At 70.1% G+C, this 57,671-nt stretch carries 49 protein-coding genes, 1 other RNA gene and 1 pseudogene (2 of these 51 only partly in view); 30 read left to right on the top strand and 21 right to left on the bottom strand.

Annotation, left to right across the window (positions count from 1 at the left end):
* Positions 1-735, top strand: the 3' portion of a protein-coding gene (locus tag AC3CCI_RS13395; RefSeq protein WP_488627476.1) for a hypothetical protein. 516 nt of this gene lie to the left of the window's left edge; the window shows 735 of its 1,251 coding nt (coding positions 517-1,251); its start codon lies off the left edge, out of view; it ends in the stop codon at positions 733-735.
* Positions 736-820: 85 nt separating this feature from the next.
* Complete coding sequence (locus AC3CCI_RS13390) at positions 821-1,498, top strand: response regulator (RefSeq protein WP_354592915.1); 678 nt, start codon at positions 821-823, stop codon at positions 1,496-1,498.
* A gap of 159 nt (positions 1,499-1,657) precedes the next feature.
* Here AC3CCI_RS13390 and AC3CCI_RS13385 read toward each other — a convergent pair whose 3' ends face one another.
* The 4 genes from AC3CCI_RS13385 to AC3CCI_RS13370 form a co-directional block, all read right to left on the bottom strand.
* A complete protein-coding gene (locus tag AC3CCI_RS13385; protein ID WP_354592916.1) occupies positions 1,658-2,908 on the bottom strand; it encodes an MFS transporter in 1,251 nt (416 codons plus the stop codon).
* 144 nt (positions 2,909-3,052) lie between these two features.
* Positions 3,053-4,636 carry a choice-of-anchor D domain-containing protein gene (locus AC3CCI_RS13380; RefSeq protein ID WP_354592917.1) on the bottom strand — a complete coding sequence of 528 codons (1,584 nt, stop codon included), beginning with the start codon at positions 4,634-4,636 and terminating at the stop codon, positions 3,053-3,055.
* 160 nt (positions 4,637-4,796) lie between these two features.
* Positions 4,797-5,126 (bottom strand): thiamine-binding protein, encoded by a 330-nt coding sequence (locus tag AC3CCI_RS13375; protein ID WP_354592918.1) that lies wholly within the window; start codon positions 5,124-5,126, stop codon positions 4,797-4,799.
* Positions 5,123-6,454, bottom strand: coding sequence for a glycosyltransferase 87 family protein (locus AC3CCI_RS13370; RefSeq protein WP_488627475.1), 1,332 nt, complete (start codon positions 6,452-6,454; stop codon positions 5,123-5,125). Before AC3CCI_RS13370 ends, AC3CCI_RS13375 begins: the two co-directional genes overlap by 4 nt.
* A 79-nt stretch (positions 6,455-6,533) precedes the next feature.
* Between AC3CCI_RS13370 and AC3CCI_RS13365 the strand changes: the two genes are divergently transcribed.
* The 4 genes from AC3CCI_RS13365 (at position 6,534) to AC3CCI_RS13350 (ending at position 9,921) form a co-directional block, all read left to right on the top strand.
* On the top strand, positions 6,534-7,364 hold the full coding sequence (locus AC3CCI_RS13365) for an ABC transporter substrate-binding protein (protein WP_354592920.1): 831 nt from the start codon (positions 6,534-6,536) through the stop codon (positions 7,362-7,364).
* Between the two features lie 92 nt (positions 7,365-7,456).
* Complete coding sequence (locus AC3CCI_RS13360; RefSeq protein WP_354592921.1) at positions 7,457-8,233, top strand: amino acid ABC transporter permease; 777 nt, start codon at positions 7,457-7,459, stop codon at positions 8,231-8,233.
* A complete protein-coding gene (locus AC3CCI_RS13355; protein WP_354592922.1) occupies positions 8,230-9,027 on the top strand; it encodes an amino acid ABC transporter ATP-binding protein in 798 nt (265 codons plus the stop codon). Before AC3CCI_RS13360 ends, AC3CCI_RS13355 begins: the two co-directional genes overlap by 4 nt.
* A 204-nt stretch (positions 9,028-9,231) precedes the next feature.
* A complete protein-coding gene (locus AC3CCI_RS13350; protein ID WP_488627474.1) occupies positions 9,232-9,921 on the top strand; it encodes a YceI family protein in 690 nt (229 codons plus the stop codon).
* A gap of 27 nt (positions 9,922-9,948) precedes the next feature.
* Here the strand turns inward: AC3CCI_RS13350 and AC3CCI_RS13345 are convergent.
* Positions 9,949-10,686, bottom strand: a pseudogene (locus AC3CCI_RS13345) (ADP-dependent NAD(P)H-hydrate dehydratase).
* Positions 10,687-10,981: 295 nt separating this feature from the next.
* Here AC3CCI_RS13345 and AC3CCI_RS13340 point away from each other — a divergent pair.
* A complete protein-coding gene (locus tag AC3CCI_RS13340; protein ID WP_354593304.1) occupies positions 10,982-12,043 on the top strand; it encodes an NADH:flavin oxidoreductase/NADH oxidase in 1,062 nt (353 codons plus the stop codon).
* Between the two features lie 97 nt (positions 12,044-12,140).
* Here the strand turns inward: AC3CCI_RS13340 and AC3CCI_RS13335 are convergent, their stop codons facing one another.
* The 3 genes from AC3CCI_RS13335 to guaB1 all read right to left on the bottom strand — a co-directional run bounded on the left by AC3CCI_RS13335 (position 12,141) and on the right by guaB1 (position 16,259).
* Positions 12,141-13,181: a hemolysin family protein gene (locus tag AC3CCI_RS13335; protein WP_488627473.1), complete on the bottom strand. Its 1,041-nt coding sequence runs from the start codon at positions 13,179-13,181 to the stop codon at positions 12,141-12,143.
* On the bottom strand, positions 13,178-14,629 hold the full coding sequence (locus AC3CCI_RS13330) for a hemolysin family protein (RefSeq protein ID WP_354593305.1): 1,452 nt from the start codon (positions 14,627-14,629) through the stop codon (positions 13,178-13,180). Before AC3CCI_RS13330 ends, AC3CCI_RS13335 begins: the two co-directional genes overlap by 4 nt.
* 193 nt (positions 14,630-14,822) lie before the next feature.
* Positions 14,823-16,259 (bottom strand): GMP reductase, encoded by a 1,437-nt coding sequence (gene guaB1 / locus AC3CCI_RS13325; protein ID WP_354592926.1) that lies wholly within the window; start codon positions 16,257-16,259, stop codon positions 14,823-14,825.
* Between the two features lie 122 nt (positions 16,260-16,381).
* On the opposite strand from guaB1, the gene AC3CCI_RS13320 reads away from it, so the two are divergent.
* Positions 16,382-20,143 carry a multifunctional oxoglutarate decarboxylase/oxoglutarate dehydrogenase thiamine pyrophosphate-binding subunit/dihydrolipoyllysine-residue succinyltransferase subunit gene (locus AC3CCI_RS13320; RefSeq protein ID WP_354592927.1) on the top strand — a complete coding sequence of 1,254 codons (3,762 nt, stop codon included), beginning with the start codon at positions 16,382-16,384 and terminating at the stop codon, positions 20,141-20,143.
* 888 nt (positions 20,144-21,031) lie between these two features.
* On the opposite strand, the gene AC3CCI_RS13315 is transcribed toward AC3CCI_RS13320, so the two are convergent.
* Entirely contained in the window at positions 21,032-21,472 is a 441-nt protein-coding gene (locus AC3CCI_RS13315; RefSeq protein ID WP_488627472.1) for a GNAT family N-acetyltransferase, read from the bottom strand.
* 139 nt (positions 21,473-21,611) lie between these two features.
* Here AC3CCI_RS13315 and AC3CCI_RS13310 point away from each other — a divergent pair, with 139 nt between their 5' ends.
* Positions 21,612-22,190, top strand: coding sequence for a hypothetical protein (locus AC3CCI_RS13310; protein ID WP_488627471.1), 579 nt, complete (start codon positions 21,612-21,614; stop codon positions 22,188-22,190).
* A gap of 45 nt (positions 22,191-22,235) precedes the next feature.
* Positions 22,236-23,636, top strand: coding sequence for a LamG-like jellyroll fold domain-containing protein (locus AC3CCI_RS13305; protein WP_488627470.1), 1,401 nt, complete (start codon positions 22,236-22,238; stop codon positions 23,634-23,636).
* Positions 23,637-23,746: 110 nt separating this feature from the next.
* Here the strand turns inward: AC3CCI_RS13305 and AC3CCI_RS13300 are convergent, their stop codons facing one another.
* Together AC3CCI_RS13300 and AC3CCI_RS13295 are read right to left on the bottom strand one after the other, a co-directional pair.
* On the bottom strand, positions 23,747-23,992 hold the full coding sequence (locus AC3CCI_RS13300; protein ID WP_056257171.1) for a zf-HC2 domain-containing protein: 246 nt from the start codon (positions 23,990-23,992) through the stop codon (positions 23,747-23,749).
* A complete protein-coding gene (locus tag AC3CCI_RS13295; RefSeq protein ID WP_354592930.1) occupies positions 23,989-24,678 on the bottom strand; it encodes a sigma-70 family RNA polymerase sigma factor in 690 nt (229 codons plus the stop codon). Before AC3CCI_RS13295 ends, AC3CCI_RS13300 begins: the two co-directional genes overlap by 4 nt.
* A 96-nt stretch (positions 24,679-24,774) precedes the next feature.
* Here AC3CCI_RS13295 and aroA point away from each other — a divergent pair, with 96 nt between their 5' ends.
* From aroA to AC3CCI_RS13275, 4 genes are all read left to right on the top strand, one after another.
* Entirely contained in the window at positions 24,775-26,190 is a 1,416-nt protein-coding gene (gene aroA / locus AC3CCI_RS13290; protein WP_488627469.1) for a 3-phosphoshikimate 1-carboxyvinyltransferase, read from the top strand.
* 38 nt (positions 26,191-26,228) lie between these two features.
* Positions 26,229-27,359 (top strand): ribosome small subunit-dependent GTPase A, encoded by a 1,131-nt coding sequence (gene rsgA / locus AC3CCI_RS13285; RefSeq protein ID WP_488627468.1) that lies wholly within the window; start codon positions 26,229-26,231, stop codon positions 27,357-27,359.
* Positions 27,360-27,919: 560 nt separating this feature from the next.
* Entirely contained in the window at positions 27,920-28,699 is a 780-nt protein-coding gene (locus AC3CCI_RS13280; protein WP_488628694.1) for an inositol monophosphatase family protein, read from the top strand.
* Between the two features lie 330 nt (positions 28,700-29,029).
* Positions 29,030-29,170: a hypothetical protein gene (locus AC3CCI_RS13275; RefSeq protein WP_354592933.1), complete on the top strand. Its 141-nt coding sequence runs from the start codon at positions 29,030-29,032 to the stop codon at positions 29,168-29,170.
* 54 nt (positions 29,171-29,224) lie between these two features.
* Here AC3CCI_RS13275 and AC3CCI_RS13270 read toward each other — a convergent pair whose 3' ends face one another.
* Both AC3CCI_RS13270 and fdhA read right to left on the bottom strand, forming a co-directional pair.
* Positions 29,225-30,748 (bottom strand): MFS transporter, encoded by a 1,524-nt coding sequence (locus tag AC3CCI_RS13270; RefSeq protein ID WP_354592934.1) that lies wholly within the window; start codon positions 30,746-30,748, stop codon positions 29,225-29,227.
* Between the two features lie 145 nt (positions 30,749-30,893).
* On the bottom strand, positions 30,894-32,114 hold the full coding sequence (gene fdhA, locus AC3CCI_RS13265; RefSeq protein ID WP_354592935.1) for a formaldehyde dehydrogenase, glutathione-independent: 1,221 nt from the start codon (positions 32,112-32,114) through the stop codon (positions 30,894-30,896).
* 330 nt (positions 32,115-32,444) lie between these two features.
* On the opposite strand from fdhA, the gene AC3CCI_RS13260 reads away from it, so the two are divergent.
* The 15 genes from AC3CCI_RS13260 to AC3CCI_RS13190 all read left to right on the top strand — a co-directional run bounded on the left by AC3CCI_RS13260 (position 32,445) and on the right by AC3CCI_RS13190 (position 49,396).
* The gene (locus AC3CCI_RS13260; protein WP_354592936.1) at positions 32,445-33,884 is read left to right on the top strand and encodes a tyrosine-protein kinase domain-containing protein; all 1,440 of its coding nucleotides are present in this window, start codon (positions 32,445-32,447) and stop codon (positions 33,882-33,884) included.
* A 7-nt stretch (positions 33,885-33,891) separates the two neighbouring features.
* Positions 33,892-34,530 (top strand): arsenate reductase/protein-tyrosine-phosphatase family protein, encoded by a 639-nt coding sequence (locus AC3CCI_RS13255; protein WP_488627467.1) that lies wholly within the window; start codon positions 33,892-33,894, stop codon positions 34,528-34,530.
* Positions 34,530-35,504 carry a hypothetical protein gene (locus tag AC3CCI_RS13250; RefSeq protein WP_488627466.1) on the top strand — a complete coding sequence of 325 codons (975 nt, stop codon included), beginning with the start codon at positions 34,530-34,532 and terminating at the stop codon, positions 35,502-35,504. The genes AC3CCI_RS13255 and AC3CCI_RS13250 overlap by 1 nt, the downstream gene beginning before the upstream one ends.
* Positions 35,505-35,515: 11 nt before the next feature.
* Positions 35,516-37,303, top strand: coding sequence for a polysaccharide biosynthesis protein (locus tag AC3CCI_RS13245; protein WP_488627465.1), 1,788 nt, complete (start codon positions 35,516-35,518; stop codon positions 37,301-37,303).
* Positions 37,300-38,433 (top strand): DegT/DnrJ/EryC1/StrS family aminotransferase, encoded by a 1,134-nt coding sequence (locus AC3CCI_RS13240; RefSeq protein ID WP_488627464.1) that lies wholly within the window; start codon positions 37,300-37,302, stop codon positions 38,431-38,433. The genes AC3CCI_RS13245 and AC3CCI_RS13240 overlap by 4 nt, the downstream gene beginning before the upstream one ends.
* Positions 38,433-39,056, top strand: a complete 624-nt coding sequence (locus AC3CCI_RS13235) for a sugar transferase (RefSeq protein ID WP_488628693.1) — start codon at positions 38,433-38,435, stop codon at positions 39,054-39,056. The genes AC3CCI_RS13240 and AC3CCI_RS13235 overlap by 1 nt, the downstream gene beginning before the upstream one ends.
* A gap of 2 nt (positions 39,057-39,058) precedes the next feature.
* Positions 39,059-39,703, top strand: a complete 645-nt coding sequence (locus tag AC3CCI_RS13230) for a NeuD/PglB/VioB family sugar acetyltransferase (RefSeq protein WP_488628692.1) — start codon at positions 39,059-39,061, stop codon at positions 39,701-39,703.
* Positions 39,704-39,732: 29 nt separating this feature from the next.
* Entirely contained in the window at positions 39,733-40,998 is a 1,266-nt protein-coding gene (locus AC3CCI_RS13225) for a glycosyltransferase family 4 protein (protein ID WP_488627463.1), read from the top strand.
* Positions 40,995-42,053 (top strand): SDR family NAD(P)-dependent oxidoreductase, encoded by a 1,059-nt coding sequence (locus tag AC3CCI_RS13220; protein ID WP_488627462.1) that lies wholly within the window; start codon positions 40,995-40,997, stop codon positions 42,051-42,053. The genes AC3CCI_RS13225 and AC3CCI_RS13220 overlap by 4 nt, the downstream gene beginning before the upstream one ends.
* A 1-nt stretch (position 42,054) precedes the next feature.
* On the top strand, positions 42,055-43,149 hold the full coding sequence (locus AC3CCI_RS13215; protein ID WP_488627461.1) for a polysaccharide biosynthesis C-terminal domain-containing protein: 1,095 nt from the start codon (positions 42,055-42,057) through the stop codon (positions 43,147-43,149).
* Positions 43,146-44,294, top strand: a complete 1,149-nt coding sequence (wecB, locus tag AC3CCI_RS13210) for a non-hydrolyzing UDP-N-acetylglucosamine 2-epimerase (RefSeq protein ID WP_488627460.1) — start codon at positions 43,146-43,148, stop codon at positions 44,292-44,294. Before AC3CCI_RS13215 ends, wecB begins: the two co-directional genes overlap by 4 nt.
* A gap of 478 nt (positions 44,295-44,772) precedes the next feature.
* Positions 44,773-45,891 (top strand): glycosyltransferase family 4 protein, encoded by a 1,119-nt coding sequence (locus tag AC3CCI_RS13205; protein ID WP_488627459.1) that lies wholly within the window; start codon positions 44,773-44,775, stop codon positions 45,889-45,891.
* On the top strand, positions 45,888-47,126 hold the full coding sequence (locus tag AC3CCI_RS13200) for an O-antigen ligase family protein (RefSeq protein WP_488627458.1): 1,239 nt from the start codon (positions 45,888-45,890) through the stop codon (positions 47,124-47,126). Before AC3CCI_RS13205 ends, AC3CCI_RS13200 begins: the two co-directional genes overlap by 4 nt.
* Complete coding sequence (locus AC3CCI_RS13195) at positions 47,123-48,331, top strand: lipopolysaccharide biosynthesis protein (protein WP_488627457.1); 1,209 nt, start codon at positions 47,123-47,125, stop codon at positions 48,329-48,331. The genes AC3CCI_RS13200 and AC3CCI_RS13195 overlap by 4 nt, the downstream gene beginning before the upstream one ends.
* 9 nt (positions 48,332-48,340) lie before the next feature.
* Positions 48,341-49,396, top strand: coding sequence for a polysaccharide pyruvyl transferase family protein (locus AC3CCI_RS13190; RefSeq protein ID WP_488627456.1), 1,056 nt, complete (start codon positions 48,341-48,343; stop codon positions 49,394-49,396).
* 21 nt (positions 49,397-49,417) lie between these two features.
* Here AC3CCI_RS13190 and AC3CCI_RS13185 read toward each other — a convergent pair whose 3' ends face one another.
* Positions 49,418-50,470 (bottom strand): LCP family protein, encoded by a 1,053-nt coding sequence (locus AC3CCI_RS13185; protein ID WP_488627455.1) that lies wholly within the window; start codon positions 50,468-50,470, stop codon positions 49,418-49,420.
* A 421-nt stretch (positions 50,471-50,891) separates the two neighbouring features.
* Here AC3CCI_RS13185 and AC3CCI_RS13180 point away from each other — a divergent pair, with 421 nt between their 5' ends.
* Positions 50,892-52,436: a hypothetical protein gene (locus AC3CCI_RS13180; RefSeq protein ID WP_488627454.1), complete on the top strand. Its 1,545-nt coding sequence runs from the start codon at positions 50,892-50,894 to the stop codon at positions 52,434-52,436.
* A 148-nt stretch (positions 52,437-52,584) separates the two neighbouring features.
* On the opposite strand, the gene ssrA is transcribed toward AC3CCI_RS13180, so the two are convergent.
* From ssrA to AC3CCI_RS13145, 7 genes are all read right to left on the bottom strand, one after another.
* Positions 52,585-52,962, bottom strand: a transfer-messenger RNA (tmRNA) gene (gene ssrA, locus AC3CCI_RS13175).
* A 128-nt stretch (positions 52,963-53,090) separates the two neighbouring features.
* Positions 53,091-53,567 (bottom strand): SsrA-binding protein SmpB, encoded by a 477-nt coding sequence (smpB, locus tag AC3CCI_RS13170; RefSeq protein ID WP_056257192.1) that lies wholly within the window; start codon positions 53,565-53,567, stop codon positions 53,091-53,093.
* A 123-nt stretch (positions 53,568-53,690) separates the two neighbouring features.
* A complete protein-coding gene (gene ftsX, locus AC3CCI_RS13165) occupies positions 53,691-54,605 on the bottom strand; it encodes a permease-like cell division protein FtsX (protein WP_354592954.1) in 915 nt (304 codons plus the stop codon).
* Complete coding sequence (gene ftsE / locus AC3CCI_RS13160; protein ID WP_043593759.1) at positions 54,602-55,345, bottom strand: cell division ATP-binding protein FtsE; 744 nt, start codon at positions 55,343-55,345, stop codon at positions 54,602-54,604. The genes ftsX and ftsE overlap by 4 nt, the downstream gene beginning before the upstream one ends.
* Before the next feature lie 57 nt (positions 55,346-55,402).
* On the bottom strand, positions 55,403-56,512 hold the full coding sequence (gene prfB / locus AC3CCI_RS13155) for a peptide chain release factor 2 (protein ID WP_354592955.1): 1,110 nt from the start codon (positions 56,510-56,512) through the stop codon (positions 55,403-55,405).
* An 87-nt stretch (positions 56,513-56,599) separates the two neighbouring features.
* Entirely contained in the window at positions 56,600-57,202 is a 603-nt protein-coding gene (locus AC3CCI_RS13150; RefSeq protein WP_488627453.1) for a hypothetical protein, read from the bottom strand.
* A gap of 59 nt (positions 57,203-57,261) precedes the next feature.
* Positions 57,262-57,671, bottom strand: partial view of a cysteine desulfurase family protein gene (locus AC3CCI_RS13145; RefSeq protein ID WP_488627452.1) — the 3' portion only. 757 nt of this gene lie beyond the right edge of the window; 410 of the gene's 1,167 nt are visible here — the last part of the coding sequence; its start codon lies beyond the right edge, outside the window — the gene reads right to left on this strand; the stop codon is at positions 57,262-57,264.

Genomic DNA, 57,671 nt, shown 5'->3' with positions numbered 1-57,671 from the left:
GCGGCGTCGACGCCCGTCACGAGCGATTCGGGGCCCCAGCAGATCGCCGTCGTGGCCCTCACCGTCCTGCCGAGCGCCATCGCGACCTTCGCGGTGCACCGGTTCCGGCGCATGGTGCAGGTCGAGCTCGACCGGGTCCTCGTCCAGAGCAACGTGTCGCAGCCCCGCTTCGCCGTCGGCATGCTCGCGAGCGACGAACTGGCACGGCTCGACCTCGCCGCCGAGAAGCTGCTCGACGGGGTCGCCAACGGCGACGTCCCGTTGCCGCTCTCCCCCAAGGTCGCCTCGCAGGCGGCCTCGCTCGCCACCGAGCTGCGGCTGCACCTCATCGAGGGCCGACGCGAGACCTGGCTGCACCACGCGGTCACCGAGTCCGAGTACCTCGGGCGCTCGGTCACGCTGGTGGACCCCTCGTCGCTGGCGGGACTCTTGGCACCGCCGCAGCGCGACGGCCTGCTGCAGGGCGTCTGGCTGCTGCTCGGCGACTCGAAGAGCCGGGCACCGGGCACGACCATCCAGCTGACCCTCGGGCCGGTGACGGCCGCCTCGCAGTCGTTCGCCGGTCGGAGCGTCTGCGTGCCGGTCGTCGTCTCGACGACGGGCATCCGGCGCAACCGCGTCACGCCGGCCACCTGGAACGCCCTCGAACGCGCCGGCGAGTACACCGTGTCGACGCACGAGTCGAGCGTCAAGATCTCGGTCGCCTGCATCGTCGACAACCCCGCCGAGACCTGAGCCGACCAGCCCCCGCGTGGTCTCCCCCGATCACCGCCCCCGCCCGTAGCATGTTCACCACACCGTCCTGAAAGAAGGTCCCGACGTGTCAGACCACGACGACCGCATCCGCCTCGCCCTCGTAGACGACCACAAGATGCTGCTGGGCGCCCTCAGCGAGTGGATCCGCGGTGCCGCGAGCGACATCTCGATGGTGGCCGCCGTCGCGTCCTGGCCCGAGCTGCTCACGCACCCCGAGTTCCCGGTCGACGTCGTCCTGCTCGACCTCGACCTGAAGGACAGCATCCCGATCTCGCTCAAGATCAACACGCTCAAGACCACCGGCGTCAAGACGGTCCTCATGAGCACCTACTCCGAGCCCAACGTCGTCCGCGAGGCCCTCGCGGCCGGTGCCCTCGGCTACCTCGTCAAGAGCGAGGACGCCGAGATGATCGTCGAGGCGATCCGCTCGGCCGCCAAGGGCGAGTCGTACATCTCGGCCGAGCTCGACCTGGCGCTCAACGCGGCCGAGGTCGGCGGGGTGCCGAAGCTCAGTGCGCAGGAGCGCCGCGTGATGGCGCTCTACGGCGGTGGCGAGCCGGTCAAGGCCGTCGCGTACCAGCTCGGCATCAGCGAAGAGACCGCGAAGAGCTACCTCAAGCGCATCCGCGAGAAGTACCGGGTCGCCGGCTACGACGTGGGCACCAAGGTCGCCCTGCGGAAGCGCGCCATCCAGGACGGCATCCTGCTGCAGACCGACACGCCGGCCCAGACCAGCTTCTGACCCGCGGCGCGAACTACGCGCGACGGCCCGACTCCCCCGGGAGCCGGGCCGTCCGTCGTCCGCCCCGCCCGCGCACGCGGCCGGCCGGCGCCTGCACCTGCGCCCACGCCGCCATGCCGCCACGCACCCGGGAGGCGCGAGGGGCGCCCCGAGGACGTCCTACGCCGACACCGACTCGCGCTCGGCAGCCGTGGCCCGAGCCGTGCCGCGCTTGTCGTCGACGCGCTGCATGCCGAAGCTGATCATCGTCAGGACGACGCCGGCGAGGGCGAGCACGACGCCGACCCAGCCCGGGGCGGAGAAGCCGAGGCCGGCCGCGATGACGGCACCGCCGAGGTACGCGCCGAAGCTGTTGCCGAGGTTCATCGCCGAGTGGTTGAGCGCGGCGCCGATGACCTGGCTCTCGCCCGCGACCTCCATGAGGCGGGACTGCACCGACGGGCCGACGCTCGACCCGACGAGGCCGACGAAGAACGTGCTGACGAAGATGCCCACGATCGAGCTCGAGGTGAGCGCGTACGCCGAGAGCGCGGCGATCAGCCCGACGAAGCCGAGGTACATGGCGAGCTTGAGCGAGCGGTCGGCCAGCCAGCCGCCGAGCAGGTTGCCGATCGTCATGCCGACGCCGACCGTGACGAGCACCCAGGGCACGACGCCCTCGGCCACGCCCGCACCCTCGGTGACGGCGTTGGCGATGTAGCTGTAGACCGCGAAGAACCCGCCGAAGCCGATGGCGCCGATGCCCATGACGAGCCAGACCTGTGGCTGCTTGAAGGCCCGCAGCTCGCGCTTCATCGAGGCGCTCGCGTCGCCGTCCTGGTGCGGGACGGCGAGGGCGACGGCGGCGAAGGTGAGCGCGAAGATCAGGGCGACGGCGAGGTAGGCGACGCGCCAGCCGGCCTGCTGGCCGAGCCAGGTGATCGAGGGCACGCCGACGACGTTCGCGATCGTCAGCCCGCTGAGCACGAGCGCGACGCCCTTGCCCCGGTTGCCGGGCCCCATGATCGACGCGGCGACGATCGACGCGATGCCGAAGTAGGCGCCGTGCGGCAGGCCCGCGGCGAAGCGGGCGGCCAGCACCCAGCCGAACGACGGCAGCAGGGCCGAGGCGACGGTGCCGACGGTGAAGGCCGCGAGCAGGGCCAGCAGCAGTTTCTTCTTCGGGAAGTGCGACGACATCGCGGCGATCGTGGGTGCCCCGACGACGACGCCGAGGGCGTAGGCGCTGATCAGCCAGCCGGCCTGGGCGATGCCCGCGTCGGCCGAGCGGGCGTAGAGGCCGGGCAGCAGGTCGCCGGCCATGTTCGGCAGCAGGCCCATGGCGACGAACTCGGTCGAGCCGATGCCGAACCCGCCGAGGGCGAGGGCGATCAGGGCGGCCGTGCGACGACGGCGGGAGAGGTGGGTCACGTGGGAGCCTTGCGTTGGGGTCGATCGAGGGGGATGTTCGACCTGGACTCACCGTTGAGAGGTTCGTGACAGTGGGTGCTGCCGATCACATCGTATCGATTCGACCGCCCGCCCCGCAACGACCGGGCGGCAGCCGCGCCCTCGTCAGCCCTTGACGGAAGTCGCCGTCCGCGCCCCGACGTTGCCCGACGAGTCGACCGACCAGGCGATCAGCGTGTACTGCCGACCCGAGGTGAGGGCGGGCAGGGTCGCCGACGTCGCCCCCGTCGAGGTCACCGGCAGTCCGCTCGTCGGGAGGGCGCCGACGCCGGCTCCCGGCACGAGTCGGACGACGGTGCCGACGGCGTCCGCCGAGGTCGAGGCCCGCCAGGTGGCCGTGCGGGTGCTCGACGCCGTGGCGATCGCCAGCGACGTGACCGCGGCCGGTGCCGTCTTGTCCGACCGGTCGCGCCAGCTGAGCGAACCGGTCATGGTGCCCGGGGTGAAGGTGCAACGCAGGGTCCACGACAGGCGGGCCGAGGTCACGGCGCCCGTGGAGTCCACCGCGAAGGACGAGACCGTCAGACGCCCCGTGTACGACCCGCAGCCGCGACCGGAGCCGGAGACCGAGAGGCCGTACTTCGCGGTCGACCCCTCGGCCGGACCGGTTGCCTCACTCGTGTCGAAGGTGCCGACCTGCAGGGGCCCGCCACCGTAGCGGACCACCTCGACGCGGGTCGTGTCGGCGCCCGAGTCGAGCCCGTAGGGGCGCGTCGGGACGAAGGCGTAACCGTCGGACGAGCTGCGGCCCACGACGGTGGCGAACGAGCCGTCCGGGAACGCGTGGGTCGTGCCGCCCGAGACGTAGTCGTCACCCCGGTACGTGATGCCGGTCGTGCCGAGCGGAGCGGAACCCGCGAGCGAGATCCGCCGGGTGACCCCACCCGTGGCGATCGACACCACCCCGGCGCGCGGACCCGCCTTGGTGGGCGTGAAACCGATGGTGAACGTGCACTTCGCGCCCGCGGCCAGGGTCGTCCGGCTGCACGTGTCGGCCGTGATCGGGAAGTCCCCCGACGTCCCCGACGTCACGGCGGCGGCACCCATCGTGACGGGCGCCGAACCCGTGTTGACGATGGTCTCCGTCGTGGTCACGGGCACCGATCCGACCGGGGTGTCCGGGTACTGGATCGTCGTGGCGGTGGGCACCGCTCCCGTGTCGCCCGGCTGACCGAAGCGCAGCTGACCGAAGAAGGCGTACGAGGGCGTCGCCGTCCCGTTCCGGAAGACGACGTCGAAGCGCGTCAGCGCGCCTGCAGCGTCCGCGGCGAGGTCCAGGACCTCGACGTCCCCGATGAACGACTGGCTGACGCTTCCGACCACGAGTTCGGCACGGGCGAGGGAGGGGTCCTGTGAACGGGAGTCGACACCGTACCGTCCGACCGTGAGGGACTTGCCCTGAGGGGGCTCGACGGTGATCCGGATGCCGTCACCCGCGCCCGACTTGCTCTCGGGGCCGACCACGGTGATGCCGCGGCTCAGCGTCGCGACGCCGATCGTCACGGACCGTCCGACGGCCGCGTGCTGACGACCGGCGGGGTAGCCGGGATCGTTGGTGCTCGAGACGCTGAGCACCGCCGTGCTCGTCGCGGCCGACGCCGGCGTCGACGCCGACGCGAGAGGGGTGACGGTCGCCGCGAGGACGGCCAGGGCCGTCACCCCGAGCAGGGTGAGAGAGGGACGTTTCACGGGGGCTCCTTCGCCGGGAGGCGCGATCGAGAGGCGCCCTGCAGTCATCGTGCCCGCGCGGTCGCCCCCCGGACGGGTGGATCCCCCGTCACCCGCGGGCGGGAGCGACGACGGTCCGCAGCCCGGCCTCGCGGCCGGCCACGCACGCCGGTCGCCGGCCTCAGGCGTCGTCGAGAGCGGCCTCGAGCCGCTCGACCTTGCCGGTCAGCTCGCCGGTGCGCCCCGGCCGGATGTCGGCCTTGAGCACGAGCGACACGCGCGACCCGTAGGCGCCGACCGCCTCGGTGGCCGCCTTCACGACGGCCATCACCTCGTCCCACTCGCCCTCGATCTCGGTGAACATCGACGAGGTGTGGTTCGGCAGCCCGGAGGCCCGGACGACGGCGACCGCGGCGGCGACCGCCGAGTGGACCGAGTCGGGCTCGGAACCGGCGGACGGTCCGCCCTCGGGGGCGGCACCACCGGGCGAGACGGAGAACGCGACGATCATGCGTCCATCCTCGCGCCGTCCGGCCGGACACGCCAGAGCGTGACCGCGGCCCAGGCCAGCAGGCCCAGCTCGAGCACGGCCCGGACGGTGACCACGGTGACGAGATCGGGTCGGGCGGCGAGCAGGGCGTCGTACTCGAGCGGGTAGACGATCTGCGTCAGTCCGGCCACGACCACGGCCAGCACCGCGGGCACGACGAACCTCGGCCCGCCCGAACGCGCGAGCACCAGCCCGACGACGACGGGCACGGCGAGCCAGGCGACGAACTGCGGCGACCCGACCTTGTTGGTCACGATGAGCGCCACCACGACGGCCGTCGACAAGGGGCCGAGGAGGCGCGTGGCCGTCGCCCCGCGGCGCACCGCCCGCAGGCCCAGCAGGACGACGCCGAGCACCACCGCGGCCATGACGACGCTCATCGCCTTCGCGGCGAACCCGACCCCGTCGCCGGCGATCTGGTAGGTGAGGATCTGCCGGTCGTAGTAGACGAAGGTGCCGGGGACGCCCGCGGCGGCACGCCAGAGCCAGAGCACCGCCGCGGGCGACTCGACCTGCAGTCCGCGACCGGCCTGCTGCCCGACGAAGCCGACCACGTTCCACCCGCTGCCGAGCACGAGCGAGATGGACGCCACGACCGCGGTCGTCACCGCGGCGGCCACGACGACCTCGACCCGACGACGCACGGCGAGGACGGCGACCACCACGAGGGCGGCGGGCCAGACCTTGACCCAGGCCGCGATCGTGAGCAGGGCGGAAGCCAGCGAGGGCCGGGTCGAGACGAGGAGCAGTCCCACCAGCGCGATGGGGACCGTGACGGCGTCGATGCGGCCGAGGGCGATCGGCCCGAGGGCGACGAGGAACGCCAGCCACCACCAGGCCGCGACCGCCGACCCGGGCCGCCGCCGGGCGACCAGCACGGCGAAGGCACCGGCGTTCAGCAGCGACACCAGCACGAGCCAGACGGCCCCGTAGCCCGCGTCGCCGCCGAGCCGGGCGACCAGCATCGGCACGGCGGCGAGCAGCGGGTAGACCCAGGGACGGTCGACTCCCACCCAGTCGCCACCCCCGACGCCCTGTTGCATCCAGGTGCGGTAGACGACGTCGACGTCACCCAGGGTGCGGTTGCCGCCGACGAGGTTCAGCCGGACGAGCCACGCGTGGACGAGCACGAAGGCGATGCCGATCACGACGGGTGACGCCGCGAGCGACCTCACCCGGTCGACGACCGCGGTCCGACCGTCGGCCACGGGCCGGGAACTCGACCGGCGGACGTCGGGGTCGGCCGACACCCCGACGCCGGCCGGCGGACGGGGCGCGGAGGTCGGCATGCCCACAGGCTAGCCGTCGGCCCCGACACCGGGCGTCATGCGTCGGACGACGTCGGCCGTCGCCGCTACGATCCCTCTCATGCGCAGACCCGCCTCCCTCCGACTCGTCGCGACCGCCGCCGCCCTCGTGCTGGCCGGTTCGCTCGCCGCCTGCTCGTCCGACGGGGGCTCGGGCACCACGGGGTCGTCCGTCGGCCCGGTCTCCGAGGGCAAGCTCACCGTCGCCACCGGTGAGCCCGCGTACAGCCCCTGGGTCGAAGACGACGACCCGTCGTCCGGCAAGGGCTACGAGGCCGCCGTCGCCTACGCGGTCGCCGACGAGCTCGGCTACGACGCCTCCGACGTGGTGTGGGTGCGCACGACCTTCGACGAGGCCATCGCGCCGGGCCCCAAGACGTTCGACCTGAACCTCCAGCAGTTCTCCATCACCGACCAGCGGAAGAAGGCCGTCGACTTCTCGCCCGCCTACTACGAGACGCGCCAGGCGGTCGTGACCCTGCCCGGCACCGCGGCGGCCGATGCGACGTCGATCGCCGACCTCGAGGGTCTCGACATCGGCGCCCAGAGCGGCACGACGAGCTTCACCGCCGCCGAGACCGCGATCGACCCGGACGGCGGCGTGCAGGCCTACAACTCGAACGACGACGCGAAGGCCGCCCTCGAGGCCGGCCAGGTCGACGCCATCGTGCTCGACGTCCCCACCGCCACCTACTTCGTCGAGGGCGGCGTCGTGCTCGGTCAGCTGCCCGCGGCCGACGGGGCGAGCGACCAGCTCGGCATCGTCCTGCCGCTCGGCAGCTCGTTGACCGCCGACGTCACGACGGCCGTCGACGACCTCACGGCCGACGGCACGCTCGCCGAGCTGCAGAAGCAGTGGCTGGCCGACTACGACGTGAAAGAGCTGTCGTAACCCCTCGCACGGTCGCGGCCGCCCCCGGGGCGGTCAGCGACCTCGAACTGGGCCGGCGGGCGTTCCGGCGTCGGCAGTCGACGCGGTCGGTCGTGGTCGCCGCCGTCAGCACGATCGCGTTCGCCGCGCTCGCGTGGTGGGCGATCACGAGCACACCCGGCTGGTCCCGGGTGCAGTTCAGCTTCCTCGACGGCGCCACGTTCGCCTCGGCGTGGCCCAGGGTGGTCGAGGGCCTCTGGCTCAACGTCCGCGTGCTGGTCGTCGCCGCGATCGGCGTGGCCGTCGTCAGCACCGTCCTGTCGGCGGCGCGCACCCTGCGCGGGCCCGTGTTCTTCCCGGTGCGGGCCCTCGTCCGCGGCTACACCGACCTGTTCCGGGGCATGCCGTTGATCATCGTCCTGTACCTGGTCGGGTTCGGCGTGCCGGGGCTCGGCCTGGGCATCCCCCGGCTGCCCGCCGAGTTCTGGGGCACGATCGCGTTGATCCTCACCTACTCGGCCTACGTCTCCGAGGTCATCCGCGCCGGCATCGAGGCGGTCCACCCCTCACAACGCCTGGCCGCGCGCTCCCTCGGCCTGAGCCACGCCAAGACCCTGCGTCTCGTGGTGTTCCCCCAGGCGCTCCGCAAGGTCACGCCCGCCCTGATGAACGACTTCGTCTCGATGCAGAAGGACGTCGGTCTCATCTCGGTGCTCGGCGCCGTCGACGCGGTCCGCGCCGCGCAGATCGAGACGGCCACGGCGGCGAACTTCACGCCCTACGTCCTCGCCGGGCTGCTCTTCGTGCTGTTGGCCCTGCCGACCATCTGGCTGACCGACTGGCTGTCGGCGCGCCTCCGTCGTCGCGAACAGGCGGGCAGCGTCGTATGAACGTCTCCGACCCCACCGCAGGAGGCGCGGTGCCCGTCGCCCCCGACGCCGGCCTCCCCGAGACGGTGCTGCGCCTCGAGGGCGTCCGCAAGTCGTTCGGCGACGCCGTGGTGCTCGACGGCATCGACCTCGACGTCGCCCGGGACGAGGTCGTCGCCCTGATCGGTGCCAGCGGCTCGGGCAAGTCGACGCTGCTGCGCACCGTGAACCTACTCGAGCAGATCGACGACGGCCGCATCGTGCTCGCCGGGGACGACATCAGCGACCCCCGGGTGCTCGTCGACGCGGTCCGGGCCCGCATCGGCGTGGTGTTCCAGCACTTCAACCTCTTCCCCCACCTGACGGTGCTCGACAACGTCGCCCTGGCCAGCCGCCACGTGCTGCGCCAGCCGAGGGCCGCGGCGAACGAGCGCGCCCTCGAGGTGCTCACCCGGGTGGGACTCGGCGACAAGGCCGACGCCTACCCCGACCGCCTGTCAGGCGGGCAGCAGCAGCGCGTCGCGATCGCCCGCGCCCTCGCGCCCCGTCCGGCCGTGCTGCTGCTCGACGAGATCACGAGCGCCCTCGACCCCGAGCTGGTCGGCGAGGTGCTCGACCTCGTGCGCACCCTGAAGGACGTGGGCACGACGATCCTCATGGCGACCCACGAGATGGCGTTCGCCCGCGACGTCGCCGACCGCGTCGTGTTCCTCGACCGGGGTCGGATCGCCGAGCAGGGCCCGCCCGCCCAGCTCTTCACGGCGCCCCGCGAGGCCCGCACCCGCGAGTTCCTCACCCGCTTCACCGCTCCCTGAGGCGCGGACGCGGCACAGCGCAGCGATGCGGCGTCGCAGCGACGCGGCGAGGCGGCGAGGCGGCATCTCGTCGACCCGGGGACGCAACGACGCTCACCGTCCTCACCCGCGCCTCCCAGGCCTTTGAGAGGGTGACACGTCACCATCGAGGCAGCCCCGTGGACTCGCCGCGCGTCACGCCGACCCCTCCGAAGGACGACCATCATGAAGAAGAAGACCACCATCGGGCTCGGCGTCGCCGCCGCCGTCGTCGTGCTGGGCGTCACCGCCGCCTTCGCCGGGCCGGTCCTCTACCGAGACCTCGTCGTGGGCGAGCCCGAGGCCGCGCCCACGGCCGCCCTCACCCCCGGGTCGAGCACCCTCGACGCGAGCCAGCTCACCGGCGACTGGAGCATCGGCGACGGCAGCACGGCCGGCTACCGCGTCGACGAGGTGCTGAACGGGACCGACGTGACCGTGGTCGGCAGCACCGACCAGGTCTCGGGCACCATCACCGTCGACGGCACGAGCATCTCGGCCGCGACCATCGACGTCGAAGTGGCCTCGATCGCGACCGACAGCGGCAACCGCGACGACTACTTCCGCGGCACGGCCATGCAGGTGAACCGGTTCCCCACCGCCACCTTCACGCTGACCCAGCCGATCGAGGCGGCCGTGCCGTCCGACGGCGAGGTGGCGAGCGTCGACGCCACGGGCGAGCTCACGATGCACGGCGTCACGCAGACCGTCACCGTCCCCCTCCAGGCGGCGCTCTCGGGCGACGGCGTGCAGGTGAGCGGCTCGATCCCGGTCACGTTCTCGGACTACGGCGTCGAGGCGCCCGACCTCGGCTTCGTCAGCGTCGAGGACCAGGGCACGGTCGAGTTCCTCGTGGCGGCGACCCCCGCCTCCTGACCCGCTCCGAGCCCGTCCGACGAGGCGTCAGCCCCGGCGCAGCAGGTCGGCGATCGTGGCGGGCAGCGCGTCGACCAGGCCGAGCACGGTGAACGGTCCGCCGGCGCCCGCCCGTGACGCCGCGAGGCCGTGGACGACCGAGGCCGTCGCAGCCAGGCGGGCCAGCGCCTCCTCGTCCGCGGCGATCTCGTCGTGGTGGGTGGCGACCAGCGCACCCAGCACCCCGCCGAGCGCGTCGCCGGCACCGGCCGTCGCGAGCCACGACGGGGCGCTGGCGGCGACCAGGCGGGTGCCGCCGGGGGACGCGACGTACGTGCGGTGCCCCTTGACGAGCACCGTGCACCCCCACTCCCCCGCGGCATGTTCGGCGGCGTCGGCCGGGTCGGCCGCGACGTCCTCGACCTCGCGTCCCGAGGCCTTCGCGAGTTCGCGGAAGTGCGGCGTCAGCACGACGGGCCCGGTCGCCCGCTAGCGCAGCGACAGGGCGCCCGCGTCGAGCACGAGCGGCAACCCCGAGGAGGCGCCGGTCGCGAAGCCGTCCCGCGTCTCGTCGTCGAGGTGGTCGGGGTCCACCCCCGAGCCGAGCAGCCACGCCTGCACGCGACCGGGACTCGTGACGGCCTCGGGCCGACGGTGCAGGACGAAGTCGGAGGCGCGCGAGGGCCCCAGGTAGCGCAGCATCCCGACGCCGGTGTGCAACGCGGCCTCGACGCCGAGCACGGCGGCGCCCGGGTACGAGCTCGAGCCGGTGACGACGCCGAGCACGCCCCGGCTGTACTTGTCGTCGTCGACGGCGGGCACGGCGATGCCCCCGGCGGCGTCGGACGGGGTCCATTCGGTGAAGAGTGCGTCGGAGGTCACGCCCCGACCGTAGTCGCACCCACCGGAAGACGACGGTCCCGGTCGGCCGGGAACACGATCGACCCCGAGCCGGTTGGCTCGGACGCATCATTCCCCATCGAAAGGCGATCCCCTCCTCGTGACGAACGCAGCACAGACGACGCCCGCCCCCACGACCACCTCCGCCGACTCCGGGGCCTCCGTCGGGCTCTTCGACCCGATCACCCTGCGCGGCACGAGCTTCCGCAACCGGCTCTGGGTCGCACCCATGTGCCAGTACTCGGCCGAGCTCGAGGACGGCGTCCCCACCGACTGGCACCTCGTCCACCTGGGCTCGCTCGCCCGAGGAGGCGCCGGTGCCGTCATCGCCGAGGCCACGTCGGTCACGCCCGAGGGCCGCATCTCGCCGCAGGACCTGGGCCTCTGGAACGACGCGCAGGTCGAGGCGTTCCGCCCGATCACCGCCTTCGTCCGCTCGCAGGGCGCGGTGCCCGGAGTCCAGCTGGCGCACGCGGGGCGCAAGGCGTCGACCTTCCGCCCGTGGAGCGAGACGCAGGGCACCGTGCCGGACGACCAGGGCGGCTGGACCACCGTCGCCCCCTCGGCCGTCGCGTTCGAGGGCTACGACGAGCCGGTGGCCCTGACCACCGAGGCGGTCGGCGGCCTGGTCGAGGCGTTCCGCGTCGCGGCACGTCGCTCGGTCGACGCCGGCTTCGAGCTGATCGAGCTGCACGCGGCCCACGGCTACCTGCTGCACCAGTTCCTCTCGCCGCTCAGCAACCTGCGCGACGACCGGTACGGCGGGTCGCTCGAGAACCGTGCGCGGTTCCTGCTCGAGGTCGTGGCGGCCGTCCGTGCCGAGGTCGGCGACGAGTACCCGCTGCTCGTCCGCTTCTCGGCGACCGACTGGGCCGACGGCGGCTGGGACGAGGACGACACCGCGACGGTCGCTGCCTGGGCGCGCGACGCCGGAGCCGACCTGTTCGACATCTCGACCGGCGGCCTCGTCGCCGGCGTGAGCATCCCGGTGGGCCTCGGCTACCAGGTGCGCTTCGCCGAGCACGTCCGCAACCGGGGCCGCGTCGAGACCGGCGCCGTCGGGCTCATCGTCGGGGCCGAGCAGGCGAACGAGGTCGTGGCCAGCGGCCGCGCCGACGTCGTCCTCATGGCGCGCGAGTTCCTCCGCGACCCGCACTTCCCGCTGCGCGCCGCGGCCGAGCTCGGCGTCGAGCTCGACTACACGCCGTCGCAGTACCTGCGGGCGCCGTTCCGCGTGCGCTGAGCCGCCCCGGGCCGTACCGGTCCCTCACGACGCGACCCGCGCCTCCTCACCCTCTCGGGGTCGGGAGGCGCGGGTCGCGTCGTCCGTCGGGTCTCGCTCAGCGACGCCGGGTCGCGTCCTGCACCTCGCCGATTAGCTCTTCGAGGATGTCCTCGAGGAAGAGCACGCCGCGCGTGGCCCCGGACTCGTCGAACGAGCGCGCCACGTGCACGCCGCTGCGACGCATGGTCGCCAGGGCGTCCTCGAGTTCGGTGCCCTGGAAGATCGAGATCAGCTGGCGGATGCGCTTCGGCGGGACCGGGTCGGCGAACTCGTCCTCGTCGAGGTCGATGACGTCCTTGAGGTGCAGGTAGCCCGTGGGGTCGCCGTCGTCGTCGACCAGCACGTACCGCGAGAAGCCGCGCTGCGCGACGGCCCGCTCGACGTCGTGCGGGGTGGCGTCCTCGGGCAGCGTGACGAGTTCGGCCATGGGGACGGCCGTCTGCGCGACGGTCTTCTCGGTGAACTCGAACGCCGCGCGCACCGTCCCCGTCGCGTCGGTCAGCATGCCCTCGCGCTGGGACTGCGCCACGATCGTCGCGACCTCGTCGACCGTGTAGGCGCTCGTCGCCTCGTCCTTGGGCTCGACCCGGAAGGCCCGCAGCACGGCGTTGGCCGAGTGGTTGAGGGCCAGGACGACCACGTGCAGCACCCGGGCGATCGCGACGAGCGGCGGCGCCAGCAGCAGGGCCGCCCGGTCCGGCAACGAGAACGAGATGTTCTTCGGCACCATCTCGCCGAAGACGACGTGCAGGAACGACACCAGCACGAGGGTGATGACGAAGCCGACCACGCCGACCAGTTCGGGGCTGAGCCCGGTCCAGCCGAGGGGGCCCTCGAGCAGGTGGTGGATCGACGGCTCGGACACGTTGAGGATCAGCAGCGAGCAGATCGTGATGCCGAGCTGCGTCGTCGCGAGCATCATCGTCGCGTGCTCCATGGCCCACAGCGTGGTCTTCGCCGCGCGGCTGCCGGCCTCGGCCTTCGGTTCGATCTGAGAGCGGCGGGCTGAGATGACGGCGAACTCGGCGGCGACGAAGAACGCGTTGCCCGCCAGCAGCACGACCAGCCAGACGATGCCCCACCAGTCGCTGCTCATCGGGTCACCTCCTTCGTGCGGACGGCACGCCGGTCGTCCTCGACGCCGGTGCGCACCGTCGAGGGCAGGACCTTCGGGTCACGGCGGCCGGACCGGTCGCGCTCGTCGCGTCCGTCTCGACGCCCGGGCTCGACCGTGGGGGCCTCGGCCACCTCGTCGGGCGTGGGCGTGAAGCGGATGCGGTCGATGCGGCGCCCGTCGAGCCGCTCGACGCGGAAGGCGCCGTCGTCGGTCTCGACCACGTCGCCGACCTTCGGCAGACGCCCGAGCTCGCTCATCAGCCATCCGCCGACGGTCTCGTAGGGGCCGTCCTCCGGCACCTTGACCGAGGCCCGCTCGAGCAGCTCGTCGGGGCGCAGCAAGCCGGGGAAGGTCAGCCAGTTGCGCGACCGCACGACGTCGACCCGACTGCGGTCGTGCTCGTCGCTGACCTCGCCGACCAGCTCTTCGATGAGGTCCTCGAGCGTGACGACGCCGGCCGTGCCGCCGTACTCGTCGACCACGACGGCCATCTGGTAACCCCGGCCCCGGACCTCGCCGAGCAGGTTGTCGAGCGTCATGGTCTCCGGAACGCGCACAGCGTCGGTCAGCAACGCGGAGACGGGCACGTCGGCCCGCTTCTCGCGGGGCACCGAGACCGCCTGCTTGACGTGGACGAGGCCCACGACGTCGTCGATCCCGTCGTCCGTCACCGGGAACCGCGAGTACCCGGTGCGGCGGGCCAGCTCGAGGACCGTCTCGGCCGAGTCGCCGCGCGACACGGTCGACAGTCGGGGCCTGGGCGTCATGACGTCGGACGCCGTGTGGTCGCTGAAGACGAGCGTCCGGGCGAGCAGGGTGGCCGTGTCGCGGTCGAGGCTGCCCTCGGTCGCCGACCGGCGCACGAGCGACGAGAGCTCTTCGGCCGTGCGGGCGCCCGACAGCTCCTCCTTCGGCTCGATGCCCATGGCCCGGAGCACCGCGTTGGCGGTGTTGTTGAGCAGGGCGACCGCGGGCTTGAAGACCGTGGTGAAGAGCACCTGGAACGGGATCACCAGCTTGGCGGTCTTCAGCGGCAGCGCCAGCGCGAAGTTCTTGGGCACGAGCTCGCCGACGATCATCGACAGCAGGGTGGCCACGACGATCGACACGATCGGTGCCCCGACGCCGACGACGCCCTCGGGCACGCCGACCGCCGTCAGCGGCGGTGAGATGAGCCGCGAGATCGCGGGCTCCATCGTGTAGCCCGTCAACAGGGTGGTCAACGTGATGCCGAGCTGGGCGCTCGACAGGTGCGTCGACGTGATGCGGAGCGCACCGATGGTGGGCGCGAGCCCCTTCTCACCCCGCGACTGCCGGGCCTCGAGGTCGGACCGGTCGAGGTTGACCAGCGAGAACTCGCTGGCGACGAAGAGCCCGGTGCCGACGGTGAGCAGCAGGCCGAACGCGAGCAGCAGCCACTCGTTCACGAGCTGCACCCGCCCCGGTCGACGGTCGTGGTGCCCGTGGTGAGGAGGCGCGGCGAGCGATGGTGCGAGGGCGCGGTCGTCTGAGACGGAGGGTCATCCATAGACGGGTGATCTTACGGCACGTGCACCGTTCTCGTCGGGCGGCTTCGCCCGACGGCGGCGTGCGGCCCGGATCGTCCGGCCCGGAGGGCCGTCACCAGCTGACCGGCAGCGCCTTGCCCTCTTCGTAGCCCGCCGCCGACTGCACGCCGACCAGGGCCCGCTCGGCGAACTCGGCGACGGTCGTCGCCCCGGCGTAGGTGAACGAGCTGCGGACGCCCGACGTGATCATGTCGAGCAGGTCCTCCACGCCCGGCCGCAGCGGGTCGAGGTAGATCTTCGACGACGAGATGCCCTCGGCGAAGAGGGTCTTGCGGGCGAGCTCGTACGGGTCGAGACGTTCGAAGCGACCGCGGACGGCTTTCGTCGAGGCCATGCCCCAGCTCTCCTTGTAGAGGCCGCGCTCGTCGCTCGCGAGCTCGCCGGGGGCCTCGATGGTGCCGGCGAACCACGAGCCGATCATCACCGACGACGCCCCGGCCGCGAGCGCGAGGGCCACGTCGCGGGGGTAGCGCACGCCGCCGTCGGCCCAGACGTGGGCGCCGAGGGCTCGCGCCGTGGCGGCCGTCTCGAGCACCGCCGAGAACTGGGGGCGACCCACGGCGGTCATCATGCGGGTGGTGCACATCGCACCCGGCCCGACGCCGACCTTGACGATGGAGGCCCCGGCGGCGACGAGGTGCCGGACGGCCTCTTCGGTGACGACGTTGCCCGCGACGATCGGCAGGCCGAGGTCGAGGCTCGAGACCGTCTGCACGGCGCGGATCATGCCGTCCTGGTCTCCGTGCGCGGTGTCGATGACGAGCACGTCGACGCCGGCCGCGGCGAGGGCCTTCGCCTTGCCGGCCACGTCGCCGTTGATGCCGACGGCCGCCGCGATGCGCAACCGGCCGTCCCCGTCGACGGCGGGCCGGTAGATCGTCGACCGCAGGGCGCTCTTGCGGCTGACCGTGCCGACGACCCGGCCGTGACGCAGCACGGGGGCGAAGTGGATGTCGGCGGCCACCATGCGGTCGAACGCGTCGCGCGGATCGTCGACGTCGTCGGCGTCGAGCGAGGTGAGGGCCCCGTGCAGCAGGTCGCCCAGCACGGCGTCGCGCGGGGCGGTGGCGAGGCGCGAGGTGGCGATGCAGCCGAGGTAGGCCCCGGTGCCGTCGTGCAGGACGATGCCGTGGCCCTCGACGGCGGGGACCACCGAGAGCGCCTGCTCCACGGTCTGCCCCGCGTCGAGCGAGTACGGCGTGTCGTAGTCCACGGGCTGGGCCTTGACCCAGCGGATCGCGGCGTCGAGGTCTTGCAGGTGCATGTCCTGCGGCAGGACGCCGAGGCCGCCCCGCCGGGCCAGGGTGGCCGCGAGGCGGGGCCCCGTGACCGAGTTCATGTTGGCCGAGACGATCGGGATCGTGGCCCCGGTGCCGTCACCCGGCGCGAGGGACACGTCGAGCCGGCTGGTGATCGACGACCGGCTCGGGACGAGGAACACGTCGGAGTAGGTCAGATCGTGCGTGGGGGTCGTCTCGTAGAACCGCATGGGTCCACGGTAATCCCTGTGAGTCGTCCCGCCGCCGTCCGGCCGTTTGCGCTTAAGCTGGGCCAGGTGGGCGTCGCCGCCCACGCACTGATCAACAATCAACGGAGAGTGGGCGATCGGCTGTGTCAAGCCACGTGACCGGTACAACTGACGACGGCGCTGCGGCGGAGTTCGGGGCCAACGAATGGCTCGTCGACGAGCTCTACGAGCAGTGGGTGGTCGACAAGCACTCGGTCGACGAGTCGTGGTGGCCGATCCTCGAGGCCTACACGCCGGCCGAGGGCGGGGCCGCTCCGACGTCGCCGGCCGCACCGTCCGTCGAGACCGCACCCGCGCCTCCTGCGCCCGCCGACGCTCCCGCCGCCCCGGCGGCGGCGTCCGCACCCAGCGGCCAGAAGTCCGCCGCCCGCACGACCTCGGTCGAGCCGTCGGCCAAGCCGATCCCGGCCCAGGTGCCCGACAAGGCGAAGGCCAAGCCCGCGACGCCCGGCGAGCAGCCCACGCCCGAGGCCGAGGCCGTCGTCGCACCGCTGCGGGGCATGGCCAAGTCGCTCGCGACGAACATGGACGCCAGCCTGAGCGTGCCCACCGCCACGAGCGTGCGCACGATCCCGGCGAAGCTCATGATCGACAACCGCATCGTCATCAACAACCACCTCAAGCGCGCCCGCGGCGGCAAGGTCTCGTTCACCCACCTCATCGGGTGGGCGTTGGTCCAGGCCCTGAAGGAGTTCCCCAGCCAGAACGTCTTCTACGACGAGGTCGACGGCAAGCCGTCGATCGTCACGCCCGCGCACGTCAACCTCGGCCTGGCCATCGACATCCCCAAGCCCGACGGCACCCGGGCCCTGCTCGTGCCCGGCATCAAGAAGGCCGAGGAGATGCACTTCGGCGAGTTCCTGACGGCCTACGAGGACATCGTCAAGCGGGCCCGCGACAACAAGCTCGCCGCCGCCGACTTCCAGGGCAACACGATCTCGCTGACCAACCCGGGCGGCATCGGCACCGTGCACAGCGTGCCGCGACTCATGAAGGGTGCAGGTGCGATCATCGGCGCCGGCGCGCTCGACTACCCGGCGGAGTTCCAGGGGTCGGCGTCGAAGACGCTCGTCGAGCTCGGCATCGGCAAGACCATCACCCTCACCAGCACCTACGACCACCGGGTCATCCAGGGCGCCGGCTCGGGCGAGTTCCTCAAGAAGGTGCACGAGCTGCTGATCGGGCAGCGCGGCTTCTACGAGGACATCTTCGCCGCGTTGCGCATCCCGTACGAGCCGATCCACTGGAACGCCGACATCAACGTCAACCTGGCCGAGCGCGTCAGCAAGACGGCCCGCGTCCAAGAGCTGATCAACAGCTACCGCGTGCGCGGCCACCTGATGGCCGACATCGACCCGCTCGAGTACCGCCAGCGCACGCACCCCGACCTGGCGATCGAGAGCCACGGCCTCACCTTCTGGGACCTCGACCGCGAGTTCGTCACCGGCGGCCTCGGCGGCCGGACGCACGCCCTGCTGCGCGACATCCTCGGCATCCTGCGCGACTCTTACTGCCGCACCATCGGCGTCGAGTACATGCACATCCAGGACCCCGCCCAGCGCACGTGGATCCAAGACCACCTCGAGGTGCCGTACACGAAGCCGTCGCACGACGAGCAGATGCGCATCCTCGCGAAGCTCAACGAGGCCGAGGCCTTCGAGACCTTCCTGCAGACCAAGTACGTCGGGCAGAAGCGCTTCAGCCTCGAGGGGGGCGAGTCGACGATCTCGCTGCTCGACACGGTCATGCAGCACGCCGCCCGCGAGGGCCTCGACGAGGTCGCGATCGGCATGGCCCACCGCGGCCGCCTGAACGTGCTGACGAACATCGCCGGCAAGACGTACGGCCAGATCTTCCGCGAGTTCGAGGGCACCCAGGACCCCAAGACCGTGCAGGGCTCGGGCGACGTCAAGTACCACCTCGGCACCGAGGGCGAGTTCACGAGCGCCGTGGGCGAGACGATCCCCGTCTACCTCGCCGCGAACCCCTCGCACCTCGAGGCCGGCGACGGCGTGCTCGAGGGCATCGTGCGCGCCAAGCAGGACCGAGGTGCCGCGGGCGTGTTCGGCACGCTGCCGATCCTGATCCACGGCGACGCGGCCATGGCCGGTCAGGGCGTGGTCGTCGAGACCCTGCAGATGTCGCAGCTGCGCGGCTACCGCGTCGGCGGCACGATCCACATCGTCATCAACAACCAGGTCGGGTTCACGACGCCGCCGTCCGAGTCGCGCACCTCGGTCTACTCGACCGACGTGGCCAAGACGATCCAGGCACCGATCTTCCACGTGAACGGCGACGACCCCGAGGCCGTGGCCCGCGTCGCCGAGCTCGCCTTCGCCTACCGTCAGCAGTTCAAGCGCGACATCGTCATCGACCTCGTCTGCTACCGCCGTCGCGGTCACAACGAGGGCGACGACCCGTCGATGACCCAGCCGCTGATGTACAACCTCATCGAGCAGAAGCGCTCGGTGCGCACGCTCTACACCGAGGCCCTCGTCGGTCGCGGCGACATCACGCAAGACGAGTACGACGGTGCCCACCGCGACTTCCAGGACCGCCTCGAGCGCGCCTTCGCCGAGACGCACGCGGCCCAGACGGGGTCGATCCCCGTCGTCACGAGCGACGACGGCGACGTCGCCGACCTCGAGCGACCCGTCGCCCAGCAGGACGACGCGCGCGGCGAGCCCGAGAGCACCGGCGTCCCGCTCGAACTCGTGCACGACATCGGCGACGCCCACGACAACCCGCCGGCCGAGTTCTCGGTGCACCCGAAGCTGCAGCAGCTGCTCAAGAAGCGCGTCGACATGAGTCGCAACGGGGGCATCGACTGGGCCTTCGCCGAGCTGCTCGCGTTCGGATCGCTGCTCACCGAGGGCACGCCCGTCCGGCTCGCCGGGCAGGACAGCCGCCGTGGCACGTTCGTCCAGCGGCACTCGGTGCTCCACGACCGTGAGAACGGCCAGGAGTGGCTGCCCCTGCAGAACATCGCCGACAACCAGGCGAAGCTCTGGATCTACGACTCGCTGCTCAGCGAGTACGCCGCCATGGCCTTCGAGTACGGCTACTCGGTCGAGCGCGCCGACGCGCTCGTGCTGTGGGAGGCCCAGTTCGGCGACTTCAGCAACGGCGCCCAGACGGTCATCGACGAGTTCATCTCGTCGGCCGAGCAGAAATGGGGCCAGCGGTCGAGCGTCGTGCTGCTGCTGCCCCACGGCTACGAGGGCCAGGGCCCCGACCACTCGTCCGCACGCATGGAACGCTTCCTGCAGCTCTGCGCGGAAGACAACATGACGATCGCCCGACCGTCCACGCCGGCGTCGTACTTCCACCTGCTGCGGCGCCAGGCATACGCCCGGCCCCGCCGTCCGCTCGTGGTCTTCACCCCGAAGGCCATGCTGCGGCTGCGCGGTGCGACCAGCGGCGTCGACGCGTTCACGTCGGGTCGCTTCGAGCCGGTGCTCGACTGCACCCGGGTCACCGAGCCCGGGTCGACGAAGCGCGTCGTGCTGCACAGCGGCAAGATCCACTACGACCTGGCCACCGAGCTCGACAAGCGGGGCGTGCAGAACGACGTCGCGCTCGTCCGCCTCGAGCAGCTCTACCCGCTGCCGCTCGAGCGCATCACGGAGGTCCTCGACCGCTACCCCTCGGCCGAGCTCGTCTGGGCCCAAGAAGAACCAGAGAACCAGGGCGCCTGGCCGTTCGTGGTGCTCGAGCTGCAGAAGCACCTCGACCGGCAGATCCGCGTCGCGTCGCGTCCCGCGTCGGCCTCGCCGGCCGCCGGGTCGAACAAGGCCAGCGCCGTCCAGCAGGCGGCCCTGATCGCCGAGGCGCTCGACTTCTAGACGCTCGCCTCCGCTCCCGACCGTGGCCGCGCCTCCTCCAGGAGGCGCGGCCACGGTCGTCTGGGACACCTCGCGTTCCTGCTCCCCCGCGCCCCGCGCCCCGCGCCCCCCGGACCCGACTCGGGTTCCGGCTCCCCCGCACCCCGCGCCCCGCGCCCCCCGGACCCGACTCGGGTTCCGGCAACTCCGGAGTTCTGCCGCCTCAGTGGCGCCTACGCTCCGCGAGCGAGCCCATCTCCTGAGTTGCCCGACTCGACCGAGCACGTCAGCTGGCATCCTCACTCCCCCTGGGTCGCCTTCCCCGGGCCCGCCCTCGCCCCGGCCCCCTCCCCCCGGGCCCCTCGCCCCGGGCCCGACCCAGGTCGGCAACTCAGGAGTCCTGCCGCATCTCGGGCACCTGTGCGCCGCGACCGCGCCGATCTCCTGAGTCGCCGACCACGACCGCCCGCGTCGGGCAACCCGACCTGACGTCCGTGAACGGACCGGCGGGCTCGCGCGTCAGAGGCACACGGCGGTCGCGACGACGTCGACGAGTCAGGAGAACGACCGACTCGAATCGTCGCGGGGAGCCTCAGGCGGGCGGATGTCCTGAGTCGCCGACGAGCGAGCGGGGCACCGCGGCCTTCGTCGCGAGCCGGCACAGGCCCCGCCCGAGGCCCTCGAGGGGGCGGATGTCCTGAGTTGCCGACCACGAGGTGGGCAGCGCGAGACCGCGCGGGCTCACCGCACGGGCTCACCAAGCAGGCTCACCGCGCAGGCTCACCGCGCAGGCTCACCGCGCGGGCTCACTGGCGCGGGCCAGGCCGAACCGATGCCGAGCAGGTGTCACGCCGTTCGACGAACCGACCGACGCGCACACGATGCGGCAGGAGCCGCCTCGCGGGGCGGTCAGATCAGCTTCGAGTAGCGGACGCCGGCCTCGTGGTAGCCGCGCTTGCGGTAGAAGCGGTTCGCCGAGTCGGTCGCAGCGGCCGAGACGGCGTTGAGGACGCGCGCGCGGTTGCCGCGCGCCCAGGCCTCGACGTGACCCAGGAGGTGCGACCCGACTCCGTCACGACGGGCACGGTCCGAGACCACCAGCAGCAAGAGCTCGGCGGTGGGCGCGTCGTCGTTGTAGGCCCAGCGCAGGTGCGCCCCGGCCACGGCGGTGATGCGCTCGTCGGCGTCGCGGACGACCCAGGTCTCGTAGCCGGACTCCGACGTCAGACGGTCGAGTCGGGCCGAGAGGACGTCGGAGTCGAGCGAGTAGCCGAGCAGGCCGATCAACGACACCAGGTCGTCGAGGTCGCTGGCGGTCGGGATGCCGAGGGGCTGCACCGGAGCGGTCATGCCCCTGACGCTAGCGCAGCAGCAGCCCGAGGGGCGCACCGACCCGACCAGGTCGGCTTGTCACGGAAATGAGTGTCAGTTAGTATTTTAAATGCAGCATTGACCATCCGAAGCTCCTGCCGATCTCAGAAGGACCGACATGCACCTCTCAGCCCGCTCCACCCGTCGCGCCGGCTACGCCGCCCTGCCCCTCGCCGTCCTGCTCAGCGGGGTCGTCGTCGCCACCACGTCGTACGCGGCTTTCAGCGCCACGACCCAGAACGCGAACAACAACTGGACGTCCGGCAAGGTCGCCATCAGCGACGACGACGCCGACCAGGCCTTGTTCGACGTCGCCGGCCTCATGCCCGGTGACGCCGACGAGAACTGCATCACCGTCACCGCCGACACGAGCGGCCCGAGCACGGTGCGCCTCTACACGACCGCGACGGACGACCAGGACCAGCTTGGTACGGCACTGAAGATGAAGGTCGAGCGCGGCACCCTCAGCGGCTCCGACTGCTCGAGCTTCACGCCGGCCGGGGCCGCCGACTTCGACGACACGCTCGCCGGCCTCGCGAACCACTCGTCCTACGACACCGGCCTCGGCGACTGGACGGCGGACGGAACCGGGTCGACCACGTACCGCATCAGCTACGAGCTCGACCGGAACGCCGACAACACGGTGCAAGAGGCCGCGGTCAGCACCACCTTCGTCTGGGAAGCCCAGAACGACTGACCGTCACGACGCGTCACCCCACCCATCGTGAGCAGGGAGCACTCGATGACCGACCCCCGACGACGCTGCCCCGGCGACCTTCCCGTCGTCGCACTCGCGGCGGCGGCACGCACCGCACTCTGGACGGCGCTGATGCTCGCCGCCTGGTGCCTCGTGCCCGCGGTCCTCGGCTGGCACGTCACCACGGTGGGCAGCGACTCGATGGCCCCGAGCGTCCGGGCCGGTGACGTCGTCGCCGCGGCACCCGTCGCCGGCGACGACGTCGTGCCCGGGCAGGTGTTGCTCGTCGACGACCCCGACCACGACGGCCGGCTGCGTCTGCACCGTCTCGAGCGCATCGACGACGCCGGGCTGCGCCTCCGGGGAGACGCCAACGCCGCGACGGACAGCACTCCCGTCGACCCCGCCGCCGTGCACGGGGTCGGGGCGCTCCGGGTGCCCTGGGTCGGCGTACCGGGGCTGTGGGCGCGTACCGGCCAGGTCGCCCCGCTGGCGCTGCTGTCACTCGCGGCCGGGGTCGCCGTCGTGCTCACCCGTCTCGACCGGGACACTCGACTCGGGCTCCCCTGCCGCGGCTGCGGTCGCCCACGGTGGGAGGTCGGATCGCCCGCACCCGGCGCGGACGACGTCGACCGCCGGGCCGGCCTCACGCGCACGACCGCCGCGGTGACCGTCCTGTCCCTGGCCCTCGTCTCGTCGGCTCCGTCGAGCGGCGCGGTCTTCTCCGCTCCGACCCACGCCTCGGGCTCGGCGTCGACGTCGACCTTCCCCGGCTGCTTCGCCGGCCCGCAGCTCGACTCGCCCGTCCTCGCCTGGGACTTCGGCGAACCCCGCGGAACCACGGTGCTCGACGTCAGCGGCCACGGCCAGACCGGAACGATGCTCGACGACCCGCGTCGCAACGACGGCCCGTGCCCCGACAACCCGTCGCTGCACGTCGACGACACCGACGGGCGCGTCCAGTCGCAGGTCGTGGCGTCGGCACCGTCGACCTTCAGCGTCGAGATCTGGTTCCGCACCACGCACGTCGGCGGCCGCCTGATCGGGTTCAGCTCGAGCACCGCACCGGCATCGCCCTTCAAGGACAGGCACCTGTACATCGACTCCGACGGCAGACTCCGCTTCGGCGTCCAGGGCTCGTCGGGGTGGCGCTTCGCCGTCGTCAGCACGACCGGCGTCGCCGACGGTCGGTGGCACCACGCCGTCGGCAGTTTCCGTCCGGGGGCCCTCGACCTGTACCTCGACGGAGAGAAGCAGGCCGGCCGGAGCGACGCCGCGACCCTGCAGTCCTACGAGGGGTCGTGGCGGGTCAGCCGCGAGTCGCTCGACGGCTGGCCGTTCCAGCCCGCGTCGTTCCGCTTCGTGGGCGACCTCGACACGGCCCGCGTCTACGCCACGGCCCTCGACGCGGCCGCGGTACGCCAGCACTTCGCCGCCGGACGCTGACGTGACGACGCCCGCCGCACCTCCTCGATCGAGGGGTCGCGGCGGGCGTCGTGCGTCACCCCGGGTCTCATCGAGGAGGCGCGGCGCCGGTCACCGACGCCACGACCGTCTCAGCGGTGTGCGGACTGCAGCTCGCGCAACCGGGCGAGCACGGTGGCGCGCAGGTCTTCGGGCGCGGTCTCGCGGCAGGCGCGCTGGACGGCCTCGGTCAGCACGACGCCGACCTTGTGCTCGCCCTCGCAGTCGACGCAGTTCGCCATGTGCTCGCGGATGTCGGCCGCGTCCTCGCGACACAGTTCGTCGTGCAGGTACTCTTCGAGCTCTGCCTTGGCCTTGGTGCAACCACAGTCGGTCATTTCTTTCCGCCCTTCGACGAGCCGACGGGCACGGCGATGCCGCGATCGCGTGCGTAGTCGGCGAGGAGTTCACGGAGCAGGCGACGGCCACGGTGGAGGCGGCTCATCACGGTGCCCACGGGGGTCTTCATGATGTCGGCGATCTCTTGGTACGAGAAGCCTTCGACGTCCGCGAAGTAGACGGCCATGCGGAAGTCCTCGGGGACCTTCTGCAGGGCGTCCTTCACGGCGCTGTCGGGCAGGTGGTCGATCGCCTCGGCCTCGGCCGAGCGCGTCGAGCCGGAGGCGCGGGTCGCCGACTCGGCGCCACCCATCTGCCAGTCTTCCAACTCGTCGATCGTGCCCTGGTAGGGGTCGCGCTGCTTCTTGCGGTACGTGTTGATGAACGTGTTGGTCTGGATGCGGTAGAGCCAGGCCTTGAGGTTGGTGCCCTGCTGGAACTGCGCGAAGGCCGCGTACGCCTTGACGAAGGTCTCTTGCACGAGGTCGGACGCGTCGGCCGGGTTGCGCGTCATGCGCATGGCCGCGGCGTAGAGCTGGTCCATGAACGGCAGGGCCTGCTCTTCGAACATCGCGCGCTTCTCGACGTCGGCGTCGACGGCCTCGAGGGCTGCGTCGACGTCGGCCTCGGTCGGTTCGACGTCGGTCGTGGTCGGTGTGGGCTCGTGGCCCTCGGGGGTGCTCATCAGGGCCGATTCTAGTTCGGCGACGGTGATTTCCCTCGGTGCAAGTGCGACAGGCACAGGTCCTCCAGGTTCTCGCTGCATTACTGTGGTGAACCGATGCAGGTGTACAGGTATTCCGGGCCCGAGTTCTCTCCCTACGGCGACGGCAAGGTTCCCGAGGTCGACGAGGGGCGCTGGGTCGCGCCCACCGCCTCCGGCCCCCTGCGCGCCTCCACGGCCCTGCCGGGCTCGAAGTCGCTGACGAACCGCGAGCTGGTGCTCTCGGCGCTGGCCTCGTCGCCGTCGACGCTGCGCCTCCCGCTGCACTCGCGCGACACGGCCCTCATGGTCGAGGCGCTGCGGGCGCTCGGCACGACCGTCACCGAGACGCCGGCCGACTCCCCCTTCGGCCCCGACCTCGTCGTCACCCCCGGCGAGCTGCAGGGCGGCGCGACCGTCGACTGCGGGCTCGCCGGCACCGTCATGCGTTTCCTGCCCCCGGTCGCGGCCCTGGCGCTCGGCCCGGTCACGTTCGACGGCGACGCCAGCGCCCGCAAGCGTCCGATGCGTACGACGATCGAGGCCCTCCGGGCGTTGGGCGTCGAGGTGAACGACGACGGACGCGGCTCCCTGCCCTTCAGCCTCTACGGCACGGGCGAGGTCGAGGGCGGCGACGTCGAGATCGACGCGTCGGCCTCGAGCCAGTTCGTCTCGGGCCTGCTGCTCTCGGCCCCGCGGTTCGAGCGCGGGCTGACGCTCACCCACAGCGGCGACCGCCTGCCGAGCCTGCCCCACATCGAGATGACGATCGACGCCCTCGCCCGGCGCGGTGTCGAGGTCGAGTCGCCGTCGACCGGCGTCTGGGTCGTGCCGCCGACGCCGATCCAGGGCCGCGAGGTCGTCATCGAGCCCGACCTGTCGAACGCGGCACCGTTCCTCGTGGCAGCTCTCGTCGCCGGCGGCACGGTCTCGATCGCGCACTGGCCCGCCGAGACGACCCAGGTCGGGGCCGACCTGATCGACCTGCTGCCCCTCTGGGGTGCGACCGTCACGCTCGACGGCGACACCCTGACCGTCGACGGCGGGGTCGGCCTGATCGGAGGGGGCTCGCTGCCCGGCGTCGACGTCGACCTGTCACGTGGGGGCGAGCTCGCACCCGCCCTCGTCGCGCTGGCAGCCCTCGCCTCGGGCCCCAGCACGATCACCGGCATCGGCCACCTCCGCGGGCACGAGACCGACCGGCTCGCGGCCCTCGCCGCCGAGATCAACGCCCTGGGAGGCGCGGTGACCGAACTCGAGGACGGCCTGCGCCTCGAGCCGTCCCCGCTGCACGCCGGCCAGTGGCGCACCTACGAGGACCACCGGATGGCCACCGCCGCCGCGATCATCGGGCTCGCGGTCGAGGGCGTCGAGCTCGACGACGTGCGCGTCGTCGCGAAGACGCTGCCGCAGTTCGTCGAGCTGTGGGACGAGATGCTCGGCCGAGCCGTGCACGAGAGCCCCGCCGACATCGACCTGCTCGGGTTCCTCTAGGCATCCGGGCCCATGACGACGAGCGGGTGCGGGGCACGATGAGCTGGTGGACCGACGGCGACGAGGCCGACGACGAGGGCGACTACGCCCAGTACGACGAGAGCTCGGTGCGGGTGCGCCCGAACCCGAAGGGCAACAAGCCGCGCACGAAGCAGCGGCCGGCCTACGCGAACGCGGAAGAGGGCGTCGTCTGGACGGTCGACCGTGGCCGGTACGGCGTGCTGATGGACGCCGGCACCCCCGACGAGCGCGAGATCACGACGGCCCGGGCCCGCGAGCTGGGCAAGAAGAGCGTCGTCACGGGCGACCGCGTGGGCGTCGTCGGCGACACGAGCGGTTCCGAGGGTTCGCTCGCCCGCATCGTCAAGGTGCACGAGCGCTCGACCCTGCTGCGCCGCAGCGCCGACGACAGCGACGCGGTCGAGCGGGTCATCGTCGCCAACGCCGACCAGATGCTGATCGTCGTGGCGGCCGCCGACCCCGAGCCCCGACCGCGCCTGGTCGACCGCTACATGGTGGCGGCGTTCGACGCCGGGGTCGAGCCGATCCTCTGCATCACGAAGACCGACCTCGCCGACCCGGCACCGTTCGCGGCGCACTTCTCGTGCTTCGACCTGCGCATCGTCACGACGACGTCGACCTCGTTCGACGAGGTCGCGCCGGGCGGGCGGGTCTCGCCCGCGCTCGACGAGCTGCGCGGGGTCCTCGACGGCCACGTGACCGTCACCGTCGGGCACTCGGGCGTCGGCAAGTCGACGCTCGTCAACGCCCTGACCGGTTCGCGGCGCGAGGTGGGCGTGGTCAACGCCGTGACCGGACGCGGGCGGCACACCTCGTCGTCGACCGTCTCGTTCAAGGTGCCGACCGGGGGCTGGATCGTCGACACCCCGGGCGTCCGTTCGTTCGGCCTCGGGCACGTCGACCCCGAGAACATCCTCAAGTCGTTCGCGGCACACGCGATCCCCGCCGAGGGCGAGCCGGTCGACGGCATCCCGCTCGCCGAGGCCCACGACTGGGAGATCGTCGACCGCATCGAGGCCGGCGAGCTCGGCGACGTCGGCCGCGAGCGGCTCGAGTCGTTGCAGTCGTTGCTCGCGTCCAAGGGCGGCGTGAGCGGACGCGACCTGGCGGCCGCCGCCGACGACGCGCGCAGCGACGAGCTCGGCTAGCGCGTTCCGGCGTCGCGCCGCCCCCGGCCGGTCCGTGCCGTGGCCGGCCGTGCGGCATCGCGCCGTGTTTCGTGCAGCACACCGGGACTAGTCGCGGCGCCGTGCACGAAACGCGGTGCGACGACGTTCGGTGGGCCCGCCCCTGCCGGTTGATGTGGGCCCGTGCCGTGCCGTGCGCGGCTCCGCGCCACCGAAGACGTCGCACCGCGGTTGGTGCAGCACACCGGGACTAGTCGCGGCGCCGTGCACGAAACGCGGTGCGGTGGGTCAGGAGGCGCGGGCCGGGGCTCGCGGGCGGGTCGCGGACGGACAGGGCGGCCGGGGCAGGGCGGACGGGCAGGGCGGGCTGGGCAGGCGGGCGGGCAGGGCGGGCGGGCAGGGCGGGCTGGGCAGGGCGGGCTGGGTACGCTGACGGGGTGACCGATGCTGCCGAGCCGACCCGCGCCTCCTCGTCCGAATCCGAACCCGAATCCGACCCGACGACGACGGGCGCCCGCACCCCGGCGGCCGACCCGACGACGACGGGCGTCCGCACCGCGGCGGCCGACCCGGCGGGGGCGGTGGCGTGGGCCGACGACCTCGCGCTCGCGCTCGAGCTGGCCGACCTGGCCGACGCGATCAGCACCGAGCGCTACCGCTCGGCCGACCTGCACGTGTCGCTGAAGCCCGACCGCTCGCACGTGACCGACGCCGACCAGGCCGTCGAGCGGGCGATCCGTGAGCGGGTCGCCGCCGCCCGTCCCGACGACACCTTCTACGGCGAGGAGTACGGCCACGACGCCCCGTCGCACCGCCAATGGGTCGTCGACCCGATCGACGGCACCGCGAACTTCCTGCGCGGGGTGCCGGTCTGGGCGGCGCTGATCTCGCTCGTCGTCGACGGGGTGCCCGTGGTCGGCGTGGTGAGCGCCCCGGCGCTGGGGCGACGCTGGTGGGCGACCCAGGGCGGCGGGGCGTTCTCGACCGAGCACGAGGGGCCGCTGCGCGTCTCGGGCGTGCGCGACCTGGCCGACGCCTCGCTGAGCTTCAACGGGCTGGACTACTGGATCGACGCCGGGCGCCTGCCGCAGCTGCTCGACCTGACGAGCAAGGTGTGGCGGACCCGCGCCTACGGCGACTTCTGGTCGTACATGCTCGTCGCCGAGGGCGCGGTCGACGTCGCGGGCGAGTTCGACCTGCAGCCGTACGACATGGCGGCCGTGGCGGTCGTCGTCGAGGAGGCCGGCGGTCGCTTCACGAGCGCCGACGGCCGTCCGGGCCCGTGGCACGGCACGGCGATGGCGACGAACGGGCTGCTGCACGAGACCGTCCTCGGGATCGTGGCCGCGCCTCCTGCCTGAACCGAGGTCGAGCTCACGCCGCCACGAAGGACACGAGCCGCCACGTTCTTGCGTGGCGGCTCGTGTACTTCGTGGCGGCTCGTGTACGTCGTGGCGGGATGACGGCGGTCGAGATTCATCCCTGCGACGGAGGGCAGCTCAGCCCTGCGCTCATGTTCACGCAACGTCCGGACGGCTTGACTGGTCGCACGACGTCACCGGCCCCGCCAGGGGCACCGAGCAGCTCGGGCAGGGACGTCAGGGGCTCCGCCACCCGTGTCCCTGTCACGGGCGGCGGGCCTCGGCAACAGCCCCCACCGACCGCCCCACCCGCCGACCGAGAGGCCCTCCATGTTCGTCACGCCCGCCGCCACCGTCTCCGCCACGACCAGCACGGCCACCGGGTCGGTCGACCCCGCCTCGATCACGCTGCCCGGCACCCGCCAGGTCGACGTCACGAGCTACGTCGTCGAGGCGTTCGCCCGCCTCTGACGCACCGGTCGCCGCACACCCGGGAGGCGCGGCCCACCTGCGCGGGCCCCTCGCCTACGACGCCTCGGCCGCCTGGCCCACGCGCCCCTTCTTGCGGGCACGCAGGTCCATCAGCCCGAGCACGAGCGCCACGGCCACGAGGGCGATCGTGACGAAGAAGCCGTTGCGGTAGGCCTCGTGGTAGACGCCGAGGTCCGACCCGGCGGCTCCCCCGGCTCCGGCGATGACCGAGTAGAACGTCGAGACCGCCGCCGCCGTGCCGATGGCCGTGCCGGCGCGCTGCCCGACCTGCCCCATCGAGCCGGCGACGCCGCCCATCTCGACGGGTACCTCGGCGAGGGTCAGCGTCTGGTTCGGCGAGATGACGAAGCCACCTCCGGTGCCGGCGATCAGCATGCCGACGCCCATGGCGTACGGCGTGATCTCGCGGGGCGTGAGCACGGCGGCGAGCAGCAGGGCGACGAAGCCCACCGCGACCAGGACGAGACCGAGCACGACCAGGCTGCGGCCGAGGCGGTCGACGAGGCGTCCGCCGTAGAACGCGGCGACGGCGCTGGTCAGCGCGAAGGGGATGGTCACCATGCCGGCGTAGACGGGTTCGAGGCCGAGCCCCTGCTGCAGGTAGAGCGTCGTCAGCAGGAACGTCGCGGGCAGGGCGCAGAAGTACACCGTGGCGATCAGGGTGCCGTTGCGGTACGAGGCCAGCGAGAACAGGCTGAAGTGCACGACCGGCGACTTGCCCTTCGCCTTGTAGCGCTGCTCCCACCAGACGAACGCGGCGCCGAACCCGACGAAGCCGATCAAGAACAGCCATCGCAGCGGGTCGTCGCCCTGCCCGGTGGTGAGCACGAACGGCAGCATGAGCGTGAAGATCGTCAGCCCGAGCAGCACGATGCCGAACAGGTCGAGCTCGTTGTGGCCGTTCGAGGCCGTCCGGGTCTTCGGCAGCAGCTTGAGCGCGAAGAAGATGGCGATCAGGCCGAGCGGGATGTTCATCCAGAACAGCAGGCGCCAACCGTCCTCCGGGCCGCCGATCGCGATCAGCAGACCGCCGAGGGTCGGGCCGAAGGCGGTGCTGACGCCGATGATGGCGCCGAAGAAGCCGAACGCTCGGCCGCGTTCCTTGCCCTGGAAGAGCTGCTGGATCAGCCCGAGCACCTGCGGCATCTGGATGCCGGCGGCGACGCCCTGCAGGATGCGCGCCGCGACGAGCAGCTCGATGGTCGGGGCGAGGGCGCAGAGCAGGCTGGCGACCGTGAACGAGGTCAGGCCGATGACGAACATCATGCGGCGCGACTTGAGGTCGCCGAGTCGCCCGGACGGCACGAGCGACAGGCCGAACGCGAGAGCGTAGCCGGCGACGATCAGCTGCAGGGCGGTGGGCCCGGCGCCGAGCGAGGCCTCGATGCTGGGCAGCCCGACGTTCACCTTCGACAGGTCGAGGATCGTCAGGGCGGCGACGCCGACGCAGACGGCGAAGGCGCGCCACTTCTGGCGGTCCTCCTCCGAGCGGGCGGCGGACGTGGGGCGCGGCGAGTCGGCGCCTCCCGGGGCAGGGGTGTCGGATGTCTTCGTCATGGGATCGTTCCGTCATACACCGTGCACGGCCTGCAACGACGCGAGTGGCTGCGGAACGGGGGCGGCCCGGGCGGGCCGACCCTCGCCTCCAGGGCCCTTCGGTCGAGGAGACCGGGAGCCGAGGAGGCGCGGGTGGCGACGACCGTCAGGCCGCCTTGATGAGGCCGTTCGGGTTGAGGACGTACTTGGTGGCGGCGCCCTTGTCGAACTCGGCGTAGCCGCGCGGGGCGTCCTCGAGGCCGATCGCCTGGGCGTGGACGTTCTTCGCGATGCTCGTGCGGTCGTGGAGGATGGCCATCATGAGCTGCCGGTTGTACTTCATAACCGGGCACTGACCGGTGGTGAACGACAGCGACTTGGCCCAGCCGGTGCCGAGGCTGAGCGACAGCGAGCCCTTCTGGGCGGCCTCGTCGACTCCGCCCGGGTCACCCGTGACGTAGAGCCCCGGGATGCCGAGGGCGCCACCGGCAGCGGTGACGTCCATCAGCGAGTTGAGGACGGTGGCGGGGGCCTCTTCGCCCGATCCGCCGCCGTGGCCCTTCGCCTCGAAGCCGACGGCGTCGATGCCGCAGTCGACGAGCGGTTCGCCGAGGATCTGGTCGATCTGCTCGGCGGGGCCGCCCTTGGTCAGGTCGACGGTCTCGCAGCCGAAGCTGCGGGCCTGGGCGAGGCGGTCGGCGTTCATGTCGCCGACGATGACGACGCTCGCGCCGAGCAGCAGGGCACCCGTGGCGGCGGCGAGGCCGACCGGCCCGGCCCCGGCGACGTAGACGGTCGAGCCGACCTCGACGCCGGCGGTGACGGCGCCGTGGAAGCCCGTCGGGAAGATGTCGGAGAGCATCGCCAGGTCGAGGATCTTCTCCATCGCCTGGTCGCGGTCGGGGAACTTCAGCAGGTTCCAGTCGGCATAGGGCACGAGCACGTACTCGGCCTGGCCGCCGACCCAGCCGCCCATGTCGACGTAGCCGTAGGCGCTGCCGGGGCGGTCGGGGTTGACGTTGAGGCAGATGCCGGTCTTGCGCTCCTTGCAGTTGCGGCAGCGGCCACAGGCGATGTTGAACGGCACCGAGACGATGTCGCCGACCTTGATGAACTCGACGTCGGGGCCGACCTCGACGACCTCGCCGGTGATCTCGTGGCCGAGCACGAGGTCGGTCGGGGCGGTGGTGCGACCACGGACCATGTGCTGGTCCGACCCGCAGATGTTCGTGGCGACCGTGCGCAGGATGGCGCCGTGGTTGACCTTGCGGCCGACGTTCGCCGGGTTGACGCCCGGGCCGTCCTTCAACTCGAAGGTCGGGTACTCGGTGTCGATGACCTCGACCTGGCCGGGGCCCTTGTAGGCGACCGCGTGATTCGTTGCCATGGTGATCCTCCTTGATCACGTGCGAGCACGGGACGTGCCCGATCTCTCGCAGGCTATTGCGGGCCTCGATGCCGACGAATCGAATCTCAGGCAGCACTCAGGGTCGAGGAGAGGCGACACTTGTCGCTGAACGGCTGCATCCACCCCCCTTCGGGGGTCACTTCGCCGTGGGGCGCGAGATGTGTACCCCGCCTGGGCATCCGGTGTGTGAGTATGGTCCCGGCGCAGAGCCGTGAGGAACCATCAGGGTGCCGAGAGGCAGGGTCCGCACGGTGACCGCCCGAGCTCCTGCCACGGTGCTCGAGCCGATCAGGACAGGACCTCAGCCACGTGGAACTCCGTGACTACATCCGCATTCTCCGCAAGGGGTGGATCTTCATCGCCGCCCTCACGCTCGCCGGCGTCGCCGCCGGGGCGCTCGCCTCGATCCTGGCCACGCCGACCTACGTGTCGTCGACCCGGCTCTTCGTCTCGGTGCAGGCGCAGGACTCGTCGACCACGGGTGACGCGGTGCAGGGCAGCAGTGCGGCGCAGCAGAAGGTGCGGTCGTACGTCGACGTCGTGACGAGCGACGCCGTGCTCGACCCGGTCATCGACCAGCTAGGCCTCGACACGACGGCCGCCGAACTCGCGACCGAGATCACGGCCGAGTCGCCGCTCAACACCGTGCTGATCAACATCACCGTGACCGACACCGACGCGCAGCGGGCGGCCGACGTCGCCAACGCGGTGGGCGCCTCTTTGACGGACGTGGTCGTCAACGACCTCGAGACGCCGACCGGTGGAGGCGCGAGCCTGGTCAAGATCGCCACGATCGTCCCCGGGTCGGTCGCCTCGGCACCCGCCACCCCGCGCACCGCGCTGAACCTCGGCCTCGGCCTGCTCATCGGCCTGGCGCTCGGCGTGGGCGCAGCCGTGCTGCGGAGCACCCTCGACACGCGCATCCACGGGTCGCACGACGTCGAGCTCGTCACCGACGCGCCCATCGTCGGCGGCATCAGCTTCGACCCCGGCGCGAAGAAGCACCCGCTGATCGTCCACGTCGACCCGCGCAACCCGCGCTCGGAGTCGTTCCGCACCCTGCGCACCAACCTGCAGTTCGTCAACGTCGAGTCGCAGAGCCGCTGCTTCGTCGTCACGTCGTCGCTGCCCGGCGAGGGCAAGACCACGACGACGGCCAACCTCGCGGTGGCCCTCGCCGAGACGGGAGCCACGGTGGCCGTCGTCGACGGCGACCTTCGCCTGCCCCGGCTCGCCGACACGCTCGGCCTCGAGGGCGTCGTCGGCCTGACCGACGTGCTGATCGGTCGCGCCGACCTGCAGGACGTCCTGCAGCCGTGGGGCCGCGGCACCATGTACGTGCTGCCGGCCGGCCGCGTCCCCCCGAACCCGAGCGAGCTGCTGGGGTCGAAGGCGATGACGGCGCTGATCGAGTCGCTGACGACGTCGTTCGACTACGTGCTGATCGACGCGCCCCCGTTGCTGCCGGTCACCGACGCGGCCATCCTCAGCAAGCTGACCGGCGGGGCGATCGTGGTGTCGGCCGCGGGTCGCACGACGCGGAACGAGCTGCAGTCGGCGTTGCGCAACCTCGAGCACATCGGCAGCAAGGTGCACGGCATCGTGCTGACGATGCTGCCGACCAAGGGCCCGGACGCCTACGGCTACGGCAACTACAGCGCCTACTACGGCATGGAGCAGGACGCCCCCGAGGCGGGCGTCGGCGACCTGCCCGTGGCGCCGAAGACGAGCTCGCGTTCCGGGAAGTAGGCCGGCGATGTCCTTCGTGATCCCCCGCCCCACGTCGACCAGCTTCTCGCTGCTGACCGTCTGCACGGGCAACATCTGCCGGTCGCCGCTGACCGAGCTCTACCTGCGGCGCGGCCTCGCGTCTCTCGACGACGTGTCGGTGTCGAGCGCGGGCACCATGGCGGTCGACGACGACGTCATGCCCGACCAGGCCAGGACTCTGGCCCGGTCGCTCGACCTCGACCCGGTCGGGCACCGCGCGCGGTTCCTGTTCGAGCGCGACGTGCGTGACGCCGACCTCGTCGTCGCCCTCGCCCGCGAGCACCGTCGCGCCGTCGTCTCGATGCACCCGCGGGCCAGCCGCTACACGTTCACGTTGCGCGAGGCCGCTCGCCTGGCCCGGGACGTGACCGACGGACAGCTGGCGGACGCCCTGCCGCCGGACGCGTCGACCGTCGCCGACCGGTTGCGGGCCACCGTCGCCCTGCTGGCCTCGCGCCGGGGCTCGGTCGAGGCCCCGGACGACCCGACGGACGACGACGTCGTCGACCCGTACCGTCGGTCGGACGAGACGTTCGCCGAGTCCGGGCGCCAGCTGGTGCCGGCGGCCGACGTGCTCGTCGACCTGCTGACCCGGGCAGCCGCCCTCGACGGGGGTGGCCGCTGATGCCCGACGCCCGCCGCAAGCGCGGCTCCCGGGCCTCGGCCCGTCGCCGGTTGGCCGTCGTGGGCATCGGGGCCTTCGTGCTCGTCGACCTCGGGCTGGTCGCGCTCGCGCTGACCCGCGAACCGTCCGGCCTGGCTGCGGACGCCGGGCCGGCCGCCACCTCGTCGGCGGCGCCGGTCGAGACCCAGCCGGCGGCCTCCCCCAGCGCCACTCCTTCCGTCCAGGCCGACGCCGAGGCACCAGCGAGGCTGCTGTCGGCCGTGGACGGCGACACCGCCTGGCGCGCCGAGGCCGGGACGTGCACCCCCGGCACCCGGGCCACGCCACCGTCGCTCGAGCTGACGACGACGGCCGGTGGCACCTGGACGCCCACGTCGGTCTCGACGGAGACCTCACCAGCCGGCGTCGACCGTCTCGAGGCCACGGACTCGACGACGGCCTTCGTCGTCGGACCGGCCGGGTCGACCTGTGCCCCGGCCTTCACGCAGACCTTCAGCGGCGGTGCCGCCTACGCCGACTACCCGGACCGGCTGGCGGGGTCGTGGTACGTGGCCCGGACCGACCGGGGCACCGTGCACTCCCCCGCGGGTGGCCGGGCCGCCCCGTGCCCGCTCGTGATCGACCTCGCGGTCGTCAGCGACGCCGAGGCCGGCGTGCTGTGCAGCGACCGCACGTTCTTCCGCACCAGCGACGGCGGGGACACCTGGGACGCGGGCACCGTGGTCGACGGTGCCGTCGCGACCACCGCCGACGTCGGCACCTATCTCGTCGCCTCCGTCGGTGCGGTCGATTGCGAGGGCACGGCCGTGTCGGTGCCGTCGTCGACGCCGGGTGCGGCCGCGACCCGGGTGGGTTGCGCCCCGTCCACGTCCGGGACGCCCGGAGCGGTCGCCTTGTCCGCCGGCACGGACGCCCTGTGGCTGTGGGCCGACGACACCGTGCTCATCTCGGGCGACGGGGGCGTGACCTGGTGATCGACCGGTTCATGGAGTCCCCGACGCGGCGCACGGCCCTGCAGGTGGTGCTCGACGGCGTGTCGTGGGTCGTCGCCGTCGTCTTCGCCGTGTCGCTGCGATACGACTTCACGTACGACGCGGTCACCTGGGGTGCGGTGCTCGTCGTCTGCGCCGTGACGGTGGCCCTGGGCGCCGCCCTCGGCTACGCGACCGGGCTCTACCGCCGACGGTTCGTCCCGGGCAGCTTCGCCGAGGTGCGGACGATCATGTCGGTCGTCGTCGTCACGGGGCTCGTCGTGGGCCTCCCGGTGCTCGTCTTCGGCACGGACATCATGCTCGCGCGCAGCACGATGTTCATCGCCATGCCGGTCGCGTTCGTCTTCATGGGCGCCCTGCGGTACGTGGCGCGCCTCTACGTCGAGACCCAGCGCCGACCGGGCGACACCGCCCAACCGACCCTGATCTTCGGCGCCGGCCGTCTCGCGAACCACCTCATCCGTCGGATGCTGAGCGACCCGGAGTCGCCCTACCTGCCGGTCGGACTGATCGACGACGACCGCACGCGGGCCGGACTCCGGATCGAGGGCGTGCGTGTCCTCGGCACGCGACACGACCTCGTGGCCGCGGCCGAGCGCACCGGGGCGAAGGCCATCATCGTCGGCATCGCGAAGGCCGACGCGCCGTTCTTGCAGGACGTCACCGACCGGGCGGCCGAGGCCGGGCTGCGCGTCATGGTGCTGCCCCTGCTCGACGAGATCCTCGAGGGCAAGTCGCGCCTCGGCGACGTGCGCGACATCGCGATCGAGGACATCATCGGCCGCCACCCGGTCGACACCCAGGTCGAGTCGATCGCGGGCTACCTGGCCGGCAAGCGCGTGCTGGTCACCGGCGCCGGAGGCTCGATCGGCAGTGAGCTGTGCCGCCAGATCGCCAAGTTCGACCCGGCCGAACTGATCATGCTCGACCGAGACGAGACGGGGCTGCAGCAGTCGCAGCTGTCGATCTCGGGCAACGGCCTGCTCGACTCGCGCGAGGTCGTGCTGGCCGACATCAGGGACCCGGAGGCGCTGCGGGCGATCTTCGCGGACCGTCGCCCCGAGGTGGTCTTCCATGCGGCGGCGCTGAAGCACCTGCCGATGCTCGAGCAGTACCCCGACGAGGCGTGGAAGACGAACGTGCTCGGCACGCAGAACGTGCTGGACGCCAGCAAGGCGGTCGGGGTGACGACCTTCGTCAACATCTCGACCGACAAGGCGGCGAACCCGACGAGCGTGCTCGGTCACTCGAAGCGCCTCGCCGAACGACTGACCGCGTGGACGGCCGACGAGACCGGAGCCCGCTACCTCTCGGTGCGGTTCGGCAACGTGCTCGGCAGCCGCGGCTCGATGCTGCCGGTCTTCACCTCGCTGATCGAGGCCGGCGGCCCGCTGACCATCACGCACCCCGACGTGACGCGCTTCTTCATGACGATCCCCGAGGCGTGCCACCTGGTCGTCCAGGCCGGCGGCATCGGCTCCCCCAGCGAGGTGCTCATCCTCGACATGGGCGAACCGGTGCGCATCCTCGACATCGCCGAGCGCATGATCGCCATGTCGGGCCGCGACATCGGCATCGTCTACACGGGCCTGCGCGAGGGCGAGAAGATGCACGAAGAACTCGTCGGCCTCGGCGAGAGTGACAGCCGACCCGTCCACCCCAAGATCTCGCACACGTCGGTGCCGGCCCTGCACCCCTCCCAGCTCGACGGCGTCCACGCCGGCTCGGGTCCGTGGACCGGCGAACTCGTCATCGAGACCGAACGGAAAGCAACCGAGTGACCGATCGCATCTACATGAGCTCACCCGACGTCGGGGAGCTCGAGCAGCAGTACGTCCAGGCGGCGATGGCCGGCGGTTGGATCGCCCCCCTGGGCCCTGACGTCGATGCCTTCGAGACCGAGGTCGCCGCCCGCGTGGGTGTCGAACACGGCGTCGCCCTGAGCTCGGGCACGGCCGCCTTGCACGTCGCCCTGGTCGCTTGGGGCGTCGGGCCGGGCGACGTGGTGCCGACGTCGTCGATGACCTTCGCGGCGACCGCGAACGCGATCGCCTACACGGGAGCCGAGCCGTACTTCGTCGACTGCGACCCCGAGACGGGCAACATGGACCCGGGTCTACTCGGCGACGTCCTCGACGAACTGACCTCGGCGGGCGAGCGCGTCGGCGCCGTGGTGCCCGTAGACCTGCTGGGCAAGGCCGTCGACTACACCGCCATCACCGAGCTCACCCAGCACCACGGGGTGAGGTTGCTGGCCGACGCGGCCGAGTCGCTCGGCGCCACGCACGCCGGCCGCGCCGCCGGAGCCTTCGGCGACGCGTCCGTCATCTCCTTCAACGGCAACAAGATCATGACCACGTCAGGCGGCGGCATGCTGCTGACCGACGACGGCGGCCTCGCGGCGCGGGTCCGCTACCTGGCGACGCAGGCGCGGCAGCCCGTGGCCCACTACGAACACACCGAGGTCGGCTACAACTACCGCTTGAGCAACCTGCTCGCCGCGCTGGGCCGCGCCCAGCTGACTCGGCTCGACTCGATGATCGCCCGCCGTCGCGAGATGCGCGAGCTCTACGTCGACCTCTTCGCCGAGGTGGACGGGGTCGAGATCTTCGGTCGCGACGGTGACGAGCACGACAACGTCTGGTTGACGTCGGTCCTCGTCGACGAGTCCGTCACCGGGTGGACGACGACCGGGTTGTCAGCCTGGCTGGCCGAGGTGCAGATCGAGTCGCGACCCTTGTGGAAGCCGATGCACCTGCAGCCCGTCTTCACCGCCGCTCGCGCGCGCATCACGGGTGCATCACAGCAGCTGTTCGACCGAGGACTGACCTTGCCGAGCGGCTCCGCCCTCACCGCGGATCAACGCGCACGCGTCGTCGACCGCATCCGTGCCTTCGTGGACGCCGCGTGATGGCCCCCGACGTCGACGAGCGCGTCAAGCGGACCTTCGACGTCGTCGTCGCTGCAGTCGGACTCGCCGCCACCGCGCCGCTGCAACTGGCCCTGGTCGCGGTCGTCGCCCGCAGACTCGGTCGGCCGGTCTTCTTCGTGCAGCCCCGACCCGGCAAGGACGGTCAGGTGTTCGACCTCGTCAAGTTCAGGACGATGCTGCCAGTAGACGAGACCCGCGGACTGATGACCGACGAGGACCGCATGACGGGCTTCGGCGCGCTGCTCCGGTCGACCAGCCTGGACGAGCTGCCCACGCTGTGGAACGTGCTGCGGGGCGACATGAGCCTGGTGGGCCCGCGCCCCCTGTTGGTGCGCTACCTCGACCGCTACTCACCGCGTCAGGCCCGTCGGCACGAGGTGCGGCCCGGTGTCACCGGACTCGCCCAGATCAGCGGACGCAACGCGATCTCGTGGGACGACAAGCTCGAGCTGGACGTCCGATACGTCGAGACGCGCTCGTTCGTCGGAGACCTCCGCATCTTGGCCAGGACGGTGCTGCAGGTCGTGAGCCGTGAGGGCGTGACTGCAGAGGGTTCCGTCACGACAGCAGAGTTCCGTGGTAACACCGAGGCCGTCACGTGACGATGCGGCTCATCGTGGTCGGTGCAGGGGGCTTCGCTCGTGAGGCCTTGGACGTCGTGGACGCCATCGAGCGATCGGCGCCTGGGTCCGTCGAGGTCGTGGGGGTGGTCGACGACGCCCCGAGCACCCAGTCGGTCGACATCCTCTCGCGTCGAGGAATTGCCGTCATCGGCACCGTCAAGGATTTCGTCGAGGGGCGCTTGATCCGTGCGTTCGACACCTACGTCATCGCCATAGGCGACCCGAGAACACGGCTGGCGATCGACGCCGACGTCCCCGAAGGACTTCGCCCCTCCCCCGCCCTGATCCATCCGCAGGCGATCATCGGAACCGACACGATCTGCGATGCCGGCGTGATCCTGTGCGCAGGGGCGGTCGTGTCGGCCAATGTCGTTCTCGGAGCACACACCCACGTCAACCCTCACGCGACCATCGGTCACGACGCGGTTCTGGGACGAGCCGTGTCCGTGAACCCGGCAGCGGTCGTATCGGGCGGAGTCGTCGTCGGCGACGGCGCTTTCCTCGGAGCTGCTTCCGTGGTCCTCCAGGGACTCGAGGTCGGGAACGGTGCGATCGTAGGTGCTTCCGCTTGCGTGACGCATGACGTCGAACCCGGCCGAACGGTCGTGGGGGTACCTGCCCGATGAACACAGATCGGAAGTCCGCCACGCTTCGCGTGCTCATCGTCACTCAGTACTTTCGGCCGGAGCGAGTGTCCATCCCAGTCACCCTGGCCGACGAGTTGAGCCGTCGTGGGCACCACGTCGAAGTCCTGACGGGGTGGCCCAACTACCCGGAGGGGAAGATCTTCGCCGACTACCGCCAGCGTCTTCGACACACTGAACGTCAGGGCGACCTCATCGTCCACCGAGTCCCCCTTCTCATCAGCCACAGCACCTCCGCCGTCGGTCGTCTGCTGAACTACGCGTCTTTCGGGGTGACCTCGGCGGTTCGGCTCGGCATCGGCAAGAGACCCGACGTCGTCTACGTCTATGCGACACAGATGACGGCCTCCGTCGGTCCTGCGCTCTGGTGTCGGCTCTTCGGTACGCCCTACGTCCTGCACGTCCAAGATCTCTGGCCCGAATCCATCACCGGTTCCGGCATGCTCCCCGGTCGCTTGACGGTCGTCGTCCGCCGAGTCCTCACCCCCTGGTTGACACGGACCTACCGCCGGGCGGCCCACGTCATCGCCATCGCGCCCACGATGCTCTCCACCTTGCGCGCGCGAGGGGCCGAGACGGCTGCCTCATCTGCCATCTTGAACTGGTCTCCGCAAGACGTCATCGATGACGGTGCTTCTGACCTTTCGGTCGCCGACTCGACGTCCACGACAATCACCACGTTCGCTTATGCCGGCAATCTCGGGGAACTGCAAGACCTTGGCGTCCTGATCGAGGCCTTCATCCAATGTGCCGATCTGGCCGACGTCGAGTTCGTCGTCGCGGGCACTGGCGTGCTGGAGACGGAGCTGATCGAACAGGCGAAGAGACACCCGGAGGCGCCCATACGGTTCCTGGGCCGTCTCGACGCCTCGGGCATGCGGGCGCTCAACGCCCGAAGTGACTTCCAGTTCGTCACGCTCAAAGCCTTGGACGTCTTTCGCGGCACCATTCCGTCGAAGCTCCAGAACTCCCTTGCTGCCGGCGTACCCGTCATCACGACCGTGCACGGAGACGTGACCGAGCTCGTGGAACGTGAGCAGATGGGGCTGACGGCTCGACCGTCGGACCCGAAGTCACTCGCAGACGCGATCCGCCGGGCGGCAGAGACCACTGCGGCCGAGCGAGCGGCCATGTCACGACGGTCGCGGTCCTTCTACGAACGACACATGTCGGAGTCAGCAGGCGTGTCCGCCATCGAGGCCGTCCTGCAGGCTGCAGCGAAGTCGCCTGAGCCTGACATCGAAGCACAGCGAATGAGGAACGAGAACCGAGGATGACCAATACATCGACCGACGACTACGCCGGAAAGACCGTGCTCATAACGGGTGGCACCGGCTCGTTCGGACGCACGGTTGCCCAGAAGCTGCTGTCGAACGACGTGGCGCAAGTTCGCATCCTCAGCCGGGACGAGGCGAAGCAGGACCAGATGCGTCATGATCTCGGCGACCCACGCGCGCGCTTCTACGTCGGCGACGTGCGGGACTACCTGAGCGTCGAGCGAGCGACTCGCGACGTCGACTACGTCTTCCACGCAGCCGCGCTGAAGCAGGTTCCGTCGTGCGAGTTCTTCCCCATCGAGGCCGTCAAGACCAACGTGCTCGGCAGCGAGAACGTCGTGCGCGCGAGCGAGGCAGCCGGGGTGTCGTCCCTCGTGTGCCTGAGCACCGACAAAGCCGTCTATCCCGTCAACGCCATGGGCATGAGCAAGGCGATGATGGAGAAGGTCGCGCAGTCGCACGGTCTGAACAACCCGAACGCCGTCACGACTGTGTCGTGCGTCCGCTACGGCAACGTCATGTATTCGCGCGGGTCCGTCATCCCGTTGTTCATCTCGCAGCTCAAGTTGGGTAAGGATCTCACCGTCACCGACCCGGGCATGACGCGGTTCATGATGTCGCTCACGGCGTCGGTCGACCTCGTCGAGCACGCCTTTCGCAACGCCAGACAGGGGGACCTGTTCATTCGCAAGGCCGCCGCCTGCACGATCGGCGATCTGGCTCAAGCAGTCGTCAACATCTTCAAGAGCGACCGCCGCGTCGTCGTGATCGGGACGCGTCATGCCGAGAAGGTCTCGGAGGCGCTGGCCAACCGCGAAGAATTGTCGCGGGCCGAGGACATGGGCGATTACTTCCGCATCTCGGCCGACAAGCGCGACCTCAACTACAGTGCTTTCTTCGAAGAAGGCGACCCACGGCAGGTCGAGTACACCGATTACGACTCGCACACGGTCGACCGTATGACCGTGCCCGAAGTCGAACGGATGCTCCTCTCGCTACCTGAGGTCCGCGTCGAGATGGCTCTTGCGGGCATCGCGGTAGAGGAAGCCCTCTGACATGAAGGTCGCGATGACAGGGGCTGGTGGCTTTCTCGGCTGGCACACGCGCGCCTACCTCCACTCGCTTGGCGAAGACGATGTCCGCACGTTCACCGTCGGCGAGCATTTCGACGTCCCCCGGGCGACCGAAGCTGTCTCGGGTACCGACCGGCTCGTCCTCATTGCGGGAGTGAATCGCGGTACCGACGAAGAGGTCCGTGCCGGCAACGTCCTGTTCGCCGAACAGGCTGCCCATGCCGTGCGCGCTGCCGAGGTGGCGCCCCTCTGCATCGTCTTCGCCAACTCCACTCAGGTCGGCAACGGTTCGACCTACGGTGCGGCCAAGCAGGAGGCGGCACGCATCATCCGCGACGCGGCCGAGGATGTCGGAGCACGGTTCATCGACGTGCAGCTACCGAACCTCTTCGGTGAGCACGGCCGCCCCTTCTACAACGCCGTGACGGCGACGTTCTGTCATCTGCTCAGCCGTGGGGAAACCCCCTCGGTCGTTGTCGATCGTGAATTGAACCTGCTCCATGCACAACATGCCGCCGAGGCGCTCCTCGGCGTCGTCGATGCCGAAGACGTACTCGCCAGGTCGACGACCACGACGGTCTCGGGCTTGCTGGCGACCCTCTCGCGGTGCGCCTCGGCGTACGCCAAGGGCGACGTGCCCCTGTTAGCGTCCGATTTCGATCGCGATCTGTTCAACACGTACCGCTCTCATGCGTTCGAGGCCGCACACGCCATTCCCCTGATGCAGAACACCGACGACCGGGGCAGCTTCACCGAGGTGATCCGATCGCACGGTGGATCGGGCCAGACGTCGTTCTCGACGACAGCGCCGGGTGTCACGCGAGGCCAGCACTTCCATCGGCGCAAGATGGAGCGCTTCACGGTGCTGGCCGGCTCGGCCGACATCCGCCTCCGCCGCCTGTTCTCGGACGACGTCGTGACGGTCTCGGTTGACGGCGACCACCCTTGCTCGGTCGACATGCCGACGTTCTGGGCGCACTCGATCACCAACACAGGCGACGACGTGCTCTACACGATGTTCTGGTCGAACGAGATCTTCGACCCCGAAGCCCCCGACACCATTCCGGAGACCGTATGACCACCACCGCCCCTCGTCTCAAGGTCGTGACCGTCGTCGGCACGCGCCCAGAGATCATCCGACTGTCGGCCGTCATCAAGCGCCTCGACGAACACGTCGACCACGTCCTGGTGCACACCGGTCAGAACTACGACTACGAGCTGAACGAGGTCTTCTTCGAAGATCTCGGGCTGCGTCGGCCAGATCACTTCCTCGAGGCCGACACGAGCAGCCTCGGAGCCGTGCTGGGCAGCATCCTCGTGTCGATCGAGAAGGTGCTCGTCGACGAGCGACCAGACGCCTTCCTCGTGCTCGGCGACACGAACAGCAGCATCTCGGCGGTCATCGCCAAGCGGATGAAGATCCCGGTCTTCCACATGGAGGCCGGCAACCGCTCGTTCGACGAGAACGTGCCCGAAGAGACGAACAGACGACTCGTCGACCACGTGGCCGATTACAACCTCGTCTATTCCGAGCATGCGCGGCGCAACCTGCTGGCGGAGGGCCTGCACCCGTCACGAGTCATGCTGACCGGTTCGCCCATGCGGGAAGTGATCCAGCAAAACCGAGCAGGCGTCGCTGCGAGCACAGTGCTCGAGGCGGAGCAACTCACCCGCGAGGGGTACTTCCTGGTCAGCCTTCACCGAGAAGAGAACGTGGACAACGCTGCGCGCCTCGAATCCATCCTGCGCGGTCTGGAACGATTGGGCACACTGCATGGACTGCCTGTACTCGTAAGCACCCACCCGCGAACGAGGAAGCGTGTCGATTCATTGGGTTCTCGCTTCTCGGGATTGAGCTTCCACAAGCCTTTCGGCTTTCACGATTACCTCGCGTTGCAGTCCTCCGCCGCGCTGGTGCTGTCCGATAGTGGGACGATCGCCGAAGAAGCGTCTGTTCTCGGCTTCCCAGCTGTCACGTTGCGCGACGCAATCGAAAGACCTGAAGCACAAGATACCGGTAGCATTCTCCTGACGGGAGCGGACGAGGAGTCGATCATCCGGACTTCCGCTTACGCTTTGAGCACGAAGGGCGAAACTGCTGCTCGTGCCGACACGCCGGCGGCTTACATCGTCGACAACACGTCGCACCGGGTCGTCTCGATGATCCTGTCAACCACACCGTCGCACCACCACCGACTCGGCATCCGGGGAACCGGCTCATGACCCCGTCAGGCGCGCTCGTATCCACCGTGCGCTTCGCACGGAGGTTGACTTTCGGGATCAGCTCATTCGGACGGGCTCGGTGGGGCAAGAACTTCGTCATAGGACCGCGCGCCCGTTCAGCACGTTCGGGCAGTTTCACGGCCGGTTCGCGGGTCAACATCGGAGCCGATTTCGTTAACCACGCCAAACTCAGCGTAGGAGATGACGTAATGATCTCTTCACACGTAGCCATCGTGGGAAACGACCACCCCTTCGACGCCTCAGATCGTACGATCCAAGAGTTCCCCTCGTCGCCACCGGCGACAGTTGTTCTCGAGGGTGACAACCTCATCGGCTACGGCACGATCATCTTGGGGCCCGTCACCATAGGCCGAGGCACCGTGGTGGGCGCTGGCTCGCTCGTCACCCATGATCTGCCTCGTGATGTCGTCGCCTACGGTAGGCCGGCAGTGGCGAAGAGGTCTCGCAGAGGTCACCTGTGACGCGCCCTCTTCGCCTTCTGGTCGTCTATCCATTCCTCGTCCATTACCGGTACGGAGTTTTCAGCGAGCTCGAAAAGACCGACGGTCTCGAGGTGACGTTCGTATCTGGCACCCTCGGGCGAGCCGGCATAGAAAGCACGCCACCCTCTATGGTGGATCGTCACAAAAGAGCAGAGACGATCTACGCCGGACGATTTAGCTGGCAGGGCGCTTCGATTCGCATCGCGATGTTCGGGAAGTACGATTCGGTCGTGTTCCTCGGCGACGCTTGGTCGATCAGCACCTGGCTCGCGGCCGTCGCGGCTCGTCTTCGCCGAAAGACTGTGTTCTTCTGGACGATTGGTTGGCACAGGCCCGAGACCGGCGTCTTGCGCTTGTTCCGGCTCACGTTCTACAAGCTCGCGAATGAACTCTTCATCTACGGGAATACAGGCCTGGCTCTCGGCGTCGCAATGGGCTACCCGGAGCACAGGATGACGGTCATCTACAACAGTCACCACAGTTCGAAGCAGCTGACCACGTCGTCGTCTGCTGTGGGGCTGCGCCTTGGTCCGACCAGCGACGCCACGATCGGCGCCATCGTGCGCTTGACCCCCCCCAAACGCCTCGATCTCCTCATCCGAGCAGCCGCGTCGCTCGCTGACCGTGGACGCCCCGTCAGAGTGGTGCTCGCGGGGGAAGGCCCTGAACGCACAGCTTTGACCGACCTGGCTCGAGATCTCGGAGTCCACATCGAATTTTTGGGTGCCGTATACGCGCAACAGGACATCGAGTCCATTTACGAGTCGTTGGACGTCACCGTGCTTCCCGCTGCGGCAGGGCTGACCGTGATTCAGAGCCTGGCTCACGGTGTGCCCGTCGTCACAGACGACGACATCTACGGGCAGATGCCCGAAGCCGAAGCAGTCATCGACGGCGTCACGGGAGCTCGATACCCGCGTGATGACGTCTCTGCCCTGGCTGACGCAATCTCAATCTGGGTCACGAAGAAACGCCAGTCCCCCGCGGCGGTGACCCGTGCGGCACAGGATGAAGTTCAGAGCAGATGGACGCCAGAAGCGCAGGCCCTCCGCATTGCCTCGCGTGTCAAGGCACGTCAAGTGGTTGCCCGATGACCAAACCGACGACCGACAAGCCACGACAGCCTGCGCTGGCGTTGGCTCTGCTCTTGGCGGGTCTAGGAAATCTCGTCATCCCTGTCGTCCTCCAGGACCTGCTGCCGACGGACTACCTGCTCTTGACCCTGGTCCTCTGCGGCCTAGTCATCCTCTACCAGTTCCGCCTCGTTCTCGCGCGAGCCGGTATGTGGTGGCCTGCCGTCGCTTTCTCGGTCGCGTGCATCCCCGGATTTCTTGTGGGTCCCCCGACGGCCTACGGGCTGACCAAAGCTCAGGCCATTCTGGTGATCGTCATCTTGTTCGTCGCCTGCGCCGCGGTCAGGCATCCGCCGACCTTCATCAGGAACTTCACCGTGGCTGCCATCATCGTCGGCGCATTTTTCAGCGTGGCAGCCCAAGTCTTCGGTTCCCAGGACGTCGGCGGGCGTCTCGTCTTCTTGGGGCTGAACCCGATCGGCATAGGACGCGTCGCGGGATTCGTGCTGGTAGTGACGCTGACGCTGGTCATCGTTCGCGTCGTCAGAAGTCCCCTCCTCGTTCTCGGAGCCGTCGTCACAGCCACCGTCACAGCGGTCGGAGTCGTGGCGACGGGGAGCAGAGGTCCCCTGGTCGCCGCTGCGGTGGCGCTCGCAGGTCTCGTGTTCTTCCTGGCGCGCACTAAGCGTCTGGCGCCGAGGACGACCATCCTGATCGTGCTCTCCGGTGTGACGGCAGTGGCTGCGATCGTCTTCTCTGACAGTGCCGGTCTGACACGTCTGACCACCGCGTCGGATTCTGGCCGATCGGACCTCTACACCGAGACCCTCCACCTAGCTCTCGCCAACCCCATGGGTATCGGTTGGGGACGACTGGGTCAGTTCATCGTCGACTTCAGGGCCATAGATGAAGAGAGTCTCTACGCTCACAACGTGTTCCTGGAGATCCTCGTCGAGGGCGGAGTCTTCGCCCTCGTGGCGGTCACGGCGCTGTTCGCTGCCTGCTTCGTCCAGGCCTGGCGGGCAGCCAAAGTGGATTCGTGGTTCTCGGTGATCTTCGTCGTTCTCCTCTACACGGTCGCCAGTGCGCAGTTCTCCAGCGACATCGTCGGAAACCGACTCATGTGGCTGTACATGGGCTTTTCACTCATGGCCGGCTGGTGGGTCACGAGGACGACGTCAGACGTGACGTCGTCGCAACAATTGGTGAGACCGCAACGAGCCGCACGGCGTAGGCCCGCACGAGCGCCACGGTGAAGCGGCAGTTCATCTGGGTCGCCGGGGGTCGGGTCCTTGCCGCTGTGCTCCAGGCTGCGATTCTCGTGTTGTTGGCCCGTTCCACCGACCCAGCGACATTTGGATTCTTCTCAGCCGTGTTCGGCATCGGCGTCGTCCTGCAGAACGCCTTCGACCTGGGGCTCGGCACGTACGTCGTCAGGGAAAGGGCGAACGAACCGCACAGCGGGAAGATATCGACGGCTCTCCGCATCAACAACGCGACATCGATCGCCATGGGCACCTTCGCGATCTTCGTCCTCTGCTGTCTGTCGATCGCGACCCCCCTGACCCTCTGGGTCTTCATTCCACTGGCGGTGGCGATGGCCGCAGAGCGCAACGCCGACGTGCGGTTGGGAGTCGCGTTGGCCGACGGCGATGCTCGTGTGAACACGCTGAACCTCGTAGGTCGGCGCACCGGCACGATCCTCGTCTTCTTTGTCCTCGTTATCCCTGCGAACGCTGAGCCGGTCCTCGCCTACTGTCTGGCAGCCGCCCTGGCGGGACTCGTGTCCGTCGCCGCAGCCCACGGCTACGTTCGTCGGCATATCGATCCCTTCGTAACGCGGGCGGGATGGCATGAAACGCTCACGGCATCGTGGCCCTTCTACATGAACTCCTTCGCAACCCAGTTCCGTAATCTGGACACCACGTTGGTCGCGGCATTCGCCGGACCTGCGCAGGGCGGCTTGTACGCCGCTGCTGCACGACTGACCGGGCCACTGCGCATCCTGCCGACGTCCTTGGCGGCTGTCCTGCTTCCGAATGCGACGCGGGCCAACGAAGTGTCCGTCAGGCGCCGGAGCCTCGCGCTCACGCTTTACGTCGTCCTTGTGATGACCCTCGTCTACGGCGTCCTGGCCCTCATCGTTCCCTGGGGCATTCCCGTCGTCCTGGGACGGTCGTACAGCGCGTCGATTCCTGCCCTGCAGATCGTTCTCGTCGGACTCGTCTTCGCTGCGGGTTCGTCGTTGCTGAGTGCGTCGCTCCAGGGCTGGGGCGACGCTCCCTACGTGGGCATGGTTGCTGCCACGACGAGCGCACTGTGCCTCGTCTCCGTCTCGATAGGCGCGGCGGTCGGCGGTGCGAAGATGGCGGGCGCTGGGCTCGCGCTGTCCTTCCTGGTCCAAGCGATCGGCCTCTCCGTTCGGCTACCCCGCCACCTTCGTACGACCAAGAACCCCTAGGAAGATTTCATGTCCCGACCCCGACCCATCTTCTACAGCGTCTCGGCTCAATCAGACAATCTGGGAGACATCGAAATTCGGAGGGCCGTCCTCGACTGGCTGAAGGACAGCGGCCGTCCCCTAGTCGTGTTCGTCGGGCCGATGCCCTCCGACTACCTAGCGGGTTTCGGCGACCTGGCCGACGTCGAAATCCATTCGAAGAGCGTCTCCTTCGAGCGCAGACTGCTCCTCGCAGCGTGCCGAGGACGGGCGACCCTCGTCCTGGCGCCTGGGCCTCAAATCTTCGGGCCCGCTGCCCTGACCGTTCGATCGCTCATCAATCTGGGCAACCTTCTGGCCATTCGGAGCCGAGGGGGAACGGCTGTCGCCGTCGGTCGATCATTGCGCGGGGGGGCCTCGCTCGGGCGAGTGCTCGAGAGGTTCCTCATCAAACTTTTCTCTCTCTATACCGTGAGAGACGACGTTTCCTCCGCGGCCATCGGCCTGAACCTTCGCCAATTCCCGGACATCGCTTTTGCCCACGTCGACACCCCGCCGTCTGAGGGCGATCGCAACCTACTCGCCCTCTCATATCGCAGCGATCGAGCCGTCCCGCTCAAGCTTCTGTCCCGTCTGGTCGAAACGGCGCGAGCTGAGGAGCTAGAGCCTGTTCTTGTCTCTCAGGTACGCCGCGACGACGCCCAGCACCGGCAACTCGGAAAGATCTTGGGCGTTCGAACAGCCTTGTGGGAGGACAAGACCCACCTCCAGCAAGACGAGGTCGTCAGGGGCATCTACCGTCGATCTCTGCACGTGTCGAGCAATCGTCTACACGCACTGATCATGGGCATGCAGTGTGGCGCATTGCCGGTGGCCTTCATCGAAGCCGGCCAGGACAAACTGACGAGCACGCTCCGCGGAGTCGTCACAACGGAGAGCTGGCCGGACAAGACGGGTGCCGACGACCAGCCCGCTTCATGGTTGAAACGGTCACCCGTATCTGCGCAGGAACGTTTGACCGACGAGCTCCGTACCGCCTCAGAGCGACTACGAGAACTCCGGCAGGTCTTTGCGGACGAGCTCTGACCTCAGGCTGTGGCCCGTCACCTACTGGGCGTTGGGTACATTGTCGAGCGAGTCGGCCGCGAGCCCGGCCTTGACCGCGTCCAGACCGGGCTGATCGACGTTGACGATGGACTGGCCGCCGATCGAACCGGTGCCGGCCGTCGGGATGGTGAAGAAGTGCATCTTCGAGCCGTCGATCGAGCGCAGGCTGAAGCCGAGGGAGGCGATGGTGCCGATGTCGAACTGCTTGTCGACGGTCAGGTAGGGCGACATGGCCGTGACGAAGGCCGAGATCTTGCCGGGGTCGGTCAGCGTCGAACGGCTCAGGATGGTGTCGGCCAGACCCTTCACGAACGCCTGCTGGTTCTTGACGCGGGTGAAGTCGGCGTCGGCGAAGGCGTGCCGCTCGCGGACGAAGGCCAAGGCGGCGTCGCCTTCGAGCTTGTTGACGCCCGCCGTGTAGGAGTACTGCCCGGCCGAGAAGGCCTGCGCCGACGTCACGTCCACCCCGCCCAGCGCCGTCGTCATGCCCTTGAAGCCCTCGAAGTCGATGATCGCGACGTGGTCGATGCGGACACCGAGCAGCTGCTCGACGGTCTGGACGGTCAAGGGCGAGCCTCCGTAGGCGAAGGCAGCGTTGATCTTGTTCGAACCGTGATCGGGGATCGGCACGTAGAGGTCGCGCATGATCGACATCACGTAGACGTTCTCGCGGTCGGCGTCGACGTGCACCAGCATCATCGAGTCGGTCCGCTGGTCCGAGGCCGAGGCGTCGTCGATCGTCGTCGCGTCGGCTCGGGAGTCAGACCCCATCAGCAGGATGTTCATCGCTCCGTCGGACGTCGGCGCCGGGCGCGTCGACTCGGCCGGGAAGGCCTGGTCGATCTTCGTCGCGTTGTCGTCGAACGAATTCGCGAGCCGGGCGGCGTAGACGCCACCGACGACGCCGACCACCACCAGCACCCCGACCAGCACCGACGCCAGCGTGATCAACGCCACGACCGGCTTGGACAGTCGACGCCTCCGCTTCGCACCCGGGGCCGGCTCGCCACGCCCCTCGTCGTCGTCCGAGGTCAGAGTGAAGATGTCGCTCATGCGGCTCGCTCCCCTAGCACTTGGTCACGGATCTCGGCCAAAGCTCACCCGACTATAACAACGGGCCGACGATTCCTCGGCTCCCCCACCCGCCCCGAACGGGGGCCACGCCTCACCGCGCACGGGCGCCTCCTCGACGGAGACGGCACACGTGAACAGCACGTCCTGCCCCGTGAGCACGCAGCGTGCGTCGCTCTCGGCCGTCGGTCACGACGAGCTCTCACCGACCCCGTCCGGGTGAGTCGAGGGTGACTCGACAATCACCCCGTGCATTCCGGACGGACCGGTGTGGTTCTCCCAGCCAGTGGATAGGTTCGAGGAGCACGGGACTCCCGATCCGTGCTGCGAGTCTCGCTCGGCGCTGGGCCGAGGGCGGACAAGCGATGACGCTTGCACCACCGATCAAGAAAGCACTCACCACGTGATCACCAAGTTCTCTTGGCGCCGTGCGGTGGCCGTCCCGGCCGTCCTCACGCTCGCCCTCGGAGGGGCCCTCCTCTCCACCACCGCGGCGCAAGCCGTCGACAGTGACCTCGTGGTCACGTCGCCGGTCGCCGGTACGCCGACCGACTCGCGGCTGGTCACCGTCGCCGGCACGGCCATCGCCGACGCCAACGTGATCATCAAGGACACGAACACCGACGGCACCGTGCTCGCCCGCACGACCACCGACGGTTCCGGTGCTTTCTCGACGACGATCCAGTACTCGGACGACGCCACCGAAGCCCAGACCATCTTCGTCGACGGCGAGAAGGGGTTCAGCGGCTTCGAACCGACCGTCACGCGGTCGTTCACCCTCCCCGCCGTCGCTCCCGTCGAGACCTTCGACGTGGTCACGCCCGAAGCCGGCCAAGAGCTCGACTCGCGCACCGTCACCTTCTCGGGCACCGGCCTCTCGGGCTCGACCGTCAACGTGCTCGACACCAACGACGACCGCCTTCCCGGCACCACCGCCGTCGCGGTCGTCGACGGCCAGTGGTCGCTGGACTACACCTACCCCGAGGACGCCGACCGCAACCAGACGGTCCGCGTGACCGAGGTCACGGGCGGCTCCGGGACCGGTGAGACCGAGGTCTCGTTCGTCCTCCCCGCCGCCGTGGTCCCCCCGACCACGCCGGACGCGCTCGACACCCCGGTCATCACCTCGCCCGCGCAGGGCGAGACCGTCACCGGCACCGAGGTCACCTTCGAGGGAACCGGAACGCCCGGTGCCGACATCGGCCTCGTCGTCGCACCCACCGACGCGGTGAGCACCCTCGCCGACGACCCGGCTGACCGCATCATCGTCGACGCTGACGGCAACTGGACCGTGACGCTGGCCCTCGCACCCGCCGAGTACACCGCCGTCGCCGCCCAGGCCCTGCTCGATGAGAACGGTGACCCCGTGCTCGACGGCACCGGCGCCGCGATCGTCTCGGCTCCGTCGACCCCGGTCGACTTCACCCTCGAGGCCGCGGCCGTCGCCCCCTTCGCAGCACCGGTCGTCACCTCGCCCAGCGCCGGCCAGGCCGTCGTCGGCAGCACGCTGAACGTCACCGGCACCGGTACCCCCGGAGCCCGCGTGGCCTTCGTCATCTACGCCCAGGGTGGACAGCCCCAGTCGTCGCAGCCCTTCGAGCAGGCCCAGGCCGAGAGCACGATCGTCGTCGACGCCGCCGGCAACTGGAGCTCGACCGTCACCGGTCTCGTCCCCGGTGCGTACACCATCGCGCCGTTCTCGTTCGCGCTGAACGCCGCGGGCGAGACCACCGCGGTCGCCACGGGTGACCCCGTCGACTTCACCGTCGTCGCCGCCGTCGTGACCGCCGCCACCCCGACGACGCCCTCGGGCCTCGCCTACACGGGTTCGGAAGGCACCGAGACGGCTGCCGGCATCGGCGCCGCCGCACTGCTGGCCGGCGCGCTGCTGCTGATCGCGGCTCGTCGCCGCGCGAAGCTGGCCGTCGCCGAGACGCCCGCCGAGTAACACCCGCACCACGACGACGGCCCCCGTCGCTGCCGCGGCAGCCACGGGGGCCGTCCCGCGTCCGACGCGACCCGCCCCGCACGCACGAGAGCCCCCACCTGATCAGGCGGGGGCTCTCGGTGTTCGCGAGTCGTGTGACGACGGCCGGTGGTGGAGATGGGGGGAATTGAACCCCCGTCCATCGCTAAGATTGCACGCATTCTACGGGCGTAGCCAGATGAGGCGTTCTGCTCGGCTCCGACCTTTGCTACTGGCTTCTAGGTCGACGAGCCCAGCCCGAGTGCAAGTCCCGTGTGACCCCCAGGCGCAGTCACACAGCGAGCCCTCTAGATGACGTCAGGATCTGGTTAGAAGGCGGTCACCAGACTGACGGACTCCATGTGGCTCTACTGCTTACGCAGCGAGAGCGAAGTCAGTGCGCTTGTTATTGGCACTTATTGTTTTCCAGAGATCGTTTACGAGATAACCCTGGATCCTCGGCCCGCTTCTCGTTCGCACACAGGCGATGTCGAAACCGATCATCCCCATGAGGGGGCCGTCGTCACACGCTCTTGAATTACCAACGCACAGTTTCGTGCGGCCCATCAGTCTACGTCGTCCGACGCGTCCGCGCCACCACGGCTCGACCCGGTACCGGGCCGACCCGACCGCGGATCACTCGCCGAGGTGCTTGCGGGCCGACATCGCGGCCTGGGCTTCGCGGGTCGCCGTGCGCTCGCGCAGCGTCTGTCGCTTGTCGTACTCGCGCTTGCCCTTGGCGAGGGCGATCTCGACCTTGGCGCGACCGTCGCTGAAGTAGATCTTCAGCGGGACGACCGTGAAGCCGCCCTCTTTCGTCTTCTGCCCGATCTTGTCGATCTCGTGGCGGTGCAGCAGCAGCTTGCGCTTGCGTCGGGGCGCGTGGTTGTTCCAGGTGCCCTCGGTGTACTCGGGGATGTGCACCGCGTCGAGCCAGGCCTCGCCGGCGTCGACGAAGGCGTACCCGTCGACCAACGACGCCCGCCCCTGTCGCAGCGACTTGACCTCGGTGCCGCTCAACACGATGCCCGCCTCGTAGGTGGTGTCGATCGTGTAGTCGTGGCGGGCGCGGCGGTTCGTGGCCACGACCTTCTCACCGCGTTCTTTCGCCACGCTGGGCCTCCTGGTCGTTCGGGTGGGGTGCTGCCGACAGGCAGCCGTTCAGTATACAGGCAGAGCCGAGGAGGCGCGGTGCCCGTCGGACGGACACCGCGCCTCCTCGGCTCTGCCGCGGCCCTAGACCTTGAGGTAGCGCCTGATGGCGACGTTGGCGCTGAGGGCCGCGAGCAGGATGCCCACGACTATGACGATCGGCACGACGAGCGCCGCGTCACGCAGTCCGATGAACGGCGTGCCCTGGAAGTTCACCGCCAGGTAGCCCTTGACGAAGAAGTTCACGATGGCCACGATCGCCGCACCGGCCAGCAGCGAGCCCACGAGGGCCGCGATCACCCCCTCGAGGATGAACGGCGTCTGGATGAAGCGGTTCGACGCACCGACCAGGCGCATGATGCCGAGCTCGCGCCGTCGACTGAAGGCACTGAGGCGGATGGTCGTCGCGATCAGCAGCACGGCCGCGATCAGCATCAGCGAGGCGATGCCGATGGCCGTGTAGCTCGCCGCGTTCAGCACCGCGAAGATCGGGTCGAGGTAGCCGCGTTGGTCGACCACGCTCTGGACGCCGGCGAGGCTCGACAGGCTCTCGGTGAGGACGTCGGACTGCGTCGGGTCCTTCAGGTTCACCCAGAAGGTCTCGTTGAGGTACGCGGGCTGCACGAACTCGGTGGCCGGGCTGTCGGCGAACTGCTGCTTGAAGCGGTCGTAGGCCTGGGTCTGGTCCTCGAAGTAGAACTTGTCGACGTACGGCGTGAGCACGTCGCTCTCGAGTTGCGCCTCGACGCCGTCCTTCTGGTCCTGCGTCGCCATCGCCCCGGTGCAGTTGCCGGTCGTGTCGGTGTCGGTGCAGAGGTAGACGGCGACCTGGGCCTTGTCGTACCAGTAGCCCTTCATCTGCGTGATCTGCATCTGCAGCAGGGCCGCCGTGCCGACGAAGGTCAACGAGATGAACGTGACCAGCACGACCGAGACGACCATCGAGGCGTTGCGGCGCAGGCCGCTGCCGACCTCGCTCATGACGAGTCCGAGCCTCATGCGTCGGCCCCTCTCGTGCTCAGGTCTTCGACCCCTATGGCCTGGATGGGCACCGCCTGGGTCTGGTAGCCGCCGTGTCGCTCGTCGCGGAGGATGTTGCCGGCACTCAGCTCGATCACGCGACGCTGCATCTGATCGACGATGCCGGCGTCGTGCGTGGCCATGATGACCGTCGTGCCACCGGCGTTGATCCGCTCGAGCAGGGTCATGATGCCCGCGCTCGTCGAGGGGTCGAGGTTTCCGGTCGGCTCGTCGGCGAGCAGGATGGCGGGCTTGTTGACGATGGCCCGCGCGATCGCGACGCGCTGCTGCTCACCACCCGACAGCTCGTGCGGCAGGCGGTGCTGCTTGCCGACCAGGCCGACCATCTTGAGGACGTCGGGCACGGCCTCCTGGATGAACCCCTTGCTCTTGCCGATCACCTGCAGGCTGAACGCGACGTTGTCGAAGACGTTCTTCTGCGGCAGGAGGCGGAAGTCCTGGAACACCACGCCGAGGTTGCGCCGGAAGTACGGCACCTTGCGGCTCGAGAGCGTGCCGAGGCGCTGCCCGAGCACGTGGATCTGCCCCTGCGACGGCTTCTCTTCCTTCAGCACGAGCCGCAGGAAGCTCGACTTGCCGGAGCCGCTGGCCCCGACGAGGAACACGAACTCGCCCTTGAGGATCTCGAGGGTGACGGCGTTCAGCGCGGGCCGGGGATTGCCGACGTAGACCTTGGTGACTTCATCAAACCGAATCATGACGGGGATCACCCTAAGCGCGGGTCACGACGATCGGCGCAACGACTCGCTGCGGTGCTAGTCCTGGTCGTCGCGCTTGCGCCAGCGGATGCCGGCCGAGATGAAGCCGTCCAGATCGCCGTCGAAGACGTTCGAGGGGTTGTTCACCTCGTGCTCGCTGCGGAGGTCTTTCACCATCTGGTACGGCGCCAGCACGTAGCTGCGGATCTGGTCGCCCCAGCTGGCCGTGATGTTGCCCGCGAGCTCTTTCTTCTTCGCGTTCTCGGCCTCTTTCTGCAGCAGCAGCAGGCGCGACTGCAGCACGCGCATGGCGGCGGCGCGGTTCTGGATCTGGCTCTTCTCGTTCTGCATCGACACGACGGTGCCGGTCGGGATGTGCGTGAGGCGGACGGCCGAGTCGGTCGTGTTGACGCTCTGACCGCCGGGGCCCGACGAGCGGAACACGTCGACCCGGATGTCGTTCTCGGGGATGTCGATCGACTCGGTCTCTTCCATCAGCGGGATGACCTCGACCGCCGCGAAGCTGGTCTGACGCTTGCCGGCGGCACCGAACGGGCTCATGCGCACCAGGCGGTGCGTGCCGGCCTCGACGCTCAGGGTGCCGAACGCGTAGGGCGCGTCGATCTCGAAGGTGGCGCTCTTGATGCCCGCCTCCTCGGCGTAGCTGGTGTCCATCACCGTCGCGGACATGCCGTGCTTCTCGGCGTAACGCAGGTACATGCGCAGCAGCATCTCGGCGAAGTCGGCGGCGTCGACCCCACCGGCCCCGGCGCGGATCGTGATGACGGCGGGACGCGGGTCGTACTCGCCGTCGAGCAGCGTCTGCACCTCGAGGGTGTCCATCATCTTCTGCAGCGCCTTCAGCTCGGCCTGGGCCTCGTCGGCGCTCTCTTGGTCGTCGCCGTCGTTGGCCATCTCGACGAGCACCTCGAGGTCGTCGAGCCGCTGCTCGGTCGTCTCGAGCTTCTCGAGCTCGGACTGCCGGTGGCTCAGGGCGCTGGTGACCTTCTGCGCGTTCTCGGTGTCGTCCCACAGGTCGGGTGCCGAGGCCTGCTCGCTCAGCTCGGCGATCTCGGCCACGAGCCGCTCTTGCCCGATCACCGCACGGATGTCTTCGAACGTGGCCCGGAGGGCGGCAATCTGCTCAGAGAAATCCAGTGCGATCATGGTGCCCGAGCTTACCCGGCGCGGGTGGGGGCGACGTGCGGGGCGGGTCGGGCGCGGGCGCCCCGCCCGGCGCCGGTCGGCCGACGCTCACCGACGGGCGACGCCCGCTTCGCGCAGGGCCACGTCGGCGAGGCGCCGCACGACGTCGGGCTCACCCGTGCGCCACGCCGCGACGGGGTCGGGCGACACGGCGAGCGCCGCCTTCGGGTCGCGGCCGGTGAGGGCCCGCAACGCGAGCAGGTCGTCGCCGCCCGGCAGGGCGAGCAGCGACCGCGTCGAGGAGGCGCGACGCACGAACGCGATCCGCCCGCGCAGCCAGACCCACAGCACCACGAGGCTCGGCACCCCGGCCACGACGAGGCCGGCGACCAGCGCGGCGCGGGCCACTCCCTCTTGCTGCTGGCGTCCGGCGTCGGCCAGGGACTGCCCGGCACCGCTCGCTCCGTCGAAGGGCGCGCTGGCGGCGTCGCCGAGCAGGGGCACCCCGGCCAGGGCGCGCGACGCGTCCTGCATCGTCCCTTGGAAGCCGGCCCCCGCCTCCTCGAGTCGCCGGCCGAGCTCGGCGAACGTGCCGACGAAGCCCGCGATGCCCACCCCGAGCACGACGAAGGCGACGACGAGGGCGATCGCCACCACGTCGCCGGTCACCTGGCGGGCACGGACGGCGGGCGACGACGAGTAGAGCTGCATGGTCACAGTGTGCCCGCCCGTCGCGGGTGGGCGTCGAGCGCTCGTGGGCGAGCCGGGCGTCAGCGGGCGCCGAGGGCGGGCGCGCGGTCGGCGTAGCCGGCCCGGCCGGCTCGGGCGACGGCGTCGGGCAGCGCGGCCAGCAGGGCGTCGACGTCGGCCTCGGTCGAGGTGTGTCCGACGGTCATGCGCAGCGCGCCGCGGGCCGCCTCGGGCGACAGCCCCATGCCGAGCAGCACGTGCGACGGTTCGGGGATGCCCGCCTGACACGCCGACCCCGTCGACACGCTGACCCCGGCGGCGTCGAGCAAGAACAGCAAGGAGTCGCCCTCGCAGCCCTCGAAGGTGAAGTGGGCGTTGCCCGGCAGCCGGTCGACGGGGTCGCCCCGCAGCACCGCCCCGGGCACCGACGCCAGCACGCCGGCGACCAGCCGGTCGCGCAGCGGTTCGTAGCGAGGGTGCGGTTGCTCGG

Source organism: Frigoribacterium sp. CF331 (assembly GCF_057787905.1).
The sequence above is the reverse complement of the archived record's forward strand: the minus strand, read 5'-3'. Positions and strand labels throughout refer to the sequence as shown.

Excerpts from the sequence above, each read along its gene's own strand:
- AC3CCI_RS13375 (WP_354592918.1), bottom strand. The coding sequence starts at position 5,126 with ATGATCGTCGCGTTCTCCGTCTCGCCCGGTGGTGCCGCCCCCGAGGGC.
- AC3CCI_RS13370 (WP_488627475.1), bottom strand. The coding sequence starts at position 6,454 with ATGCCGACCTCCGCGCCCCGTCCGCCGGCCGGCGTCGGGGTGTCGGCC.
- AC3CCI_RS13365 (WP_354592920.1), top strand. The coding sequence starts at position 6,534 with ATGCGCAGACCCGCCTCCCTCCGACTCGTCGCGACCGCCGCCGCCCTC.
- AC3CCI_RS13355 (WP_354592922.1), top strand. The coding sequence starts at position 8,230 with ATGAACGTCTCCGACCCCACCGCAGGAGGCGCGGTGCCCGTCGCCCCC.
- AC3CCI_RS13350 (WP_488627474.1), top strand. The coding sequence starts at position 9,232 with ATGAAGAAGAAGACCACCATCGGGCTCGGCGTCGCCGCCGCCGTCGTC.
- AC3CCI_RS13335 (WP_488627473.1), bottom strand. The coding sequence starts at position 13,181 with ATGAGCAGCGACTGGTGGGGCATCGTCTGGCTGGTCGTGCTGCTGGCG.
- guaB1 (WP_354592926.1), bottom strand. The coding sequence starts at position 16,259 with ATGCGGTTCTACGAGACGACCCCCACGCACGATCTGACCTACTCCGAC.
- AC3CCI_RS13315 (WP_488627472.1), bottom strand. The coding sequence starts at position 21,472 with ATGACCGCTCCGGTGCAGCCCCTCGGCATCCCGACCGCCAGCGACCTC.
- AC3CCI_RS13310 (WP_488627471.1), top strand. The coding sequence starts at position 21,612 with ATGCACCTCTCAGCCCGCTCCACCCGTCGCGCCGGCTACGCCGCCCTG.
- AC3CCI_RS13305 (WP_488627470.1), top strand. The coding sequence starts at position 22,236 with ATGACCGACCCCCGACGACGCTGCCCCGGCGACCTTCCCGTCGTCGCA.
- AC3CCI_RS13300 (WP_056257171.1), bottom strand. The coding sequence starts at position 23,992 with ATGACCGACTGTGGTTGCACCAAGGCCAAGGCAGAGCTCGAAGAGTAC.
- AC3CCI_RS13295 (WP_354592930.1), bottom strand. The coding sequence starts at position 24,678 with ATGAGCACCCCCGAGGGCCACGAGCCCACACCGACCACGACCGACGTC.
- aroA (WP_488627469.1), top strand. The coding sequence starts at position 24,775 with ATGCAGGTGTACAGGTATTCCGGGCCCGAGTTCTCTCCCTACGGCGAC.
- rsgA (WP_488627468.1), top strand. The coding sequence starts at position 26,229 with ATGAGCTGGTGGACCGACGGCGACGAGGCCGACGACGAGGGCGACTAC.
- AC3CCI_RS13275 (WP_354592933.1), top strand. The coding sequence starts at position 29,030 with ATGTTCGTCACGCCCGCCGCCACCGTCTCCGCCACGACCAGCACGGCC.
- AC3CCI_RS13270 (WP_354592934.1), bottom strand. The coding sequence starts at position 30,748 with ATGACGAAGACATCCGACACCCCTGCCCCGGGAGGCGCCGACTCGCCG.
- fdhA (WP_354592935.1), bottom strand. The coding sequence starts at position 32,114 with ATGGCAACGAATCACGCGGTCGCCTACAAGGGCCCCGGCCAGGTCGAG.
- AC3CCI_RS13255 (WP_488627467.1), top strand. The coding sequence starts at position 33,892 with ATGTCCTTCGTGATCCCCCGCCCCACGTCGACCAGCTTCTCGCTGCTG.
- AC3CCI_RS13250 (WP_488627466.1), top strand. The coding sequence starts at position 34,530 with ATGCCCGACGCCCGCCGCAAGCGCGGCTCCCGGGCCTCGGCCCGTCGC.
- AC3CCI_RS13245 (WP_488627465.1), top strand. The coding sequence starts at position 35,516 with ATGGAGTCCCCGACGCGGCGCACGGCCCTGCAGGTGGTGCTCGACGGC.
- AC3CCI_RS13235 (WP_488628693.1), top strand. The coding sequence starts at position 38,433 with ATGGCCCCCGACGTCGACGAGCGCGTCAAGCGGACCTTCGACGTCGTC.
- AC3CCI_RS13230 (WP_488628692.1), top strand. The coding sequence starts at position 39,059 with ATGCGGCTCATCGTGGTCGGTGCAGGGGGCTTCGCTCGTGAGGCCTTG.
- AC3CCI_RS13220 (WP_488627462.1), top strand. The coding sequence starts at position 40,995 with ATGACCAATACATCGACCGACGACTACGCCGGAAAGACCGTGCTCATA.
- AC3CCI_RS13215 (WP_488627461.1), top strand. The coding sequence starts at position 42,055 with ATGAAGGTCGCGATGACAGGGGCTGGTGGCTTTCTCGGCTGGCACACG.
- wecB (WP_488627460.1), top strand. The coding sequence starts at position 43,146 with ATGACCACCACCGCCCCTCGTCTCAAGGTCGTGACCGTCGTCGGCACG.
- AC3CCI_RS13200 (WP_488627458.1), top strand. The coding sequence starts at position 45,888 with ATGACCAAACCGACGACCGACAAGCCACGACAGCCTGCGCTGGCGTTG.
- AC3CCI_RS13190 (WP_488627456.1), top strand. The coding sequence starts at position 48,341 with ATGTCCCGACCCCGACCCATCTTCTACAGCGTCTCGGCTCAATCAGAC.
- AC3CCI_RS13185 (WP_488627455.1), bottom strand. The coding sequence starts at position 50,470 with ATGAGCGACATCTTCACTCTGACCTCGGACGACGACGAGGGGCGTGGC.
- ftsX (WP_354592954.1), bottom strand. The coding sequence starts at position 54,605 with ATGAGGCTCGGACTCGTCATGAGCGAGGTCGGCAGCGGCCTGCGCCGC.
- ftsE (WP_043593759.1), bottom strand. The coding sequence starts at position 55,345 with ATGATTCGGTTTGATGAAGTCACCAAGGTCTACGTCGGCAATCCCCGG.
- prfB (WP_354592955.1), bottom strand. The coding sequence starts at position 56,512 with ATGATCGCACTGGATTTCTCTGAGCAGATTGCCGCCCTCCGGGCCACG.
- AC3CCI_RS13150 (WP_488627453.1), bottom strand. The coding sequence starts at position 57,202 with ATGCAGCTCTACTCGTCGTCGCCCGCCGTCCGTGCCCGCCAGGTGACC.